Below are 54,808 nucleotides of genomic sequence, written 5' to 3'. Positions count from 1 at the left end.
GCTCCGGCAATGACGAATTCGTCGGTGTTGAGCCGGAACAGCAGAGCATCGCCGTCTTGCCGCACGTCGATGGCGATGAAAGCGGCATCCTCCACCTCGAGCGACAGTTTCTCGACCGGCGTGACCAGCCAGTGGCGGCCAGCCGCATCCTGCGTGAGCAGAGAAGCGAAGGCGCGGACCATGGCCGGGCGGCGGATCTCTCCGCCTTGATGGAACCAGCGGCCATCGGCGCGGATGATCATCTCGCTGTCGCCATGGTGCTGCGGCGACCACTGCGATACCGGCGGCAACTTGCGCGTGGCGACCAGTTCCGCCACCTGGGCGAGCGAAAGGGCGTTCAGTTCGGGCGGCGGTTCATAGGGCATGGCTTCCCGATGCCAGATAGGGCACCGCGCGCCAAGGTCCAGCGCGCCGGACCTGTCCAGGATCAGCGCAGCCAGGGGCCCAGCATGCCTTCGGCCGGGAGCACCGCCGGGTTTTCGCAGCGGACCAGGAGGCGGTGGCGCTCGAAGGGACCGGGCAGGTTCCAGCCCTGCGTCCACTCGTTGGTATAGCCCCAGAACCGGCCGTAATACTCGGGATCGCCAACCATGACCTGCGGCAGCGGCGCACGCGAGTCGATGCCGGCCATCGCCGCCGACATCAGCGCCTGGCCATAGCCCTGGCCCTGATGACCGGGCATGACTGCCACTGGGCCGACCATGATCATCGGATGCGCACGCCCTTCCGGGTCGTTGAGCGCGACCGGCCAGCACTGGATCGTGCCCACCAGCATCTCCTCCGCATCCAGCGCGGCGAAGCTGAGGCCGGGCAGCCAGTCCACGCCGACGCGCACCTTGTAGGCGGTACGCTTGTGTCGGTCCGGCCCGAATGCGCTGTCGAGAAGAGCCTCGACAAGGACGGGATCGACATTGTCGAGCGGGATCAGGGTAGCTGCTTCGGACATGGCGCGGGCCGATAGGTGCGGCGCGCGCATTTGTCGATTCAATTCGGATTCGGCCCGAGGCACGGCGGAGTGTCCCGCCTCGTACCGAAGGATGAGCGGGCTGAGCATTTCGCCTGATGGCAAGAATGACCGGACTTGTCGTGAGATCGGAATGAGCCGGGGTCAAGCTCGCCAAGAGCCCTGCCCTACCTGCTCGGCGTCAGCTTCAGCAGGTGCCCGGAGGCGCCCGCCGGGCCGTCTTCCAGCAGCCAGATCGTGCCGTCCGCGCCTTGTTCGATCTCCCGGATACGATTGGCGAGCGGATAGCGGCCTTCCTCGACAGCTTTCTCGCCCTCGATCCTGACGCGGACGACGCCCGGCAGCGTCAGCGACGCGATCAGCGCCTGTCCCTGCCACTGCGGGAACAGCGGGCCGGAGTAGAAGATGAAGTCTCCCGGCGCGATCACCGGGTTCCAGCTTATCGCCGGGGCGGCAAGGTCGGGGCGGGTCGAGTGGCGCGGTATCGGCTTGCCGTCGTAGTGATCGCCGTCCGAGACCAGCGGCCAGCCGTAGTTCTGCTTCGGCTTCACCAGGTTCAGCTCATCGCCGCCTGCCGGGCCGTGTTCGAGATCCCAAAGCCGCCCCTTGTCGTCGAAGGCGAGGCCCAGCACGTTGCGGTGGCCGTAGGACCAGATCTGGTTGGTCGGCGCGGGTCGGTCGGCCCAGGGGTTGCCGGGGGCCGGCGTGCCGTCCGGCAAAAGCCGGACAATCTTGCCGAGATTGCCGCCGAGATCCTGCGCCGGCGTGAACTTCTGCCGTTCGCCCGAAGCGACGAAGAGGTACTTGCCGTCAGGCGAGAAGGCGAGGCGGTGCGAGTAATGGCCCTTGCCGCTGACCTTCGGCGTTTGCCGCCAGATCACGGTAAGGCCCTGGATCGAGCAGCTGGTCGGCTGCGGGCAGGAGAGGGTACCCTTGCCGACTGCCGCGCCGCGGGTGTCTCCTTGGCCAGCCTCGGCCCAGCTCAGGTAGATCACCCGTCCGTCGAGGGTGGCGCCCTTCTGCTCGGGCGCGAAGATGAGGTCGCCCAGACCGCCCTGACCGCCGTAATCGACCTTGGGCGCGCCGGTGACCGTGCCGGGAGTGCCGTCCGCCAGGCGCAGCTTGATCGTGCCTTTCCTCTGGGTCACGAGCATCGTGCCGGTTGCCTTGTCGATCGCCATGGCCCAAGGCTCGTCGAAGCTGGCGACCTGTTCGACCTTGAACGGCTTGTCGTCGGAAGCGGAGGCCGAGGCCTTATCCCCGGTAGCTGCCGCACCGCAGCTTGCGAGTGCGAAGGCGACGGGCGATACCGCTGCAAGGAAGGATCTGGAGTTCACCGACTTGGTCATAATGGTCGAATCCCTGTCACGCTCTGAAGTGCCCGTAACGAACCGCCTCGTGATTGGTGTCGACGAGGCCGGGCGCGGGCCGCTGGCAGGGCCGGTTGTGGCGGGCGCGGTGGTGCTGTGCAAGCCCCGACCGTCCGGCCTGGACGACTCCAAGAAGCTTTCGGGCAAGCGCCGAGCGGAACTGGAAGCGACGATCAAGCGCCGCTGCCGCTGGGCCGTGGGCGTGGTGGACGTGGAAGAGATCGACCGCCTCAACATCTTCGGCGCGACGATGCTGGCGATGACCCGTGCTGTCGCCGCGCTTTGCGTGACCCTGGGCGAGGATCCGCACGAAGTTCTCATCGACGGCAATCTCACGCCGATGGGACGCACAGCGGAGTGGCGCTGGCAAGCCCGTGCCGTCGTTGGCGGGGACGCGCTGGAGCCGTGCATTTCCGCCGCCTCGATCATCGCCAAGGAGCACCGCGACCGCCTGATGCGCGAGCTTGCCGAGGCGCATCCGCACTACGGGTGGGAGCGCAATGCCGGGTATGGCACCGCGCAGCATCTGGAAGCGCTACGGCTGCATGGTCCGACGCCGCACCATCGTCGCAGTTTCTCGCCGGTTGCGCAGCTGGAGATGGCGCTTTGAAGGGCTTCACCGCTGCCTCGCTGGGCGGGCAGGCGGGCAAGTGCTTTCTGGTGACCGGCGCCAATACCGGGATCGGCTACGAAGCCGCCCGGGTTCTGGCCGCGCTGGGCGCGCGCGTGCTCATGGCCTGCCGCAGCGAGGAGAAAGCGCGACTCGCCATGGAGCACATCCGCATGCACGTGCCGGGCGCCAACCTGGCTTTCGTGCCGCTCGACCAGGCCGACCTGTTCAGCGTGCGCGAATGTGCCGAGCGGGTCGTGCGCGATGAGCCGCGGCTCGACGTGCTGATCAACAATGCCGGGGTCATGGTGCCGCCGCTCGAACGTACGGTGCAGGGGCATGAGTTGCAGTTCGGGGTCAACCACCTGGCGCCTTTCGCGCTCACCGGGCTGCTGCTGCCCAAGCTGTCCGAAACGCCCGGCGCGCGGGTGGTGATAACCGCCAGCCTCGCGCATGTGCGGGGGCGGATCGACTGGGACGATCTTGATGCGCGCCGCAGCTACCGGGCGCGCCAGCGCTATGCCGACAGCAAGCTGGCGAACCTGCTCCACCTGCTGGAGCTGGACCGGCGGCTGCGCGCCGCCGGTTCGCCAGTGCGCGCGATGGCCTGCCATCCCGGCATCGCCGCGACCGAGCTTGGCCGCAATTCGCTGGGCTTCCGCCTGCTGTTTCCGGTAGCGGGCCTGGTGCTCAACAGCGCCGAGCAGGGCGCCTGGCCGACGCTTCAGGCAGCCGCCGATCCGGCCGCTGGGCCGGGGGCGTACTATGGCCCGCAGCGCTTCCTCGGCCTGTCCGGTCCATCCGCCCCAGCGAAACGCAAGGCCACGGCGCGCGATCCCCAGGCGGCGCGTCGGCTATGGGAAGTGAGCGTGCAAATGACCGGGATCGACTGCGGCCTCGCAGGTCTCTGAAACGGCGCTTTGAATCTTTCCGGGGTGAGGTCTCCGCGAGAAGATTCATCCGTCCGGAAAGGCTCTTTTCCAGATCCGCGGATGTAAGCGCACACCCTGCGTTCCGGCAAATTTTTCTCGGTGAGTCCGAGGAGACACAACCCCCCATATCTTGAGTCCCATGAGGCAATCGTGACTCGACATCTTGTGTCGGATTCGTTTTGTTCTCTTCGCTGAACATCGAATCGCCAGGGAATCCCACGAGTCGCGCCTTGACGCTGACTCCGGAAAGACTCACTAGGGCCTCAATCCACAGTTCAATTTCCCGGAGCAAACATGGGCCAGATACTCGTCAAGCAGAAGATCCGCGCAGTTGCGCCGGCGGCCACGCCGAAGGAACTTCTGCCGCTGGGCCAGATCATCCCGGGCGATTGCATCGAAGCGATGCGCACGATCCCCGACGCCAGCGTCGACATGGTCTTCGCCGACCCGCCCTACAACCTCCAGCTCGGCGGCGACCTGTCCCGTCCGGACGGCAGCCACGTCGATGCCGTCACCAACGACTGGGACAAGTTCTCCAGCTTCGCCTCCTACGACCAGTTCACCCGCGACTGGCTGACCGAGGCGCGCCGCGTGCTCAAGCCCGAAGGCTCGCTGTGGGTGATCGGTTCGTACCACAACATCTTCCGCCTCGGCGCGATCATGCAGGACATGGGGTTCTGGATCCTCAACGACATCATCTGGCGCAAGGCCAACCCGATGCCGAACTTCAAGGGAACCCGCTTCACCAATGCGCATGAGACCCTGATCTGGGCCTCGATGGGCGAGAAGTCGAAGTACACTTTCAACTACCGCGCCATGAAGACGCTCAACGACGAACTGCAGATGCGTTCGGACTGGGTCCTGCCGATCTGCAACGGCGCCGAGCGCCTGAAGAAGGGCGGCCGCAAGGTTCACCCGACGCAGAAGCCTGAATCGCTGCTCTACCGGGTGATGCTGGCCACCACCAATGCGGGCGATGTCGTGCTCGACCCGTTCTTCGGCACCGGGACCACCGGCGCCGTCGCCAAGCGTCTCGGCCGCGAGTGGATCGGCTGCGAGCGCGAGGGCGACTACCGCGAAGCCGCGCTGGAACGCATCGAGATGGCGCTGCCGCTCGACGAGCGCGCGCTCAAGACCATGCAGTCCAAACGCAGCGCCCCCAAGGTCGCCTTCGGCACGCTGATCGAGACGGGCTGGATCAAGCCAGGCACCAGGCTGACCGACAAGAAGGGCCGCTTCGAGGCCGTGGTGCGCGCCGACGGTTCGCTGGTCTGCGGCGATGTGAACGGTTCGATCCATGGTGCGGGCAAGGAACTGCAGGGCGCGCCCTCGTGCAACGGCTGGACCTTCTGGCACCTGGAGCATGAAGGCAAGGTCAAGCCGATCGACGCCATCCGCCAGCTCTACATTCTCGCCACGGAGCCGTGAGGCACTCTCCACGTCACCTGATTTCATCATTGCGGGCGAAGTGAAACAATCCAGGACGGCGCAAACCGCCCTGGATTGTCATGTCGGCTCCGCCTTCTCGGGGGTGACGATGTGCTTCTACGAAAGCATGTGGGTTCATGAGCGGCGCGGTTAGCCAGAGGTGATCGCGCTGGCTGCAAAACCTGTTCTGCATGGCTCGCGCCCGCGCTATGGGGCCAAGATGAGCCGCACCGTTTACATCCGCCCGACCGCCTTTGCCGACAGCCCCCAGAGCGAGGAAGGCGAGGCAGTCCGTCTGGGTGGTTCGATGGTCTGGGCCAGCCGGTTCGCACTGGTCGTGCGGGAAAACGGCAAGGTGCTCTCGCGCCGCCGCTTCGGTGCCGGGGATGTCGCGCAAGCCTTGGCGACGCTGCCCGCCGATCTCGGTGCCGAGGCGGAACTCCAGTGGTCGAACTTGCGCAAGGTCCATGCACCGCTTCAGTGCGGCGCCTGCACGATCCGGCTGGAGCAGCCGCAAGTCGCCGGCATCCTCAACATCACGCCCGACAGCTTCTCCGATGGCGGCAAGTTCCTCGACGATGCGCAGGTGGCCTGCGACCATGCGGCCGCGATGCTGGAAGCCGGTGCGGCGATGATCGACATCGGCGGCGAGTCCACCCGCCCGGGCGCGGCGGCGGTGTGGGAGGGGGACGAACTCAAGCGTGTCGTGCCGATGGTGGAGAGGCTGGCGGCGATGGGCGCGGCCATCAGCGTGGATACCCGCCGACCCGCGGTGATGGCAGGCGCGCTGAAGGCGGGTGCGCACATCATCAACGACGTCTCCGCCTTGCGCCACGATCCGCGCAGTCTGGAATTCGCGGCCTCGTCGGGCGCGCCGGTAGTGCTGATGCACGCGCCCGGAGATGGGGACGACCTGCATTCCAACGGCGATTACGACGATGTCGTCCTCGACGTGTTCGACTGGCTGCGCGCCTGTCGGGACAAGGCTGTGGCCGCCGGAGTGAAGCCGGAAAACATCCTCCTCGATCCCGGCGTGGGCTTCGGCAAGACGCTGACCGAGAACCTCCAGCTCATGAACGGGCTCGCGCTGTTCCATGCGCTTGGCCATCCGCTGTTCGTGGGCGCCAGCCGCAAGCGCATGATCGGCGCGCTGTCGAACGAGGCCCCGGCGCACCAGCGGCTCGGCGGCTCGGTGACTTTGGCGCTCAAGGCGATGGACGCAGGATCGCACATCGTCCGCGTCCACGACGTTGCGGAAACGGTTCAGGCCGCCCGCGTCTGGCGGGGGCTGCGTGATGCCGCTCTCACCGACTTCACGCAGCTTCCCTGATCTTTCGCGAAGTCAGATTGCCAGATAGCCGCCGTCTACCGGGTAATAGGTGCCTGTCACGAAGGAGGCGCGCTCGGAAAGCAGGAAACTGGTGACCATGGCGATCTCCTCCGGCCGTGCCAGGCGATTGAGGGCATGCTTGCCGGCCAGACTTGCGATCTCGCTCGAGGTCATGGTCTTTTCCAGTGCCGGCGTGGAGACGAAGCCGGGGCCGACCGCATTGATGCGCAGTCCCGCGTCGGCATAGTCCAGCGCCGCCACCTTGGTCATGCCCAGCAGCGCATGCTTGGACGTGACATAGGCCGCCGAGCCTGCCCAGCCGACCGCGCCCAGGATCGAGGCCATGTTGACGATGGCACCGCCGCCGCGTTCGACCATGGCCGGGATCTGGTACTTCATCGCATAGAAGACGCTGTTGAGATCGACGTCGATCACGCGCGACCAGGAGTCCAGCGGTATGTCCGCCAACTTCATCGAAGGTGCGCCGATGCCGGCATTGTTCACTGCGAAGTCCAACCGGTCGAACGTGCCCAGCGCGAAGGCCACGAGGGCTTCGTTGGCGACCGGGTCGGAGACGTCCAGCCGGAACACGGCCGTATGCTCCGCCCCAAGCTCGTTGGACAGCGCGCGGGCGGCTTCTTCGTCGAAGTCGGCAATGACCACGCGGCCGCCCTGGGCCACCAGTTCCCGCGCAATCGCAGCCCCGATGCCGGACGCAGCCCCTGTCACGATGCCGGCCTTGTCCTTGAAATCCATCATCTTCATCTCCTCGCTGAGGTCTAAACGCGAGGATCCGTCTGCGGTTCTTCTCCGAAACGGTGACTTCCTTGCAAGTACGTCCGCGCGGATCGGCAGCCATCCGGCTCCGTTCTCGCGACAAATCTGGATCGTCGATGAATGGCGGGTTGCTCTGCGATGAACGGCCGCAGCTCGATATGTGACCGAGTGAGCGCAGCAACCTTCGCGTCCCGACGGAAGCCCATTTCGTCTCACACGGTGAGGCAAAACGGCGGAAACGTCCGTTGCAGTCCCAAGCGCAGGCAATCGGGCCCGCGCCGTCAAGCGAAAGGGAACTCTCCCATGAAGCAGACCAACAAGCCCCGCACCGCTCTTGTCGCTCTCGCCATTCCGGCACTGGCGCTTCCGGCCGTTGCCATGGCCGTGCAGCCGATGATGTACGAGCAGAAGCTGGCGCAGCAAGAAGAATCCCTGATCATCCGGAGCCCCATCGGCGGCGTTCAGAACAGCAAGTGGTACGACTACCGCATCAACGTGAACGAGAGCCGCAAGGAACTCGCCAGCGATTTGCGCCACGCTTCCGACATCGAGGATCGCCGGGATGCCTGGGAGGAATACGGCTCGGAGCTTCACCAGGAACGCGGCAAGTACGTAAAGTACATGAGCAAGCGCGGGTACCGCGTTCCGCAGGTCTACTTCGAGAACCTGTAACCATCGGCTACGCAAGAAGCCGTGCGAGAAGTTGCGCCGGCTTCTTGCTCAAGCGGCGTTGTCGATGCCGAGTTCGCCCAGCTTGCGATAGAGCGTCGATCGGCCGATGCCCAATCGCCGCGCAACTTCGGTCATGCGCCCGCGATAGAGGCCGATCGCAAGGCGGATCACATCGGCTTCGATCTCGTCGAGCGGGCGCAAGTTGCCGTCGGCCGTATAGAGCATGACGCCCGCGCTTTCCTGCACGGGATTGCCGGCCCCCGTCGCCGGACCCGAGCCCAGGATGTTGAGGAGCTGGGGGAAATCTTCGGAAGTGAGCGCGTCACCGTCGCAGAACACGGCGGCTCTGAACAGGACGGCCTGGAGCTGGCGAACGTTGCCGGGCCAGTCGTAGGCGGCCAGCAGCGACAAGGCGCCGTCGGTAATGCCCAGTTCTCTCAGGCCGGGCTGCTCTCCAATCCGGGCCAGGAAGAAGCGGGCGAGGGCGGGTATATCGCCGGTGCGTTCGCGCAGGGGCGGCAGGCTGACCTTCGTCGGGGAAAGCGCCTCCAGCAGTTCGGGCAGGAAGTGGCCTTCGGAGACCAGATCCTGAAGCGGCAGGTTGCTGGCGGCGATCAGCCTGGCATCGATGCGGAACGAGTGACGGGCACCGATGGGGCGAACATCGCTCTTGCGGATCGATTCGAGCAGGCGCTCTTGTACGGAAAGCGGGAGCCGGTCCACTTCGTCCAGAGCCAGCGTGGCGCCGTCGCAGTGTTGCAGAGCGCCGACCTGCCGATCGAAGGCACCGGGGAAGGCGCCTTTTTCATGGCCGAACAGCGCCGATTCGATGGAGTTGGCAGGAAGGCCGCCGATGTTGACGATCCGCAGCGGCGACTTCGCGCGGGGGCTGGCGGCGTGCATTGCCCGGATCAGCATTTCCTTGCCCGTGCCGGTATCGCCCTCGATCAGCACGGGGCCGTGACCGCGTGCGGCCTTGGCGGCGACGGCAAGCGCCTTGCGGAAATTCGGTGCGGCCCCGATCATCGATTCGAAGTCGGGGTTCGACGGCATTTTCTCCGTCAGGGGCGCGAGTTCGTCGCGCGGCGCTTCCCGTGTGGTGGCCGAGCGCAAAGCGTGCATCAACCGATCCGGAGCGACTGGCTTGACGAGGTAATCGGTCGCGCCGGCCCGCATCGCCTCGACCGCCAGCAGCGGCGACGTGCTGGTGGTGAGCATCAGGATCGGCAGGGCCGGGCGGCGCGATTTCAGTTCGGCAATAAGCGCGCCCGCATCGTCGCCGGGGACCCACTGGTCGAGGATGATGGCGGATAGCTGCATGCCCTGGCGGGTGCCGAGGGTGGCGATGGCGGTTTCGGAATCGCGGGCGATGACCGTGCGCCACCCCTCCCGCGCAGCGAGTGCGGAGATCAGGCGGCTCTGCGCGGGCTCATCGTCGATGAGCATGAGAAGGCGTTGTTCCTGATCCGCCATGATAATGCCCGCCTGGGTCGCTCCCCTTTGTGGTAGTCCGGCCTTTGTCGCAGTCCGGGATCTAGAAGAAATCGGTAAAGACGAAATTAAGGCTCCGGTCGGTTCGTCGATAACCCATGTTGCGGGAAAGTCCGTCGTGGCGGCTTTCGAAAATGCCCGACTTGACGGATAGATGCGCCGCACGAAGAGATTGCCGCTTCGCACTTGAGCGCAAGCGCCGTCAACGCTAAATATCGCGTATCAAAAGGCAATAATGACAGAGGATCCCGGTTCATGGCTGCAGGCAAGGACATCAAGGCCGCTACCGAAACCTATAATGGCTTCGTCAAGGTGACCGCCTGGAGCACCGGCATCGTCATTCTCATAGTCGCGTTCGTCGTCGCGCTGATTGCGCAATAGCCTGTGGAGCCAGCCACTGGGCCAGCTGCGCGGCCACCTACCGGGCCAACCAGCCGGATTGCCGTCCTTCGGGAGCGGGCTACCGGTGAAACGCGGGTTTCCGCCACGCCCGAGACGGTCAGGAAACTGATCGCCCTCGGAGCGAGCCTCGCCGTCGAAACGGGTGCGGGGCTGGGCGCGGCCATCAGCGACGGGGAGTATCTCGCCGCCGGTGCCGAGGTCGGTCAGGCGGAGCAGGTCGTTTCCGGAGCGAACATCGTCCTTGGGGTGCAGGGACCTGAACCCGAACGGCTCGGCGGCGTCGCACCGGGGGCCTGGGTCGTCGCGGCGCTCGATCCGTTCGGCCGGCGAGATCGCGTCAGTGCTTATGCTGCGGCCGGGCTGGAAGCCCTGGCCATGGAACTGATGCCGCGGATCACCCGTGCCCAGTCCATGGATATCCTGTCCTCGCAGTCCAACCTCGCCGGCTACAAGGCCGTGCTGGTGGCGGCGAACCTCTATGGCCGGGCTTTTCCGATGATGATGACGGCGGCCGGTACGGTCAGCGCGGCCAAGGCTTTCGTGATGGGTGTAGGCGTGGCGGGGCTTCAGGCCATCGCCACGGCGCGCCGGCTGGGTGCGCAGGTTTCCGCCACCGACGTTCGCTCGGCAACGCGCGAGCAGATCCTTTCGCTTGGAGCCAAGCCGATCTTCGTCGACACGGCCCAAGGCATCGAAGGCGAGGGTTCCGGCGGCTATGCCGGTGAAATCAGCGACGACTACCGGCAGGCGCAGGCCGAACTTGTGTCCGCGCATCTGGCGAAGCAGGACATCGTCATAACCACCGCGCTCATACCTGGCCGACCGGCGCCGCGTTTGATCTCGGACGCGCAGATTGCAGACATGAAGCCCGGCAGCGTGATCTTCGATCTTGCCGCTCCGCAAGGAGGCAATGTCGAAGGCTGCGTGCCCGACCAGGTCGTGGAGCGCCATGGCGTGAAAATCCTCGGCTACGCCAACACGCCTGCACATCTTCCCGCCGAGGCGTCCGCCCTGTTTGCGCGCAACCTGTTCAACTTCGTATCGGCATTCTGGGACAAGGATCAGGGCAAACCCGTTCTCGACGAGGAGATCGGAAACGCAATCCGCCTGACCCAGGGCGGCAAAGTGATTCACGCGCAGCTGCTCGGCTGAAACGGCGCTCAAGAAGAGGAAGAAGACGCCATGGACTTCATCTCGATCCTCTCGATCTTCGTGCTGGCCTGTTTCGTGGGATATTACGTCGTCTGGTCGGTGACGCCGGCACTGCATACGCCGCTCATGGCGGTGACCAACGCAATCTCCTCCGTGATCGTCGTCGGCGCTCTGGTGGCCGCCGCGGCGCAGGGCTCTCCCCTGGCCAAGTGGCTGGGGCTGGGCGCGGTGGTGCTGGCGAGCGTCAATGTCTTCGGCGGCTTTGCCGTCACCGCGCGAATGCTGGCGATGTACCGGAAGAAGGACAAGGCCGCGCCGAAAGCCGGGGTTAAGCGCTGATGGAGGCTCATGTCGTCAACCCATGGGTCGCTGCAGCTTATCTGATCGCCGGGATCTGCTTCATCCTCGCCCTGCGCGGCCTGTCTTCGCCGGCCACCAGCCGGACGGGCAACCGCTATGGCATGATCGGCATGGCCATCGCGGTCGCGACGACACTGGTGACGCATGAGATCGCCAGCCTGCCCGAAATCCTCGTCGCCATCGCGATCGGGGGAGGAATCGGCTTCGCGATCGCCCGGCGCATCCCGATGACGGCGATGCCACAGCTTGTCGCGGCCTTCCACTCGCTGGTCGGACTTGCGGCGGTGCTGGTCGGCATCGCCGCCTACTACAACCCGGCGGCGTTCGGTATTCTCGAACCGGGCGGGCTCGACATCCTCAAGGGCAGCCGGATCGAGATGGGGCTGGGCGTGGCGATCGGCGCAGTGACGTTCTCCGGTTCGGTGATCGCCTTCGCCAAGCTCAACGGCAACATGAGCGGCGCACCGATCCTGCTGCCGGCGCGGCACGTCATCAATCTCGGCGCGCTGCTTGCCATCGTGGTCCTCGTCAGCCTGTTCCACTGGAATACGCCGACGCTGTTCTGGGCGATCGTGCTGCTCAGCTTTGCCATCGGTTTCCTGCTGATCATTCCGATCGGCGGGGCGGACATGCCGGTCGTCGTCTCGATGCTGAACTCCTATTCGGGATGGGCGGCAGCGGCGATGGGCTTCACCCTGCACAACACGGCGATGATCATCACCGGCGCTCTGGTCGGTTCCTCGGGTGCGATCCTCAGCTACATCATGTGCAAGGCGATGAACCGCAGCTTCATTTCGGTGATCGCCGGTGGCTTCGGCGCCGAGGCCGGCGCCGGGGGCGCGGCTGCCGCGACGGATCGGCCCTGGAAGCGCGGCTCGGCGGAAGATGCGGCGTTCCTGATGAAAGAGGCGGAGAACGTCATCATCATCCCCGGCTACGGCATGGCTGTGGCGCAGGCCCAGCACATCGTTCGCGAGATGGCGGACCAGCTCAAGGCGCACGGCGTCGGCGTGAAATACGCCATCCACCCCGTCGCGGGACGCATGCCGGGGCACATGAACGTCCTTCTGGCCGAAGCCAGCGTCCCCTACGACGAGGTCTTCGAACTCGAGGATATCAACGGCGAGTTCGCCCAGTGCGATGTCGCCTTCATCATCGGCGCCAACGACGTGGTCAACCCGGCCGCCAAGACCGACAGGAGTTCCCCGATTTACGGCATGCCCGTGTTCGACGTGGAGAAGGCCAAGACCATCTTCTTCATCAAGCGCTCGATGGGCGGGCAGGGCTATGCCGGGGTCGACAACGATGTGTTCTACATGGACCAGACCATGATGCTCCTTGCCGACGCGAAGAAGATGGTCGAGGATATCGTCAAAGCGCTGGCGGACTGATCGGAGGGCTCTATAGGCCCCCGCAATGCTGCGAACCATCAAGCGAATCCTGCTGTTCATCGCCCTTTTGGCGGCGCTGGCCCTGGGCGTTCACCTCTATGCCGGCTGGCGCGTGCGCACCGCCCTCATAGGCGCGGGCATGTCGGATCGGGTCGCCACCTGCATGTCGAAGCGGCTGGTCAAGCGGCTCGGCCTGCTGCAACTGATCAAGCTGCAGAACCTCGAAGGCGACAAGAAGACGCTCGGCGCCTGGGTGAGGGCGGTGAAGTCCGTGAACGACAGCGAGGTCGTTCTCGTCGCCGCATCTTCGGCGGCCTTGTGCAAGACGGGCCTTGCTCGCTAGTAGGGCGCCGAGAGCAAGCCTGCTTTCGGGAAAGACACCAGCTTGACCCCTGCACCTACCCTGGCTCCTTACGCTTCCGATCCGGCCCGTTCCCGCGGCCGCGAGTTCCCGATGGACACCGGTCTGCCGCGCGGTCAGCGCAGTCCCTACCAGCGTGACCGCGACCGGATCGTGCATTCGATCTCCTTCCGCCGCCTGCGCTACAAGACCCAGGTCTTCATCGCCCCTGACGGCGACCACTACCGCGTGCGCCTGACGCATAGCCTGGAAGTGGCGCAGATCGCCCGCGTGATTGCGCGCATTCTGGGCCTTGACGAGGATCTGGCCGAGGCGCTCGCCCTGGCGCACGATATCGGCCATCCGCCCTTCGGCCATGCCGGTGAGGAAGCGCTGAACGCCGCGCTCCACAAGGCGGGCGGTTTCGACCACAACGCCAATTGCCTGCGCACGCTGATGCGGATCGAAAGCCCCTATTGCGAGCATGACGGGCTGAACCTGACGTGGGAGACGCTCGAAGGCCTGGCCAAGCACAACGGCCCGGTTGCCGACCCTAACTGGGCGCTGGCCGAACTCGACGCGGCCTACGGGCTGGAACTGGGCACTTACGCCTCGCTCGAAGCGCAAGTGGCGGCTTTGTCGGACGATATCGCCTATGACAATCACGACATCGACGACGGCCTGCGCGCAGGCTTTCTCGACCTCGACGAACTGCTGGCCCACCCCTTCATCGTAGCCCGCTGGAGCGAAGTCGAGCGTCGCTATCCGCATGCGCCGCGTGACCGGCAATTGTCCGAACTGATCCGCAGCCAGATCGGCTTCATGGTCAACGACGTGCTGGACGAGACGAAGAAGCGTCTGGTCGGCATCGAGAGCGTCGGTCAGGTGCGGAGCGCGGGGCGGCAACTCGTGGCCTTCTCGCCCGAAGTCGAGGAGGGCGAGCGTCAGTTCAAGCGCTTCATGTATGAGAAGCTCTATTACCACCCCGAACAGCTTGAGACTGCCCGGCGCGCGCGCGCGCTGCTGGCGGAACTCTATTCGGCCTACTCGCAGGAGCCGGTGCTGATGGAGGAAAGCTGGATCGACGGTTTGCCGCGCCATGAGCCGGCCCGCAGCCGTCATATCGCCGACTACATCGCCGGCATGACCGACCGCTATGCGATCTCCTGCCATGCCCAGATCTACGGCAGGACCCCTGAAGGGCTGCGCAATGTCTGACGCGATTGCGGCGGGGCGACGGATCTGCCTCGTCGGTGCCAGCGGTCTGGTCGGCTCGGCGGTGATCGAGGAGAGCATCGGCCGCAGTGACGTGCGCATCATCGGCGTTGCCCGCCGCGAAGTGCTCTTGCCGAAAGGCGCAAGGCTGGACATACTGGTGGGACCCACGACGGAATGGCCCGCCTTGATCGAGGCCGCCCATGCCGACGTGCTGGTCTGCGCACTCGGCACCACCCGCAAGGCGGCGGGGAGCGACGAGGCCTTCCGATCCGTCGATCACGATCTCGTGCTGGAAACCGCCGAGGCGGCGCGGATGGCGGGCATCGACCGCATGATCCTGGTCTCTTCCGTGGGTGCCGATCCCCAAAGCGGCAACCTCTACTCGCGCACCAAGGGCGAGGTGGAGACCGCGCTGGGCCAACTGGGTTTCGCGCGTCTCGACGTCCTGCGGCCGGGCCTGCTGCGCGGCAAGCGCGCCGAGGATCGGCCGCTGGAATGGGCCGGGCAGGTGGTTGCGCCCTTGGCGGACATATTGGTGTTTCACGCAAGACTGCGCCGGTTCCGCTCGATCGCCGCCGTGCGGCTGGCCCAGGTGATACTGGCGCTTGGCGAGCGTCGGACGTCAGGCCGCTTCGTCCATGAGCACGATTCCATGAGCGAGATCCTTCACCAGCGTCACATCTGAGCAAGCCACTCGCCGGCCCGTGGAAATTACGATGCAGCGCGGCATGATGGCGTTGACTTGCACGCGGCGCTCAACCAAGTGAAAAAACATCGCTGACAGCGCGGGAGAGACCCGCCGATTCGCACATGCGGAACGGCAGGCGCCGAAGGAGCAACCGCCCCGGAATCTCTCAGGCAAAAGGGACCGCGCAGCGTCGATAGCGAGACTCTGGAAAGTGTCTCATCTTTCGGGATGAGGCCGCCGACGGTGTAACTTTGGCCTGCCTGCCTTGGGCTTGTCGAGGGAAGCTCTCAGGTTTCCGTGACAGAGGGGGCACCTGGAATGGTGTGCCGAACTGTGCGGAGTCATGTCTTGAGCGAATATCCGATTTCCGATTCCGATCAGGAACCCGAAGAACTGGCCCCGATGCTGCTGCCGCTGGACAGCTGGCACAAGGATCGTGGTGGCCGCATGGTCGAATTCGCCGGCTACATGATGCCTGTCCAGTACGAGGGCATCATGGCCGAGCACCTCTGGACGCGTGAGAACGCGGGCCTGTTCGACGTCAGCCACATGGGCCAGCTCTACATCACAGGCGAGGGTGTGGAGGCAGCTTTGGAAGCCGCTCTGCCGATCGACCTTTCCACGCTGAAGACCCGCTCGGTGCGCTACTCGCTCCTGCTCGACGAAAACGGCGGTATCCTGGACGACCTTATGGTCACGCGCTGGGAAAGCGGCTTCTACCTCGTCGTCAACGGCGCGACCAAGTGGGACGATATCGGTACCCTGCGCGAGTATCTGCCGGACGACATCACGCTCAACCACCTCGATGAAAACGCACTCCTTGCGCTTCAGGGCCCGAAGGCGGCCGAGGCGTTGGAGCGTCATGCACCGGGCGTTTCCGCCCTGACCTTCATGAAGGGCGGTTCCTTCAAGCTGGGCGGCGTCGATGCCTGGATCAGCCGCTCGGGCTATACCGGCGAGGATGGCTTCGAGATCGCCATCCCCGGCGATTCCGCAGCCATGATCGCGGACCTGCTTTGCGGCGAACCGGACGTGAAGCCGATCGGCCTCGGCGCGCGGGACTCGCTGCGTCTCGAAGCCGGCCTGCCGCTATATGGACATGACATGGATCCCGCGCGCGGTCCGGTCGAGGCCGGTCTTGCTTTCGGCGTCAACAAGCGTCGCCGCCTCGAAGGAGGGTTCCCGGGAAGCGAGCGCGTCCAGCGCGACTTCGCAGAAGGCACTGCGCAAAAGCGCATTGGCCTGAAGCTCAACGGGCGTCAGGCCGCGCGCGAGGGTGCCAAGGTTTTCCAAGGTGAACAGGAAGTTGGCGTTGTTACTTCGGGCGGATTCTCACCGTCGCTCCAGCATCCCATTGCCATGGCCTATGTCGACGCAGCCTTCGCCGCGGATGGCACGGCTCTTTCCATCGAACTCAGGGGCAAGAAGCTCGACGCCACGGTCGCAGCCATGCCCTTCGTCCCCAACCGTTATCACCGCTGAGGAGCTTCTCCCATGACCCGTTATTTCTCGCAGGAACACGAGTGGATCGAAATCGAGGGCGACCTCGGCACCGTGGGCATCACCGATTATGCACAGGGCCAGCTTGGCGACATCACTTTCGTCGATCTGCCCGAAGCCGGTGCCACGTTCGGCAAGGGTGACTCGGTCGCCGTAGTCGACTCCGTGAAGGCTGCTTCCGACGTCTACACGCCGGTTTCGGGCACCATCGCCGAAGCCAACGGCGCGCTGACCGACGAGCCGGAACTGGTCAACACCCAGGCCGAAACCGGAGGCTGGCTGTTCCGCATCAGGCTCTCGGACGCTTCGGAGCTGGAAGCGCTGATGGATGAGGCTGCTTACAAGCAGTACGTCGAAAGCCTCTGATTTAAAGATATATTCACGGAGTATCGCCGCTTGCGTTACCTGCCCCTGACTCCCGCCGATCGTGCCGAGATGCTCGGCGTCATCGGTGCCGACACGGTTGACGATCTGTTCGTCGACGTGCCCGCCGAGGCCCGGCTTTCCGGCCCCATCGAGGGGCTGCCCGCCCACGCCAGCGAAATGGCGGTGGAGCGGCACATGTCCGCGCTTGCGGCGAAGAACCTTTCGGCCGGCACCGCGCCGTTCTTCATCGGCGCCGGTGCCTATCGCCATCACGTCCCCGCCTCCGTCGATCACCTGATCCAGCGCGGCGAGTTTCTGACCGCCTACACGCCCTACCAGCCGGAAATCGCGCAGGGCACGCTGCAGGTGCTGTTCGAGTTCCAGACGCAGGTGGCGCGGCTGTTCGGTACCGACATCGCCAACGCCTCGATGTACGACGGTTCGACCGCCTGCTGGGAAGCCATCCTGATGGCCGCGCGCGTGACCCGCAAGGATCGCGCCGTGCTGTCCAGCGGACTGCACCCGCACTACGCCGAAGTGGTGCGCACGATGGCGAAGTTCACCGAGGACGACATCGTTTCGCTGAAGCCCGAACTGGTGGCCGAGGCTGACGATGCGGCGGTGATCGCGGCGATCGACGACAAGACCTCCTGCGTGGTCGTCCAGTATCCGGACGTGATGGGCCGCATTCCTGACCTTGCCGCGATTGCCGATGCCGCCCACGCCAAGGGCGCGCTGCTCGTTGCCGTCGTTACCGAGCCGGTAGCGCTGGGCATGATCGAGGCTCCGGGCGCCCTGGGTGCCGATATCGTCGTGGGCGAAGGCCAGTCGATCGGCGTGGGCCTGCAGTTCGGTGGCCCGTACCTGGGCCTGTTCGGCTGCCGGGAGAAGTTCGTGCGCCAGATGCCGGGCCGCCTATGCGGCCAGACTGTCGACGCCGAAGGCAAGCGCGGCTTTGTGCTCACGCTCTCCACGCGCGAACAGCATATCCGCCGCGAGAAAGCGACCAGCAATATCTGCACGAATTCAGGTCTTTGCGCGCTGGCTTTCAGCATTCACCTGACCCTGCTAGGCGGTGAAGGCCTGGCCCAGCTTGCAGCCGTGAACCACGACAAGGCACAGACCCTGATCGAGCGGCTGGCCAAGGTGCCGGGCGTGACGGTGCTGAACGACGCCTACTTCAACGAGGCGACGCTGGTGCTGCCGCGCGACGCTCGTGAAGTCGTGCGCGAACTGGCCGACCGCAAGGTGCTGGGCGGCGTCTCGCTCGGCCGCCTGTTCCCCGAAGACATCGACCTCCACAATGGCCTGCTGGTGACGGCGACTGAAACCGTGACCGACGAGGATATCGAGACCTTTGCCCGTGAACTTGAAGGAGTGCTGGCATGAACGCGGTAAACGCAAGCGGCTGGCGCCCTCAGATGGGTGAAGCCGGTGAAGGCGCTGGTTTCAAGACCGCCTCGGGCGACTATGGCCTGATGCTGGAAGAAGCGCTCAGCTTTGAACTCGGCTCTTCCGAAAAATGCGGCGTCGATCTCGACAAGCCCAGCCGTCCGGCGGCTGCAGGCCTGTCGAAGTTCCTGCGCAAGTCGGCGCCGGCGCTGCCGGGCCTGACCGAGCCGGAAACCGTGCGCCACTACACCCGCCTGTCGCGCCAGAACTATGCGATCGACCTCGGGCCGTTCCCGCTCGGTTCGTGCACGATGAAGCACAACCCCCGCCTGAATGAGAAGATGGCCCGCCTGCCGGGCTTTGCGGACGTTCACCCGCTCCAGCCGCAGAAGACGGTCGAGGGCGCGCTGGAAGTGATCGAGCAACTGGCTGACTGGCTGATCACGCTGACCGGCATGGCCTCGGTGGCCATGAGCCCCAAGGCCGGCGCCCATGGCGAGCTTTGCGGGTTGCTCTGCATCCGCGCCGCGCTCGACGCGCGCGGCGAGAAGCGCGACGTGGTGCTGGTGCCCGAGAGTGCCCACGGCACCAACCCGGCAACGGCCGCCTTCGCGGGCTTCAAGGTGCAATCGATCCCGGCGACCCCGGAAGGCCGCGTCGATGTCGAGGCGCTCAAGGCCAAGCTGGGCCCGAACGTCGCGGGCGTGATGATCACCAATCCCAACACCTGCGGCCTGTTCGAGCCAGAGATGAAGGCGATCGGCGACGCGGTTCACGCAGCCGGCGGCTACGTCTATTGCGACGGCGCGAACTTCAACGCCATCGTCGGCAAAGTGCGCCCCGGCGACCTCGGCGTCGATGCCATGCACATCAACCTGCACAAGACCTTCTCCACCCCGCACGGTGGTGGCGGCCCCGGTGCCGGTCCGGTCGTGCTGTCCGAAGCGCTGGCGCCTTTCGCGCCGCTGCCCTTCGTCAGCCGCGGTGACGACGGCCGCGTGCACCTCGTCGAAGAGGAAAACGCGGGCGAGGGTCACGCACAGGCATTCGGCCGCATGGTCGCCTTCCACGGCCAGATGGGTATGTTCACCCGCGCGCTGACCTACATTCTCAGCCACGGCGCCGACGGTCTGCGCCAGGTCGCCGAGGACGCGGTGCTCAATGCCAACTACGTCCTGCGTTCCTGCGAGGACCTGCTGCCGGCACCCTTCGCCAAGAGCGGCCCGTGCATGCACGAGGCGCTGTTCAGCGATGCGGGGCTGGCCGAGGGCTTCTCCACGCTGGACATCGCCAAGGGCCTGATCGACGAGGGCTTCCACCCGATGACGGTCTACTTCCCGCTGGTGGTGAAGGGGGCGATGCTGGTCGAGCCGACCGAGACCGAGAGCAAGGCCGGTCTCGACCGCTTCATCGGTTCGCTGCGCAGCCTTGCCCAGCGCGCAAAGGATGGCGACCAAAGCCTCCACAGCGCGCCGCACTTCGCGCCGCGTCGTCGCCTTGACGAAACGCTCGCCGCCCGCAAGCCGGTGCTCGTGTGGCAGGGAACGCCCGGCGAGCCGGCCACCCCGTCGCTGAGCGAATTCGGCGGTAGCTGAGCCATATGGGGGGAGGCGGATCCGGGGCCTGGTTGCCGCTGCTGATATTCGCTGGGGTGATGGCCTGGCGGTTCCGCAGCCTTGAGAAGGCCAGGCTGCTCCGTCTCCCCCTGCTTTGGATTGCGCCGGCGATCGTCACGGCGGCGGTAAGCGTGGCGCTCTACGGCATGCCGCCGAGCCTCCTCGGGTGGGCGGCGCTTGCAGCCGGCTTAGCCATCGGTGGCGGCATCGGCATGCAGCGCTCCCGCCTGATGCGGCTTCATGTCGAGGGGGAGGGCGACGAAGCGCGGGTGATGATGCGCCAGTCGCCTCTCGCGCTGCTGCTGCTTCTGGCCGTCTTTGCAGCGCGGCGCATGATCCTTCCGGGCGGCATGACAGTGGGCGCTGGCCACCCCGCTGCAAACGCGCAGATCATGACCGATGCCATGCTGGGTTTCGTGCTGGGCATGGTGCTGGTGAGCCGGCTGATCCTCTGGCAGAGGGCGCGCGCCATGGTGGCGGCGCATATCACCGACAGTTGAAGCCGGATCTCGTTAGCTTGAAATGCGTGCGGCGCGAAACGGGAATTCCGCTTCGCGCCGCATTGGCATAGGCTGGTCGCAGCCTGTCAGGTCGCGCGATCCACCGAATTCGCGACGGACTCGATATCCTGGCCGACACCGCGCACGGTGTTGCAGGCCGCTGCTCCGACCACGAGGCTCGAGACGGCCAGCGCCAGAACCGCTTTCCTGATCATGACTGCTTTACCCTTCCAACGACGGCGCCCGGGATGAGCGCCTCCACGCGTCGCTAATCCATGCGAAAATCGAGGGGAAGGGGGCTGCGATCACGACTTGCCATACCGACGCAGCGTCATGCCGCATCGGTATGGATAAAGCGATCGCTTTCAAGTCACTTGATGGCGTCTTCTCCGGCCTGACCGACCGACTGGACGTCCTTGCCGGCACCCTTCACGGTATTGCAGGCCGATGCCGAAACGACGATGCTGCCAGCCACCAGGGCGAGAACGAGTTTCTTGACCATTGCTTGAATTCCTTATCCTGCTGGATCCCGGCATTGCGCGGGGAGCGAAGGGAGCAACTCGCATTCAGGCGCCCGGTTCCCGCGTCATCTTCGGTGTGGTGACGAGGCTCTCCTCGGCGGCACTTTCGTCGAGCGCGGAGGTGGGGGAGATCCGCTTGGACAAGTGATGCTCGCGCCAGGTGATGATGAGCCCGGCAGCGATGATGAGGGGCGCGCCGAGCCATGTCGAGGCCTCCGGAAGGTGCCCGAAGATCGTGTATCCATAGACCGTTGCCCAGATCAGCGCAGTATAGTCCATGACAACTACCGTGGCGACGGCGCCGTGGCGCAGGGCGGCAGTGATGAGCAGTTGGGCGAGGGTTCCGGCCAGGCCCACGGCGACGAGCAGCAGCCAGACCTGCGCCTCGTGCGGGCGGCCGAATAGCGGTAGCAGGACGGCGGCCAGCAGCGAGCCGAAGAAGGCGAACCAGAACACGCAGGCGATCGGCGCCTCGGTTCGGGCGAGATCGCGTATCTGGAAGCTCACGATGGCCACCACCACGCCCGCGCCGAGGCCGGCGGCGAGACCGATCGGCGGCAGGCTGCCGATCCCCCCGTGGAGCAGATCGGCAGGCTGGGTGATGACGAGCACGCCGACGAAGCCGAGGCCGACCGCCAGCCAGCGCCACGGACCCACACGATCTCGCAGGATCAGGGCGGTGATCAAGACCGCGAACAAGGGGGCCGTGAAGCCCAGCGTCGTGCCTACCGACAGAGGCAGCAGCATCGCTGCGGTGACGTTGCAGACGAGGCCGAGTGTGCCGGCCAGGGCCCTGAAGGCATGGGAGGGCACTCTGCGCGTCTTGAGGAGGCCGATGCGGCCGGTTGCAAGCAGCCATCCGGCGATCAGCGGCACGGCCATCGCCTGGCGCCAGAACACCATCTCCGGCGCCGATACGCCGCGCTCTCCGGCCAGCTTGACCAGCATGAACATCGTCGAGAGCATCACCATCGCCATCAGCCGCAGGGTGATGGCGAGCAGGGGGCGATCGGGATGGGATCGGGCGCCGGAAGTTTCGCGGGTGCTCACCTGGCGGGCTTTAACTTCGCCGCCGAACGAGGCAAGGGCGCTCTATGAACGACTCCGACAAGATCATGGCCGTGATCGGCGGCATCGCAGTGGCGCTGGCTGTCATAGCCTGGCTGGGCGATCGCCGCAGGATGAAGCGCCGCGATCTCGACCGCGTGGGGTTCATGCCGTGGACTTCGGTATTCTTTTTCGCACTGATGGCGGCGGTGCTCCTGCTCGGCGTGGTCGGCAAGGACCTGTTCCGGAGTTAGCCCCCTTACAGGCAGGCTTCGAGGTAGGCCTGGTCGAAGCCGAACTGGCGCGCCTTTTCCAGCGTATAAGGGCGTAGGCCGGAGCTGCGGAACTCGCCGATGATCTTGCCGTCGTCGCTCTCGTCCAGGTATTCGAACTTGAAGAGTTCCTGGGTGACGATCACGTCGCCTTCCATGCCGATCACTTCGGTGATGTTGGTAGTGCGGCGCGAACCGTCGCGCAGGCGTTTCACCTGCACGATGAGGTCCACCGATTCCGCGATCTGGCGGCTGATCGCTTCCTTGGGGATCTTGATGTCGCCCATCAGGATCATGTTCTCCATTCGGCCGAGGCACTCCCGCGGGCTATTGGCATGGAGCGTGCACATCGAGCCGTCGTGGCCCGTGTTCATCGCGGCGAGCAGGTCGAAGCACTCGGCGCCGCGGATTTCGCCCAGGATGATCCGGTCGGGGCGCATGCGCAGGGCGTTCTTTACGAGATCGCCGATGGTGATCGCGCCCTGACCCTCAAGATTGGGCGGCCGGGTTTCGAGCGGCAGCCAGTGTGGCTGCTGGAGCCGCAGTTCGGCGGCATCCTCGATCGTCAGCACGCGCTCGCCCGGGTCGATCATCTTCGACAGCGCGTTGAGCATGGTCGTCTTGCCCGAACCGGTGCCGCCCGAGATGACGATGTTCATGCGGCAGGCGCCGGCGATCTTGAGGGCGGTCGCCATCTTGTCGCTCATCGAACCGAAGTCCTTGAGCATGTCGATGGTGATCGGCTTCTCGGAGAACTTGCGGATGGAGATGGCGGTGCCGCGCAGCGAGAGCGGCGGCACGATCACGTTGACGCGGCTGCCGTCCTTGAGGCGGGCGTCGGCCAGCGGGGTGGTCTGGTCGACGCGGCGACCGACCTGGTTGACGATGCGCTGGGCGATCTGGAACAGGTGCTGCTCGTCGCGGAACTTGGTCGGCGCGAGCTGCAGTTTGCCCTTCTTTTCGATGTAGGTCTGGTTCGGACCGTTGACCATGATGTCCGAGACATCCGGGTCGTTCAGCAGCTCCTCCAGCGGTCCGAAGCCCAGCAGTTCGTCGATCAGCACTTTCTCCAGCGCGAACTGCTCGCGCCGGTTGAAGGTGATCTTCAGCTCGGCTAGGACTTCCATGATGATCGGGCGGAATTCCTCGGACAGTTCGTCCTTGGTCAGGGTGGCGGCGGCTTCGGGATCGACGCGTTCCAGCAGGCGGGGAAGGACCTGCTCCTTGATCTTGTGAATCGAGGCTTCGAAGCTGCTCTGCTCCGACTGACCGTCGTGCACGGCATTGGCGCGGTCCGCGAGGCGGGAGAGGGCATCTTCGCGCGAATTCTGTGGAGCCGCGCGATCGACGGCGGGAGCGCCGGGAGCGGCAGGCGCGTCCGCGCCCATCTTGAGCGGCTTGGCCACGCCGAAAGCGGGCCGGGCGCCCTGGCCGAGCCCGCCCATGCCGCTGCGTCGCCCGAATGCAGTCATCTTGCCATCAACCCTTTCAGCGCCCGGTCGTTATGCCTTGGCGATGCGCCCGTGATGCGCGCAGATTTAAGGTTGAAACTTTGATAACTTACTAATGGGCACGAGCCAGGTAGAGAGCGACAGCGAGTGACGGAGAGTGACGCGAAGACGTGCTGGCTCTGCGCCAGGCCGCTCGGACGCAAAGTGGAGTGGCACCATCCGGTGCCGAAAAGCCGGGGCGGACGCGAAGTCGTTCCGCTTCATCCGATCTGCCACCGCACGATCCATGCGAGCTTCACCAACGCCGAACTGGCGCGCATGCCTGCGGCCGCGCGCGCCTTGTTGGAAAAGGAGGAAATCCGCCGCTTCGTTCGCTGGGTGGCGAGCAAGCCGCCCGATTTCCACGCGCCGACTGCACGGCGAAAGTGACCCAGAGGCAAGAGAAGGGTGCAAACGAAAAGGGCGCCGCCGGCTTTCCCGGCGACGCCCTTTCGAACGCGGCTCGCGTTTAGATCAGGCCCCGTGCTCGGATGAGCACGTTCAGCCGACGTGCTCGGCGAGCACGGTCAGGCCCTTGTCGCCCACTTCGGCGAAGCCGCCGGTGATGCGGATCTCTTCCGGTGCGGCGCCGTCGGTCCTGTAGACCTTGAGCGCGCCGTCGGCGATCGTCGACATGAAGGGCGCATGGCCCTCCAGCACGCCGAACTCGCCCTCGGTGCCGGGGACGACCACCATGTGGACGTCTTCCGAGCGGACGAGCTTGGCCGGCGTGACGAGTTCGAAGTGCAGAGCCATGATCGATTACGCCTCTTCGGCCAGCTTCTTGGCCTTTTCGACCGCCTCGTCGATGCCGCCGACCATGTAGAAGGCAGCTTCGGGAAGGTGGTCGTACTCGCCTTCGACGACGGCCTTGAACGACTTCACGGTGTCTTCGAGCTGGACGAACTTGCCCGAGATGCCGGTGAAGACTTCCGCGACGTGGAACGGCTGCGACAAGAACTTCTGGATCTTGCGGGCGCGGGCGACGGTGAGCTTATCTTCTTCCGAAAGCTCGTCCATGCCCAGGATCGCGATGATGTCCTGAAGCGACTTGTACTTCTGCAGGGTTTCCTGAACCTTGCGGGCGGTCTCGTAGTGCTCGGCACCGACGACGCGGGGCTCGAGAACGCGCGAGGTCGAGTCGAGCGGGTCGACGGCCGGGTAGATGCCCAGTTCCGAGATGGCGCGGTTCAGCGTGGTCGTTGCGTCCAGGTGGGCGAACGAGGCGGCCGGCGCCGGGTCGGTAAGGTCGTCTGCGGGGACGTAGATTGCCTGGACCGAGGTGATCGAACCCTTGGTGGTCGAGGTGATGCGTTCCTGCAGCGCGCCCATGTCGGTGGCGAGGGTCGGCTGATAACCCACGGCCGAGGGAATACGGCCGAGCAGAGCCGACACTTCCGCACCCGCCTGGGTGAAGCGGAAGATGTTGTCGACGAAGAACAGAACGTCCTGGCCTTCCTGGTCGCGGAAGTACTCGGCCATGGTCAGGCCCGAGAGAGCGACGCGAGCGCGGGCGCCCGGCGGTTCGTTCATCTGGCCGAACACGAGAGCAACCTTCGAACCTTCCGACGTGGCGTTGCCTTCGGCGTCCTTGGCGATAACGCCAGCGTCGAGGAACTCGTGGTAGAGGTCGTTGCCTTCACGGGTGCGTTCACCGACGCCCGCGAAGACCGAGACGCCGCCGTGGCCCTTGGCGATGTTATTGATCAGTTCCTGGATGAGAACCGTCTTGCCCACGCCGGCGCCGCCGAACAGGCCGATCTTGCCGCCCTTGGCGTAAGGGGCGAGCAGGTCGATGACCTTGATGCCGGTGACCAAGATCGAGGCTTCGGTCGACTGGTCGATGAAGGCCGGGGCTTCGGCGTGGATCGGGGCGAACATGTCCGAACCCACCGGGCCACGCTCGTCGATCGGATCGCCGACGACGTTCATGATACGGCCGAGGGTCTTCGGGCCGACGGGGACCGAGATCTGCTTGCCGGTGTTGGCGACGGGCTGGCCGCGGGTCAGGCCGTCGGTGCCGTCCATGGCAATGGTGCGGACGGTGTTCTCGCCGAGGTGCTGCGCGACTTCGAGAACCAGCTTCTGGCCGTTGTTCTCGGTCTCGAGGGCGGTGAGGATCGCCGGCAGTTCACCTTCGAAGGTGACGTCGACGACAGCGCCGATGATCTGGCTGATCTTGCCAGTGGCGGTCAGGTTTAGCACGGGTGCGGTGGCCATTTTGGTTTCCTTGCCTGCGGTTACTTACAGCGCTTCCGCGCCAGCTGCTTCCGGTGTTGCTACAGCGCTTCCGCGCCAGCAATGATTTCAACGAGTTCAGTCGTGATCGCGGCCTGGCGGCTGCGGTTGTACTGGATGGTCAGCTTCTTGATCAGGTCGCCCGCGTTCCGCGTCGCGTTGTCCATCGCGGTCATCGACGCACCCTGTTCGGAGGCGGCGTTTTCCAGAAGGGCACCGAAGAGCTGCGTGCGCAGATAGCGCGGCAGCAGCGCAGCGAGGATCTCTTCCTCTTCCGGCTCGTACTCGGTCACCGCGTCGGCACCGGCGGTGGCGGCGACCGCCTTGGGCGCCGGGACGGGGATGATCTGCTGGTCGGTCGGTTCCTGCACCAGGGCCGAACGGAACTTCGAGTAGAACAGATGCGCCACGTCGAACTTGCCGGCCTCGTAGAGCGCGACGAGTTCGTTGGCGATGCGTTCGGCCTCGTCGAAGCCCGGGTCACGCACGTCCGTGGTGTCGAAGAGATGCGCGATCTGCTTCGGGAACTCGCGGCGCAGGGGCGCGCGGCCCTTGCGACCGACCAGGTAGAACAGGACGGTCTTGCCCTGTGCTTCCAGTTCCTTCGCCTTGATGCGCGCGGCCTTGACGATGTTCGAGTTGAACGCGCCGGCCAGGCCCTTGTCCGAGTTCATCACGACGAGGAGATGAACCTTGTCGCTGCCGGTGCCGGCGAGCAGCTTGGGGCTGTTTTCGCTGACCGTGATCTTGCCCGCAAGCGAGCCCATCACTTCGGCGAGGCGGGCGGCGTAGGGACGCGCGGACTCCGCGGCGGCCTGCGCCTTGCGCAGCTTGGCCGCGGCGACCATCTGCTTGGCCTTGGTGATCTTCTGGGTCGACTTGACCGAGTTGATGCGGCCTTTGAGTTCCTTGAGCGAAGCCACTCGTTGTTCCTCGTTTCGTCTTCCCGGACCTGGTCCGGGATCGGTGGCGGTCTTTAGGCGGGGCCTTTTCGAAAGGCTGCTTCAAGACCGCCTGCGATCCCGGCTTTCGCCGGGATGACGGTTTCTCTTAAGCGAACTGCTTGGCGAAGGCGTCGAGCGCAGCCTTGGTCTTCGCCTTGGCGTCGTTCCCGAAATCCTTCGTCGTGCGGATCAGTTCGAGGACGTCGGCATGCTGTTCGTGCATGAAGTCGAGCATTTCGGCTTCGTACTCGGTGACCTTCGCGACCGGCAGGTTGTCGAGGTAGCCGTTGGTGCCGGCGAAGATCGACACGGTCTGCTCTTCGAACTTCAGCGGCGAGAACTGCTTCTGCTTGAGCAGCTCAGTCAGGCGCGCACCGCGGTTGAGGAGCTTCTGGGTCGAGGCGTCGAGGTCCGAACCGAACTGGGCGAAGGCTGCCATTTCGCGGTACTGCGCCAGCTCCAGCTTGATCGAGCCGGCAACCTTCTTCATCGCCTTGGTCTGGGCCGAGCCGCCGACGCGCGACACCGACAGACCCACGTTGATGGCCGGACGGATGCCCTGGTAGAACAGGCCGGTTTCAAGGAAGATCTGGCCGTCGGTGATCGAGATCACGTTCGTTGGGATGTAGGCCGAAACGTCGCCGGCCTGGGTTTCGATGATCGGCAGGGCGGTCAGCGAGCCGGCGCCGTTCTCGTCGTTCAGCTTGGCAGCGCGTTCCAGCAGGCGGCTGTGGAGATAGAACACGTCGCCGGGGTAGGCTTCGCGGCCCGGCGGACGACGCAGCAGCAGCGACATCTGGCGATAGGCCACGGCCTGCTTGGAAAGGTCGTCGTAGACGATCACGGCATGCATGCCGTTGTCGCGGAAGAATTCGCCGATGGCGGCGCCGGTGTAGGGCGCGAGGTACTGCAGCGGGGCCGGTTCCGAAGCGGTGGCGGCGATGACGATGGAATATTCCATCGCGCCGTTCTCTTCGAGCTGGCGCACGATCTGCGCGACGGTCGAGCGCTTCTGGCCGACGGCGACGTAGATGCAGTAGAGCTTCTTGCTCTCGTCGTCGCCTGCGTTCGCTTCCTTCTGGTTGATGAAGGTATCGATGGCGACAGCGGTCTTGCCGGTCTGGCGGTCACCGATGATCAGTTCGCGCTGGCCGCGGCCGACGGGAACCAGGGCGTCGATCGCCTTGAGGCCGGTCTGCACGGGTTCGTGCACCGACTTGCGCGGGATGATGCCGGGCGCCTTGGCTTCGACGCGGGCGCGGGTTTCGGTGACGATCGGGCCCTTGCCGTCGATAGGGTTGCCGAGGGCGTCCACCACGCGGCCGAGCAGGCCCTTGCCGACGGGAACGTCGACGATGGTGTTGGTGCGCTTGACGCTGTCGCCCTCGCGGATTTCGGCGTCCGAGCCGAAGATCACGACGCCGACGTTGTCGGCTTCGAGGTTGAGCGCCATGCCCTGAACGCCGTTGGCGAACTCGACCATTTCACCGGCCTGAACCTTGTCGAGGCCGTGGATGCGGGCGATGCCGTCACCGACCGACAGAACCGAGCCGACTTCGGAAACCTGGGCTTCGGTGCCGAAGCTGGCGATCTGGTCCTTGATGACCTTCGAGATTTCTGCTGCGCGGATATCCATTGTTCTGCCTTTCTTAGCCCTTCATGGCCTGGGCGAGCGAATTGAGACGAGTGCGGATCGAGCTGTCGATACGCTTGGACCCGATTGTGACGACGAGGCCACCGAGCAGGTCGGGATCGACGCTGGTCCTGACCTTGACCTTGCGACCCTCGCGCAGTTCCAGCTTCTGGCGCAGTTCCTCGACCTGCTGGTCGGTCAGCGCGTGAGCCGAAGTGACCTCGGCGGTCGATTCCCCGCGCTGGGCGGCGGCGATCGAGGCGAAGGCGCGGATGATGTCGGGCAGGGCGAAGAGCCGGCGGTTGGCCGCGAGCACGCCCAGGAAGTTCTTGGTGAGCGGCGCAAGGCCGAGCACGTCGGCAACGGCTTCGATGGCCTTGCCGGCAGCCGTGCGGCTGACTTCGGGGTTGCGAATCAGCTCGTCCAGATCGCCGCTTTCGCGAATGGCGAGGCCGATCTTCTCGAGGTCGGATTCGACCGTCGTTACGGTGCCGTTCTCGCTGGCAAGATCAAACAGCGCCGAAGCGTAGCGTCCTTGCAAGCTGGCCTTGATGCCGCCGGAATTCTCCACGCGTGTCCTATCCTTACATCGGGTGGGCTGGGACACTTTGGGGCGCACGACAATGACGTGCCCCCCGGCCCGCAGACGGGGCGCGCATAGCGACGATAGTGTTACTATGCAAGCTGCGGGAGACGGCCTGGGGACAATGCTCGGGAAAGCGCTTTAAAAGCAAGGGGCGGGAAGTATCGCTCAGGCGGCTGTTGCAGGGTCATGACAAAGGATGAAGCGGAGTTTGCCATGACCTATCGAATCAGCGATGTCTCGCAAGTCCTGCCCACCGCCGATGCGATATGCGGCGGGCAGGTTCGGAACAGGCCTCAGTACGACCAGGAGAGATGCAGTGTGGATGTGACCGACGTCACCGATGATCGGGCCTGGCAGGCCGTCAAGGCGCGCGACCGGACTTTCGACGGGCGGTTCGTGACGGGGGTGCTCACCACGGGCATTTATTGCCGTCCGTCCTGCGCGGCGCGGCATCCTCGGCGGGAGAACGTGCGCTTCTTCGCGGATGTCGGGGCGGCCGAGCGGTTCGGGCTGCGAGCCTGCCTGCGCTGCCGGCCCGGCGACGTTTCGCGCGACGAGGAAGCCGTCGCCGCCGCCTTGCGGATGCTGGACCCGGACGCGGAAAGAGTTCCCGGTCTTGCGGTGCTGGCTGAGGCGGTGGGCTATAGTCCGACGCATTTTCAGCGGGTGTTCAAGCGCTCTGTCGGGTTGTCGCCTTCGGAATACCTGCGGGCCAGGCGGGTCGCTAGGGCAGGCGATGCCATGAGCGACGGCGCCAGCGTAACCAAGGCGATCTACGAGGCCGGGTTCGGCGCCAGTTCGCGGTTCTACGCGGCCAGCGAAGGCAGATTGGGGATGACGCCTTCCGCCTGGCGGGACGGCGGGCGCGGAGTGACCATCCACTGGGCCGTCGTGCCGACCAGTCTCGGGCGAATGCTGGTGGCGGCGACGGAGAAGGGCGTTTGCCGTCTCTCGTTCGAGGAAGGACACGAGGAACTGGCGGCTCGCTTCCCCAGAGCCGAATTGATCGAGGGCGGGGAGGCGTTCGAGAGGCTGCTGCAAAGCGTGGTGGCGGCGGTCGAGCAGCCGGGGCGGTCGCGGGCGATCCCCCTGGATGTACAGGGTACGGCCTTTCAGGAAGCGGTCTGGCGCGAGTTACAGCGTATTCCTGCCGGTGAGACGCGAACTTACGCGCAGATCGCGGCCGCCGTGGGCAAGCCCGGCGCCGTGCGCGCGGCGGGATCGGCGAACGGCGCGAACAATGTGGCGGTGCTGATCCCCTGTCACCGCGTGATCCGCACGGATGGCTCGATCGGCGGCTATGCCTATGGCGAGGCTATCAAGCGGGAACTGTTGAAGCGGGAGAGGGGGTGATCGACGCTCCGGGACGACGTGAGGCTCACACGAAAGAATAGGGATCGATGTCGATGTTCACCCGCACCCCGCGCGGGAACTGAAGCGGCTCCAGCCAATCCCGCAAAGTCTTCTGCAATTCGGCCGAACGCCGCGCGTTGATCAGCAGCCGGAACCGGTGCCTGCCGCGCAGCAGCGAGAGCGGGGCGGGGGCAGGGCCGAGCACGAGCATGTCGGGATGGTTGGGCGCAGTGCCGCCGATGGCGCGGGCGGCGGCTTTCGCTTCCGACTGATCCTCCGACGAGACGATGATCGCCGCCCAGCGGCCGAATGGGGGGGCGTTGGCATCGCGCCGTGCCTCGATCTCGGCGGCGTAGAAGGCGTCACGGTCCCCCGCGGCCAGCGCCGAGATCACCGAGGCTTCCGGATGGCGCGTCTGGATCAGCACTTCACCCGGCTTCTCCCCGCGACCCGCGCGTCCGGCGACCTGGGCGACCTGCTGGTAGGTCCGCTCCGCCGCGCGCAAATCCCCGCCTTCGAGGCCGAGATCGGCATCGACCACGCCCACGAGCGTCAGATCGGGGAAGTGATAGCCCTTCGTGACGAGCTGGGTGCCGACGATCACGTCGATCGCCTTGCCCTCGGCCTTGGCGACGAATTCGCCGACTGCCTCGGCCGTATTCATGGTGTCCGAAGTGACCAGCGCCACGCGCGCCTCGGGCAGGACTTCGGCCACTTCGTCGGCGATGCGCTCCACGCCCGGTCCGCAGGCGACGAGGCAGTCCCCGGTGCCGCATTCAGGGCACGCATCGGGCACCGGCACTTCATGGCCGCAGTGATGGCAGGCAAGGCGCTGAGAGAAGCGGTGCTCCACCAGCCAGGCGGTGCAGTGGGGGCACTGGAAGCGGTATCCGCATTGGCGGCAGAGCGTCAGCGGCGCGTAGCCCCGGCGGTTGAGGAACAGCAGCGACTGTTCGCCGCGCGCCAGCCGCGCCTTCATTTCCTCGACAAGGCGAGGGGCGAGCCATTTGCCGCGTTCCGGCGGTTCCTGGCGCAAGTCGAGGATCTGGATGTCGGGAAGCTGCGCGCCGCCAAAGCGCGCGGGCAGGTCGATCTTGCGATAGACACCGGCCTCGGCAAGCTGCATCGATTCGAGCGCCGGCGTGGCGCTGGCGAGCACCACCGGGATCGCTTCGAACTTGGCGCGCATCACCGCCACGTCGCGGGCGTTGTAGCGTACGCCGTCGTCCTGCTTGAAAGAGACTTCGTGTGCCTCGTCGACGACGATCAGGCCCAGCTCGGCATAAGGCAGGAACAGTGCCGATCGCGCGCCGACGACGACTTGCGCCTCGCCCGCCACGATCGCGCGCCAGGCCCGACGCCGCTCGCTGGACTTGAGCGAGGAATGCCAGAGGATCGGCGGCACGCCGAAGCGATGCTCGAAGCGGCGCAGGAAGTTCTCGGTGAGCGCGATCTCGGGAAGGAGGACGAGAACCTGACGGCCCAGGCGCAACGCTTCCGCCACGGCTTCGAAGTAGGTCTCGGTCTTGCCCGAGCCGGTCACGCCGTCGAGCAGGAAAGGCGCGAACTTGCGGTCGTTCACGGCTTCCACGAAGATGTCTGCCGCCGCCTGCTGCCCTTCCGAGAGGGTGGGCTCGGCATGTTCGGGGCGGGCAGGGGGATAGCGGCGATCGAGGTCCACCACGACCGGTTCCAGCAGCCCGGCGCCGACCATGCCGCGCAGCACGCCTTCGGAAACGGAGGCCCGGTCCGCCAGTTCCTTGATTGAGGCCTGCTCGCCTTGGAGCGCATCGAGCGCGGCCGCGCGCTGCGGGGTGAGGCGCGCGGGTTCCTGGCCGGTCAGGCGGTATTCGGTGGTCGTGCCGCCGCCCCGCAGCGCGGCCATGCTGCCGAGCGCCATGCGCGCCACCGAGGATAGGGAGGTGCAGTAGTAGTCGGCGGTCCATTCGATCAGGCGGCGCAGGCGCTCGGGCAATGGCGGGACCGGAAGCACTTCCAGCAGTGGGCGCAGCTTGGACTCGGGCACGTCCTGCGCGCTCAGGCGATCGGGTTCCCAGACGATGCCCAGTACTTGCCGGGGGCCGAGCGGGGCAATCACAACGGATCCGAATTCTATCGCCATGCCCTCGGGGACGCGGTAGTCGAGGACGCCAAGTGCAGCGTTGAAGACGAGGATTCGGACGCGTTTCATGTGGGTTGCATATAGGCACTGCTGCCTGGGGGCGTGAAGGAGTTGATGATGGTGAACTGGGGAACAGGGGATAATTCGGCGGAACCTGCCGGGGAAGCGGGCTCGGACTGGAGCCGGCGGGGCGTCCTCATGGGGCTTCTTGCCACCGGCGTGCTGATGCTGCCCGGTTGTTCGACTCTCGCCGGTTCGGGGGCGGGCGGGCCCGGTTCCGCCAACGCCGATCCGGTGCGCCGGCTCATGCGCACCTCGTCCGAGCGCGCTTTCGCCTGGCTCGGTCAGCCTGAAGGCTTCTGGACCAGCCCCGTCGCACGTATCCCGATGCCGGTGCTGTTCGGGCGTCCGGGGCGCACCACTACCGGCGTGCTCAAGTCCAAGGCATTCCGCGACAAGCTTCAGTACCAGCTCAATCTCTTCGCCACGCCCGGTGCGCGGGTAGCGGGGCCGCTGGTGCTCAAGACGGCGCAGAGTGTGCCCATCTCGAACCCTGCGGAAGTGCTCGTAGGCGGCAACACGGCAGCGACCACGCTCCTTCGCCGCGCCATGGGGCCGGCCCTCGTCAACGCCATGATCCCTGAGATCGAGCGCGCCATCAAAGAAGCGCAGGACACCACCCTCAACCGGGCGATCGCCGCGCTCAAGGGCGTCACCGTCCAGGATACCGCTCACGCCCTCGCGCTCGATGCCGACAACGGCATCTGGTACGAGATCGGCGCGGCCGAAGCGGCGATCCGGCAGGATCCCGCGGAAACCGGCGACGCAGTGCTGATCGGAGCATTCAAGAAGAGCTGACGCGGCGGGCCGAGGGAAGGCTAGCGGGGACGGGCGCGCGTCCCTATAGGAAGCGCCAGAATCGGCGGGCGCCTGGGTGCCTGCCCCCGTGTGCCCGCGCACAGCCTCGCATCCACAGGAACCGCGCCATGAAGTTCTTCGTCGACACCGCCGACACCAACGACATCGCCGATCTCGCCGCTACCGGCCTGCTCGACGGCGTTACCACCAATCCCTCGCTGATCGCCAAGTCCGGCCGCGACTTCCTGGAAGTCACCAGGGAAATCTGCGGCCTGGTCGATGGCCCGGTCAGCGCAGAGGTCGTCGCCCTCGACCACGAAGGCATGATGCGCGAGGCCGAAATCCTGCGCAAGATCGCCGACAACGTCTGCATCAAGGTGCCGCTCACCATCGACGGCCTGAAGACCTGCAAGAAGCTGACTTCGGACGGCACGCTCGTCAACGTCACGCTCTGCTTCTCAGCGAATCAGGCGCTGCTCGCCGCCAAGGCCGGTGCGTCGTTCGTGTCGCCCTTCGTCGGCCGTCATGACGACAACGGCTTCGACGGCATGGACCTGATTCGCGACATCCGCCTGATCTACGACAACTACGCCTTCGAGACCGAGATCCTGGCCGCCTCGATCCGTCACCCCGTCCATGTTCTCGAATGCGCCCGCATCGGCGCCGACGTCGCGACGATGCCGCCTGCGGTCATCCGCAATCTGGTGAAGCACGTGCTCACGGACAAGGGCATCGAAGGCTTTATGGCCGACTGGGCCAAGACCGGCCAGTCGCTCTGACCTGAGGCATAGAACGTCGTCCCGGGCTTGATCCGGGACCGCTGCAAAATCTTGAGGCGATAGCTCTCTTGTGAGCGCCCAGCCTTGAAGTGGGCAGGTCATGGCCAGCGATCCCGGATCAAGCCCGGGACGACGTGCCTTCTGCTTCGTCCGGCGGCTTGCGCTTCGCGGCTTGCACCGGGCGGACTAAGCCGCCATTGAGCGTGGCATGTCCGAAGAAACTCCCGTCGATCGCTTCAAGCTGGCCCTGACCGGCGCCTCTCGCGCCATTGCGCAGGATGCCGAGATCGAGGTGAACTGGACCGCTGACGCTCCCAGTTCCACCGGGCAGACGTTCCGCGTTCCGATGCCCGGCCGCTCGATCCCGCAAGCGGCAGCCATGCAGGCGCGCGGCTATGCGGACAGCTTCGCACTGCGCCTGCGACACCACAATGACAAGCTGCATATGCGCAACGCCCCGGCCGATCCTTCGGCGCGGGCCTGCTACGATGCGGTGGAGACGGTGCGCTACGAAGCGCTGGGGTCCAATCACTACCAGGGCATGCGCGCCAACCTCGACGCTTCGCTGGAAGCGCGTGTGGCCAGCGATCCGATCACCCGTGCCGACAGTCCGGACGGCGTGCCGATCCCGACCGCGCTGGCGCTGCTGCTGCGTGAGCGGCTCACCGGACAGCCCGTGCCCGAAACCGCGCAGTTCGGCGTCGACATGGTGCGCCGCTGGATCGAATCGAAAGCCGGCGACGATTTCGAGGCGCTGGCCGACTCCATCGAGGACCAGAAGGCTTTCCAGAAGCTCTCGCTCGACATGCTCATGCACCTGGAGATGACTCAGGCCGAACGGATCGAACAGCCGCCCGAAGAGTCCGAGAACATGGACGGCGACGACGAGACCGAAGAGGACGAAACCGGCGAAGAGAGCGGGCAGGAGCCCGAGTCCACGGAAATGGCGGCAGAGCCCGCCAGCGGTCAGGACGAAGGCGAGAGCGAGGCCGAGGGCGAGAACTCGGACGAGATGGAAGACGGCGAAGAGGGCCAGGAAGGCGAGGAGGGCATGATGCCCGTCCGCCCGAACCGCCCCTGGACCGACATTCCCGACAGCTTCGACTACAAGGTCTTCACGGAGGCCTACGATGAGACCGTGGTCGCTTCGGAGCTTTGCGACGACGAGGAGCTGACCCGGCTGCGCGCTTACCTCGATGCCCAGCTCAAGGGTCTTCAAGGCGTGGTGACGCGGCTTGCCAACCGGCTCCAGCGCCGCCTGATGGCGCAGCAGAACCGTTCGTGGGACTTCGACCAGGAAGAGGGCCTGCTCGATGCCGCACGGCTCGCCCGCGTGGTCGTGTCGCCCGGCCAGTCGCTGTCCTACAAGGTCGAGCGGGACGTCGAGTTCAAGGACACAGTCGTCACCCTGCTGCTCGACAATTCCGGATCCATGCGCGGCCGCCCGATCTCGATCGCTGCGATCAGCGCCGACGTGCTGGCCCGCACCCTGGAGCGTTGCGGCGTCAAGGTCGAGATCCTGGGCTTCACCACGCGCGCCTGGAAAGGCGGGCAGAGCCGCGAGTCCTGGCTGGCTGGCGGTCGTCCGCAACATCCCGGCCGTCTCAATGACTTACGACACATTATTTACAAGAAGGCTGATGAGCCTTGGCGCCGCGCGCGCAAGAATCTGGGCCTGATGATGCGCGAAGGATTGCTCAAGGAGAACATCGACGGCGAGGCCCTGCTCTGGGCGCACAACCGCATGCTGGCGCGGCCCGAGGATCGCCGGATCATGATGGTGATCTCCGACGGCGCGCCGGTGGACGATTCGACGCTGTCGGTGAACTCGGCGGGTTACCTTGAAGCGCATCTGCGACGGGTGATCGAGTGGATCGAAGCCAAGAGCCCGGTTCAGCTTGTCGCCATCGGCATCGGCCACGACGTGACCCGCTACTATCGCCGCGCCGTGACGATTATGGACGCCGAGCAGCTTGGCGGCACGATGATCGAGCAGCTGGCCGGGTTGTTCGAGGAAGAGTGAGTTCCTGCTTCCCGTGGTCCGGGATCAAGTCCTGGACGGCGATATGGGACGACGAGGATTGACCTCGGCTCGGCCGGCCGCTTATGCCGCCCGGCATGACCGAGACCCAAAGCCTGACGCTGTTCAACAGCCTGACCCGCCAGCTGGAACCGTTCCAGCCCGTCCATCCCGGCGAGGCGCGCGTCTATAGCTGCGGGCCGACAGTCTACAACTACCCCCACATCGGCAACATGCGCGCCTATGTCTTTGCGGATATTCTCGGCCGGACGCTGAGCCACAAGGGCTACAAGCTCACCCATGTCATCAACATTACCGACGTGGGCCATCTGACCGACGATGCCGATGCGGGCGAGGACAAGATGGAGAAGATGGCGCGGGCGCAGTCGCAGTCCATTTGGGATATCGCCGCGCATTACACACAGGCTTATTGGGCCGACATCCAGGCGCTGAACATTCGCCAGCCGGCGAAGTGGTCCATCGCGACGGACTATGTGCCGCAGATGATAGAATTTGCCGAGAAGATCGCTCCAAAGCACTGTTACGAATTGGAAAGTGGTCTCTATTTCGATGTGTCTACCGTCGCGGACTACGGCCGCCTCGCGCGGGCCGTAACGGACGAAGGCGAGGGGCGGATCGAAGCCGTGGAAGGCAAGCGCAACGCGGCCGACTTCGCGATCTGGCGCAAGACGCCCGAGGGCGAGAAGCGTCAGATGGAATGGGACTCGCCGTGGGGCCGGGGTGCTCCGGGCTGGCACCTCGAATGTTCGGTCATGTCAGGTGATCTTCTAGGCTTCCCCTTCGACATTCACACCGGCGGCATCGATCACCGAGAGATCCACCACCCTAACGAGATCGCTCAGAACCAGGCGTTCTGCTGCGGCCCTGAAGACTCCTGCGGCCTCGACGTGGCGTCAAATTCCGGCGCGAAGATATGGATGCACAACAATTTTCTTGTCGAGCGCTCGGGCAAGATGAGCAAGTCGTCGGGCGAGTTCCTGAGGCTGCAGCTGCTGATCGACAAAGGCTATCATCCGCTCGGCTACCGCATGATGTGCCTTCAGGCACATTACCGGTCCGAACTGGAATTCTCCTGGGAAGGTCTCGCCGCCGCCCTCGTCCGTCTCAAGCGCATGATCATCGTTATCGAACGGCTTGGCGACGTGGCGGCGGGCGATGCCCGGCATCCCAAACTCGTGCCCATGCTAGACGCGTTCGAGAAGGCGATCGGGGAAGATCTCAATACTGCCGTGGCCTTGACTGCGCTGGAAGAGGTGCTCGCCGCCAAGAAGGTCGATCCTTCCGCGAAACGCGCCGCGATCGAGGCGATGGACGCTGTGCTCGGCCTCGACCTCTTTGGAACCGGCCGCGCCGACCTGCGTCTGCGTCCGCGGTCGGCGGAAATATCCGAGTCCGAAATCGACGACGTTCTGGCTCGCCGCAAGGTCGCCCGTGCGGAGAAGGACTTCGCCACGTCCGACGCGCTGCGCGACGAGCTGGCCGCCAAGGGCGTGGAGGCGATGGACGGCGATCCGCTGGGCTGGGAATGGAAGCTCGGCTGAACGCTTGAGCGCGGCGGGATGGCACTTGCAGTAACCGCAGCGCGCCAGTCCTTGCCAATTCGTGTGGCCGTCTCGATCACAGGCTAAAGTCCTGGAACGGGACGGCTATCGGAGTTCGCCATGACTGTCGCCGTGATCAACGCCAAGTCGCGTGACCTGCTGGAAGGACGCTTGCCTGAAGGTGTCGAACCGCTCTGGTATGAGAACGACGAACATCTCCTCAAACTGGCGCCCCAGGCCGAGATCGCGTGGCTGGACCCGGTGACGCCGGTCCTGGCGGCGCAATTCATCGCGGCGGCAGGTAAGCTGGTCTGGTATACGGCGCTTTCCTCGGGTGTGGACTGGCTCCCTCTGCAGCTGATCGCGGAGCGGGATGTTCAACTGACCAATGGCTCGGGCATTCACGCGCAATCGGTGGCCGAATATGCCGTCATGGGGATGCTGACGGTGGCGAAAGGCTGGCGTCAGGTCGTGCGGGCGCAGGACCGGCACGCCTGGCTTGCGCAGCCTCCCGGCAAGCGCGAACTGCTGGGTTCGAAAGTGCTGGTGGTCGGTGCCGGGGAGATCGGCGGACGGATCGCGGAGATCCTGCGCGTATTCGGGGCGGACGTAACCGGCGTGCGGCGCCGTCCGGGACCAGACGACCTGGGATCGGAGGAGTGGCGCGGCGAACTCGGCCGTTTCGACTGGGTGATCGCGATCGTGCCTTCCACCCCCGAGACGCAGCGGATGTTCGGCGAAGCGGAGTTCGCGGCAATGAAGCCCGGCGCGGTATTCCTCAACTTCGCGCGGGGCAGCGTAATCCAGCAGGATGCCTTGCTGGCCGCAATCGATTCGGGGCATCTCGGCGGCGCCTTCCTCGACGTGACGGAACCCGAGCCGCTTCCTGCCGAACATCCGCTGTGGTCGCGCGAAAATATCCATGTGTCGATGCACCTCGCCGGCCGCGCGCAGGACACCCTGTTCGAGCGCGGATCGGCACGGTTTCTCGCCAATCTGAAGCATTTCATGAGCGGAGAACCGCTGGAGCACCGCGTCGATCTCTCGCAGGGCTACTAGGCAGCCGCTGATTTGATCAGGTGCGCCCGCTTGAATTCTCCGCCACCTTGCCGGCACACAGAGGCGAAATGGGCCGAGGTTGAGGGAAAGTGCACATGGCAGAGAGCGACAAGCGCAAGGCATCGGATCTATTCATCGAATGCCTGGAAGCGGAAGGGGTAGAATATATCTTCGGCGTTCCGGGGGAAGAGAACCTCGATTTCCTCGATTCGCTTTCCCGTTCCAGGCAGATCAAGCTGATCCTGACGCGCCATGAGCAGGGCGCCGGCTTCATGGCGGCCACTTACGGGCGTCACACCGGGAAGACGGGGGTTTGCCTCTCCACTCTGGGGCCAGGCGCCACGAACTTCGTGACGGCGGCTGCCTATGCGACGCTTGGCGGCATGCCGATGCTGATGATCACCGGGCAGAAGCCGATCAAGAAATCGAAGCAGGGTCGCTTCCAGATTCTCGACGTCGTCTCGATGATGCAGCCGATCACCAAATACGCGCACCAGATGGCAAGCTCGGACAATATACCGAGCCGCGTGCGCGAGGCCTTTCGTATCGCCGAGGAGGAAAAGCCCGGTGCTGCTCACGTAGAACTGCCTGAGGACATCGCGGACGAATACACCGATTCGCGCCCGGTGCCGCGCTCGACCGTGCGCCGGCCCACGGCTGACGTGAAATCGATCGCCCAGGCCGTCGCGGCGCTGGAGCAGGCGCGGCGGCCGGTCCTCGTGATAGGCGCTGGCGCCAATCGCAAGATGACCAGCAAGATGCTGGGGGAATTCGTTGAAAAGACGGGAATTCCCTTCCTGACGACTCAGCTTGGAAAGGGGGTGATCGACGAGCGTCATCCCCGCTTTTTGGGCTGTGCGGCGCTCTCTTCCGGCGATTTCGTCCACCGCGCGATCGAGGATGCCGATTGCATCGTCAACATCGGTCACGACGTCATCGAGAAGCCGCCGTTCTTCATGCACAACGATGGCACCCGGGACGCGGATGCGAACCGGCGCGTGGTGATTCACGTCTCTACCAAGACCGCGGAGGTCGACCCGGTCTACTTCCCGCATATCGAAGTTATCGGCGATATCGCCAATGCCATGTGGCAGATCAAGGAGGCGATCGCGCCCTCGGCCAAGTGGAACTTCGACGCCATGCTCGGTTACCGCCAGGCGGAGCTGGATCACACCGAGAAGCTGGCCGCAGACGAGCGGTTTCCGATCTTCCCGCCGCATCTGGTGCAGCAGGTGCGCGATGCTCTGCCCAGCGATGCGATCGTCTGCCTCGACAACGGCGTCTACAAGCTGTGGTTTGCACGGGGATACTGTGCACATAGGCCCAACACGGTGCTGCTCGACAATGCTCTCGCCTCGATGGGAGCGGGCCTGCCCTCGGCCATGGCGAGCGCGATGGTCTATCCCGATCGCAAGATCTTCGCCGTCTGCGGCGATGGCGGCTTCATGATGAACAGCCAGGAGATGGAGACGGCCGTGCGTCTGGGGCTGAATCTCACCGTGCTGATCCTCAATGACAATGCCTACGGCATGATCCGATGGAAGCAGGCCAACATGGGCTTCGCGGACTTCGGGCTGACGTACGGCAACCCCGACTTCGTCAAATATGCCGAAAGCTACGGCGCGAATGGCTACCGGGTGGAGAGCGCCGCGCATCTGGAAAAGCTGCTCGCCCACTGCCGCGACACCCCCGGCGTGCATGTGATCGACTGCCCGGTGGATTATTCCGAGAACGACCGCATCCTCAATATGGAGATCAAGGAACTTTCGCGGGCACTTTGACGGCCTGAAAAAAGGCAGGGCTTTCACCCTGCCTTTTGTCTTTCATGGCCGGAGGCGCCGCTGGTCAGCACTCTTCTAGGAGGAGCAGCTCGATTTCCAGCGTGAGAGAGGGGAGCGGGCCTGCCCGGTGATCGGCTGCGGATATGGCCGCGTCCGCCACGAGCTGGCCGGGGATGGCGAACTCGTGTTCGGGCAGGGCCTCGATCAGGCGTTCGCCGTCGGCGATGGCTTGGCGGTCGTTGAAGGCGAGCGCCACGGTATGGCGGGATCCGCAAAACATGGCACTGCTCCAGGGGCGCTCCGCATGGCGCAGGAATTCGACTCGTGATCCGGCTAGCTTCAGAAGCTCGGCCAGCAGGGGCAACCAGGGGCCGCGTGAGAAAGCGCGTGGCGCGGACGCGCCCACGGCTTCCCGAGCCGACTGAAGCATCGAGCGGTCATGGGCAGGATTAACGTGCATGTGGGCTCTCCAGATAAGTCGTCATGAACATCCGAATGCGAGCGGCCGTGCCGTCCCTGGGCCGGCGCCCGTTGCGCAGATCGGCCACGAACCGGGGATCGTGCGCGGCCAGGCGCCCGAACTTGGTCCAGGATATGCGCGTCAGGCGCAGGAAGCGCTCGATCTGGCTCAGAAGCATGGGCGGGGCTCCGGGGAATGACTCGCATTAAGTGTTCCTATTATGTTCTCGAAGTAGGGGCTTGTCTAGGAAATTTCCTACGCGTAGGATTACATTATGGAAAACGCCCAAGTCCGCCATCGCTTGTTGGAATTGGCCGAAGAGCGCGGTGCCAGCCTCTCGTCACTATCTCGAATGATTGGGAAGAATCCGTCATATCTCCAACAATTCATTCGGAAAGGTAGCCCTCGCAAGCTTGAGGAAACTGATCGAGGCAGGCTCGCGCGGTTCTTCGGTGTGAGCGAATCAGAATTTGGCGCTGTGAAGGAAAATTCCTACGCTGCGGATAGAAATTCCTACGATGCCGACTGGGTCGATGTTCCCCGTCTTGCGATCGGCGCCTCTGCAGGGCCAGGGGCCTTGCCCGATGGCGAGGACGTATTCGGAACAATTCGCTTTTCACCGCGCTGGCTACGTTCGATGGGGCTGCGGCCGGAAATGCTTTCCGCGATCGTTGTCAGCGGAGATTCGATGGAGCCGGTCTTGCGCGACGGTGACGAGATTCTCGTCGACCGAGACTGGCGGCCGCTGCGAGACGGGATCCACGTCGTCCGTCTGGACAATACGGTGCTGGTCAAGCGGCTGGAGGCTGGCCGCGCCGGCCGCATTGCGCTTCTGAGCGACAACCCCGTCTACCGGCCCATCGAATGCGGCTTGGACGAGATCGAGGTGATCGGCCGAGTCGTCTGGAAAGGGGGGCGCATCTGATCCGGTTGCATTTGCGCAGGCTTGCAGCCATTTCCTCTGCCATGAGCGAGACCCACGAAGAGCAGCCCCCGATACAACCGATGCGCGTCGGGATCATTCCCGTCACGCCGCTCCAGCAGAATTGCTCACTGATATGGTGCACCAAGACCATGCGCGGCGCTTTCGTCGATCCAGGCGGGGACCTTGCGAAGCTGCGGCAGGCGCTGGAGAAGACCGGTGTGACGCTGGAGAAGATCCTCATCACCCACGGGCATCTCGATCATTGCGGCATGGCGGGCATTTTCGCGAAGGAGATGGGCGTGCCGATCGAGGGTCCTCAGGAAGAGGACCGGTTCTGGATCGCCCAGCTCAACGACGATGGTCCGCGCTGGAACATGGAAGCCCAGACCTTCGAACCGAACCGCTGGCTGGAAGACGGTGACAAGGTCACGGTGGGGGAACTGGAGCTCGACGTCGTGCACTGCCCTGGGCACACCCCAGGGCACGTTGTGTTTCATCATGCCCCCAGCAAGTTCGCGATGGTGGGCGATGTGCTGTTCCAGGGCGGCATCGGCCGCTGGGATTTCCCGCGGGGCGATCTGAAGGATCTCGTCGATTCGATCACCCGGAAGCTCTGGCCGCTGGGAGACGATGTGACGTTCGTTCCGGGGCACGGCCCGATCAGCACCTTCGGAGATGAGCGGCGCAGCAATCCTTATGTCGGTGATGCTGCGCTGAAACGCGGGCTGCCGGTCTAAGCGCCGGTCTAAGCGCCCGTCTCGGCATGGCTGAGGCCGCAGACGGGAAGGGCGGTGCGGCCCCTCCCTCCCGCGTCAGAACCGGCCGACCGCGATCAGGATGGCGATGGCCGACAATCCGATCAGGGTGAGGACGGTCACCAGCACGCCCAGCATGCGCAGCGGGTTTGGCTTGTCGATATCCATGCCGAGCGCGTGAGAGACGCGGCCCAGCATGAAGAGCGCGCCCACCACCGCGAGCCAGGTGCCGCCCGTGCCGGTCATTTCGATGGCCGCCGTGAGGATCAGCACGAAAGGCGTGCTCTCCACAAAGTTCAGCTGCGCGCGCATGCGCCGGGCAAGGGGATCGTATCCGCCATCCCCGAACAGCACTTTTTCGCGCATGCGCAATTGGCCGATCCGCGCTATATGCCAGAAGGTGATGACGCCGGCTGCCGCCGCAAGGCATAAAGTTGTCTGAAGAATCATGGATCGATTTCCCCCGGAGTGAATTTCGCTGTCATGCGGCGCGGAGGAACGGGTTGCAACTCGTACGAAATCGGTTATAGGCGCGCCTTCGCAAGCCGCCGGTCCGCGAAAACGGTTTCCGGCGGCCTTTTTGACATTCAATTCCAGGAACAGGTGCCGAAATGGCTGTCCCTAAAAGAAAGACCACCCCCTCCCGCCGTGGCATGCGTCGTAGCCACGACGCGCTGAAGGTCGAGGCTTTCCACGAATGCCCCAACTGTGGCGAGCTGAAGCGCCCCCACAACCTCTGCAACGCTTGCGGCCACTACAACGGTCGTGAGATCGTCGCGGTCGAAGTCTAAGACCAAGACGATTTTCGGAGGTTGCCCATGAGTCTGCCGCGTATCGCTGTCGATGCGATGGGCGGCGACGAGGGCGTGCGCGTCATGATTGAAGGCGCTGCTCTCGCGCGCCGTCGACATGACCGTTTCAAGTTCCTGCTGGTCGGTGACGAGCCGCGGATCAAGGCCGCGCTCGAAAACCATCCGAACCTCAGGGCAAGTTCCGAGATCCTTCATACCGAAGGCGTCATCAGCGGCGAGGAAAAGCCCAGCCAGGCCTTGCGCCGGGCCAAGGGCACCTCGATGGGACGCGCTATCGAGGCGGTGAAGGCGGGTGACGCCGGAGCCGCCGTCAGTGCCGGTAACACCGGCGCGCTGATGGCGATTTCCAAGCTCGCGCTGCGCACGATGCCCGGCATCGATCGTCCCGCGCTGGCCGCTCTGCTGCCGACGCTGGAAGATCATGACCTGGTCATGCTCGACCTTGGCGCCAATGCCGAATGCGATGCGCGCAATCTCGTGCAGTTCGCGATCATGGGTGCTGCCTATGCCCGCGTCGCCACCGGGCGCGAGCAGCCGCGCGTGCGTCTGCTCAATATAGGCACGGAGGAAACCAAGGGCACCGAGGATCTGCGCGATGCAGCCGCGATGCTCAAGGCTTCGGCGGCCGACCTGTCGATCTCCTTCGACGGGTTCACGGAGGCCGACAAGCTCGGAAGCGGCGATATGGACGTCGTCGTCACCGACGGTTTTTCCGGAAACGTGGCGCTCAAGGCCGTCGAAGGCACGGCACGCTTCGTGGCCGACCTGCTGCGCCGCGGCTTCACCAGTTCGCTGCGTTCGAAGATCGGGTTCCTGATCTCGAAGCCTGCGACCGAGCTGCTCAAGCACCATCTCGATCCCAACAATCATAACGGCGCGGTTTTCCTGGGCCTCAACGGTATCGTGGTGAAAAGCCATGGCGGTGCGAATGCCGCCGGCGTCGCCAATGCCGTGGCCGTGACGGCGCGTCTCCTGGAAGAAAACGTGACCGAGCGGATTTCCGCGGACCTCGCCCGCCTGGGCGGAGCATCCTTGCGCAAGCCTCGTGTCCAAGAAGAGAGCGCCTGATGATTCGTTCGGTTCTCGTCGGCACTGGCTCGGCGCTTCCGCGCCGTGCGGTCAGCAATGCCGAACTTGCGGAGCGGGTCGATACCAGCGACGAATGGATCGTCGAGCGCACCGGCATTTCCAATCGCCATATCGCCGACGCGGACGAGACCACGTCCAGCCTGGCGACCGAGGCCGCCCGCAAGGCCCTGGACGCCGCTGGCTTCGATGCCTCGTCGATCGATCTGATCGTGCTGGCCACGGCCACGCCCGACCAGACCTTCCCGGCGACCGCCACGATCGTTCAGAACAACCTGGGCTGCCGAGGCTGCATCGCCTTCGACGTGGCTGCAGTCTGCTCCGGCTTCCTCTATGCCATCGGCGTCGCCGATTCGATGCTGCGCTCCGGCATGGCCAAGCGCGCGGTGGTGATCGGTTCGGAAACCTTCAGCCGCATCCTCGACTGGGAAGATCGCACCACTTGCGTTCTTTTTGGCGATGGCGCCGGAGCCGTCGTTCTCGAGGCGCAGGAGCAGGACGATGACAGTCCGCGCGGCATCCTCGCCACGCGGCTTCACGCCGACGGCGCGCACAACGAACTGCTCTACGTTGATGGCGGTCCTTCGACTACGGGAACCGTCGGCAAGCTGCGCATGAAGGGCCGCGAGGTCTTCCGTCATGCCGTCGTGAACCTGGCCGAGGTTCTGAGGGAAGTCCTTGAAGAGACGGGACATGTTCCTGCCGACATCGACTGGCTCGTGCCTCATCAGGCCAATGCCCGCATCCTCGATGCGACAGCGCGCAAGCTCGATCTGCCGGTCGAAAAAGTCGTCATGACCGTAGGCCAGCACGCCAATACGTCCGCAGCTTCGGTGCCTCTGGCATTGGATCAGGCCGTGCGTGACGGGCGGATCACAAAGGGCGATCTGGTCGTGCTGGAGGCCATGGGCGGCGGCTTCACCTGGGGCGCAAGCGTCGTTCGCATGTGATTCCTGTTCCAATGCGGAACATCGGATGAACCGATGCCGGGGAGCATTGCTTTTCCCGCATTTTTTCCTAATATTGTCCGGGGGGTTGTCGCACGGAGGGGATGCGGGACTTATGCGCTCCACGGACACATTGACGCGGGCTGAAATCGCGGAAGCCATCCACAGGAAGCTTGGACTCTCAAGGTCCGAGTCGCTTGCGATGGTCGAGACTATACTTCAGCATATGTCTGATGCCCTGTCTCAGGGTGAGAATGTCAAGATTTCGGGTTTCGGTACTTTTCTGCTTCGCGACAAGGGCGAGCGGATCGGGCGCAATCCGAAAACCGGCGTTGAGGTGCCGATTACGCCTCGCCGGGTCATGACCTTCCGGGCCAGTCAGATGCTGAAGGACCGCATTACCGACTGATCCGGAAACGGTATCACGTTCGGAATACGGAGATTTGTGCCATGACAGCCAGCGAAGCGAACCGCACGGAAGCGGTCGTCCCGAAGGACGGGGCTGCCGCCAAGGCGATCTTCAACGATGGCAAGGCGCACGATGCACTGCGCACGATCGGCGAAGTCACGAAGGCGCTGGGGATTCGCCAGCACGTCCTGCGTTACTGGGAGGAGCAGTTTCCCGCTCTTCAGCCGATCAAGCGCAGTGGCAATCGCCGCTACTATCGCCCCGAAGACGTTGCGCTGATTGCCGACATCGACCGGCTGGTAAATCGTGAAGGCTATACCTTGCGCGGGGCCGGCATGGCGCTCGGCCAGAAAGCGGTCGGTGAAGCGGCCATGCCGCTTGAGCGAAGTGAAGATGCGGCGCCGGCTGCGGATGCGGTCTTCGCGGACCTGCGCCGGATACGAAACCGCCTGGCTCTGGCCCTTGCGGCGGACTGATCGTCTGCTCGGGCCTTGCCGCTCGAAAGCTCAATCGAGCGGGTGGGGGCCAAGTTCGGGATCGAGATCGCGTGGGCGCGTCAGGTGCACGAGGCGGCCGGAGCCTTCGCTCAGGGCATCCCAGGAGTCGATGTCCAGTTCGACAACGGCATAGGCGGCGGTGGGAAATTTTTCCTCGACCAGGTCGCGCATCGGGCTGCGGCCATCGTCGGGCACGAGGTCGAATATCAGGTCTTCAAGGCCGGGATTGTGCCCTACCAGCATGATGGATCCCGGGTCGCCTGTCTGCTCGCGCAGCAGGTCCAGCAGAGTGGCGGAACTGGCCAGGTAAATACGGCGATCCCAGGTGATCGGTGGCATCTCCCCCGCCGACTCGCCGGCAAGTTCGATCGTCTGGGTCACGCGCACGGCCGGAGAGGCGAGCACGCGCTTCCAGCCGACGGCCTGATCGCGGATGTGAAGCCCCATGAGCGCCGCGCCCTTGCGTCCGCGTTTGTTGAGCGGACGGTCGAAGTCCCGCAAGCGCGCATCGTGCCAGTCCGATTTGGCGTGTCTGAATATTCCGAGGGTTTTCATCGAGGATTCCGGTGATGCGACGTCAAATGAACTTAGCGTCTTCACCGAGCGTGAAAACGCGGGGATCGGTCAAACGGGCGGGCGGCCGAAGGATTCGCCTGCAGGGTAGGGGGCGCTCTCCCGCCGTCTGCTTTCTTCTGAACCATTCCAGGCCACGCGTTGCAAGGCTTCCTCCAGGGAAATGCGCAGGACCGGGGTTCCCGGCGGAAATGCGCTGAGCAGGCGCGACGGGAATGCGGAAGAGAGCACCACGAAATGGCCGCGGTCGCCCCGGCTGCGGATGAGACGGCCGAACGCCTGCGCGAGCTTGGCGCGGATCAGGCTGTCGTCATAGGCCGACCCGCCGCCTGCAAGTCGCCGCGCGCGGTGCAGGATGGTCGGGCGCGGCCAAGGCACTTGCTCCATGATGACGAGGCGAAGCGATTCGCCGGGAACGTCGACCCCGTCGCGTAGCGCGTCGGTGCCGAGCAGCGATGCGGCCGGATCGTCGCGGAAGATGTCCACCAGCGTGCCGGTGTCCATCGGATCGACATGCTGCGCGTAGAGCGGCAGGCCGGCGCGGGCGAGCCGGTCGGCGATGCGGCCATAGACCGCACGGAGGCGGCGAATCGCGGTGAACAGCCCCAGCACGCCGCCCCCCGCCGATTCGATCAGCCGAGCATAAGCGCCTGCCAAGGCCGGTATGTCGCCGCGCGGGATGTCGTTGACGATCAGGACTTCGGCCTGGGCGGCATAGTCGAAGGGGCTGAGGTGCTCGGAAAGACGCGGCGCGACATCGATATGCCCGGTGCCGGAGCGTGCGATCGCCTTGTCCCAATTCTCCCCGTCGCGCAGCGTGGCCGAGGTCATGACGACGCCGTGGGCCGGTTCGAGCACCACGCTGGCGAAGGGCTTCATCGGGTCCAGCCAATGGCGATGAACGCCGACATCGTATTCGCGTGCTTCTGACCGGTCCAGTGCGAGCCAATCGACGAACTCGGGGTCGGCAGGGCCATTCAGCCGACCCAGCATCGATTCCCAGGCCAGGAGCAGATCGATGCGCCAGCCGAGCGACTGGCGCGCGCCCTCGATCCGCGCGCGTCCCTGGCCGTCGAGCCAGTCGGGCGCATCTTCCAGCAGCGCTTCCAGACGCAGGCCGAGGCGAACGAGTGGCTGGCGCAAGTCGCCCAGTGCCTCCCGCGCCGCTTCGGTGACTTCGGCGAAGGCGCCTTCGAGTCCGGCCGCTTCGGTTTCCAGACCGTAGCCCGCCTCCTGCCCGCCGCTTTCGTCGCGGGCGTAGACCGTGGCGCGCACGGCCGCGAGAAGTTCCTCGATCGGGCCGGATGGTTCACCTTCGGTAAGGCGCTGCATCCAGCCGTCGCCGGGCAGCGCTTCGGCGGCCGCGCGCGCCGCCTCTATCGCCCTCGCTCCGGCCTCGTCGTAGCTGGCGACATCGGCGAGACGGGCGGAAAGGCCGCGCCGCCGTCCGCGAGAGGCCTTCTCGGGGCCGATCACCCAGCGGCGCAATTCGATCGCCTCGGTGCCGGTGAGGGCGGCGGCAAATGTCGAATCGGCAGCGTCGAAGACGTGGTGGCCTTCGTCGAAGACGATGCGGGTGGGGCGTCCGGCATGGTCGCGGCCGCGCGCGGCGTTGATCATGACCAGGGCGTGATTGCCGATCACCAGGTCGGCTCCGGCACTGGCCCGCGCGGAGCGTTCGATGAAGCATTTGCGGTAGTGCGGGCAGCCCGCGTAAACGCATTCGCCGCGCCGGTCGGTAAGAGCGGTGATGCCCCGCTGCCGGAACAGAGTGCCCAGCCAACCCGGCAAGTCCCCGCCGATCATGTCGCCGTCCTGCGTGTAGGCGGCCCAGCGCGCGACCAGATGGGCCAGGATCGCCGCACGCCCTGCGAAGCCGCCTTGCAGCGCGTCTTCCAGGTTGAGCAGGCAGAGGTAGTTCTCGCGTCCCTTGCGCACGACCACCGGCTGGGTGCCGTCCGCGCGGCGATCGGGCCAGGCGCGCCGGCTCTCCTTGCGCAGCTGGCGCTGCAGGGCCTTGGTATAGGTCGATACCCAGGTCGTGCCGCCCGAAAGGCTGCTCCAGAGCGAGGCGGGAGCGAGATAGCCCAGCGTCTTGCCGATGCCCGTCCCGGCCTGGGCCAGGAGAACGTGCGGACGACCGGAGGACTGGCGCGGCGCGAAAGCGGCGGCGGCCTCGGCTGCATAGGCCTGCTGGGTGGGGCGTTGTTCGGCCTCGCTTCCGGTAAGCTGCGCGAGGCGCTGGAGCACTTCGTCGCGTTCCAGCGTGACTTGCCGGGGCTGCGGCAGTTCGGGGCTTTCCTCCCACTCCGGGAGCCGTGTGAACAGCCAGCGTTCAGCCCGTTCGGGGCGGGCGACGCGGGGGTTCAGCAGCGAGGCCCAGGGCCAGCGCATGCGGGTGAGCGATTGCAGGGCCGTCCACGCGCCCTCGCGTTCGCTCCAATCCGGGCTATCGCAGACATCGAGCAGGGCCCCGGCCGCTTCCTGCAGCAGGCGTGGGACGTCGGCATCGTCTACCGGCGCATCCAGCCCGAGTGCATTGGCCAGGCCCTTCGGCGTCGGCACCACGAACCTGGCCGGGTGCATGAAAGCGTAGAGTTCGAGCAGATCGAGCCCCGACAGATCGGGGTAGCCGAGCCGGGTGGCGACCAGCGGTGCATTGAGGATCAGCAGCGGCGTATCCGCCGCCGACATGACCGCTTCGCCTTTAGACACCGGGCGCGTCGTTCCCGCACCGTCGCGTAGCCAGGATCCGCCATGGCTGGCGTGAAGAGCGGGTAAGGGCAAGGCGGCCATGGCGCTCGTCTTAGGCAAGCCGCGGACAAAAGGGAAACCTTGGAGCCCATCGGATCGTCGAAAACCCGATCTTCAATCAGAAAATACATCAAGATACATTTTCATCTCTTGCGAAGTTGGTCTCAAGATATATCTTGTAGCCATGAAGCATACGAAGAGAGATCACATGAGAAACTTGTACACACATCGAGAACAAGGAACCGAAGGGGATGGTCACCGGTGCGCCCATCGCGATCACCACCACGAGGAACGCGGCATGCGCGGGCGGGGCGGCTTCGGCATGGGCCGTAGCAGGTTCGAAAGAGGCGACGGCTTCGAAGGCTTCGGCGAAGGTGTTCCCGGCGGCCGAGGGCGCGGGCGCGGCGGCCGCGGCGAGGGTTTCGGGGGAGGACCTGGCGGCGGTTTCGGCGGTAGGCCCGGCGGCGGTCGGCGCAAGCGGCTGTTCGATCAGGCGGAACTTCAGGTTCTGCTGCTCGCCCTGATCGCCGAGGCGCCGCGTCACGGCTACGATCTGATCCGCGAAATCGAGGCCTTGTCTGGCGGGGACTACGCCCCCAGTCCCGGCGTCGTCTATCCTGCTCTGACCTACATGGAAGAATCCGGCCTGATCGCACCGGCAGCCGAAGGCGGCTCGCGCAAGTCCTATGAGGTCACCGAACAGGGCCGCGCCCAGGCCGAGGGCGATGCGGAAAAGGCGGCCGCTTTGAAGGCGCGGCTGACGGCGCTTGCCGAAGTTCGGGAGAAGGTCGATCCTGCTCCGGTACGCCGGGCCATGCATGCACTGAAGATCGCCATGTTCGATCGTCTCAGCAAGGATGGCGCCGATCGGGAAGTGATCCTCCAGATCGCCGACGCGCTCGACGAGGCGACCCGCAAGATCGAAAGGATTGAAGCATGAACGTGATCGCCACGCACGTCGCCACGGACAATGGCGGCAAATATGTCCGCCAGCTTTGCAAGCACTGGAGTCACAAGCTCCAGACGCAAGTGGAGGGCGATATCGGCACGGTGACGTTCCCCACCGCCGTCGCCACCATGGCAGCCGATGGGGAGGGCATCGCCATCTCCATCACCGGTGCAGACCGTGCGGACCTGGAGCGCTTGGCGCAGGTCGTCGCCACACATATAGACCGCTTCGCCTTCAGAGAGGCGCCGCTGGCTTACGACTGGCAATGGCAGGAGCAGTGAAACCGGCGTCGTCCTGGATCGCGCCCGGGCCGACGGTCTCTTGCCTTCTGCGCGCTTTTCGCCAAAGAGCGCTGCATGACTGAACAAGCCCTGATCGAAGCCGCACGTGTGTCCAAGGCCTGGCCCTTCCAGGAGGCCCAGAAGCTCCTCAAGCGCTATCCGCAGGGCAAACCGAACGGTGCCCCGGTGCTGTTCGAAACCGGCTACGGTCCCTCCGGCCTGCCGCATATCGGCACTTTCCAGGAAGTGCTGCGCACCACTCTGGTCCGCCGCGCCTATGAAGCGCTGACGGGCGGTGCGCCGACGCGTCTCGTGGCGTTCTCGGATGACATGGACGGGCTGCGCAAGGTGCCCGACAATATCCCGAATTCGGAAGTGCTCGCCGCCAACCTCGGCAAGCCGCTCAGCCGCATTCCCGACCCGTTCGGGACCCACGAGAGCTTCGCGCATCACAACAACGCGATGTTGCGCGACTTTCTTGACCGCTTCGGGTTCGATTACGAGTTCGTCTCCGCAAGCGACCGTTACAACTCCGGCGAATTCGACGCGGCGCTGACGCGGGTGCTGGAATGCAACCAGGGCATTCTCGACATCATGCTGCCCACGCTGCGCGAGGAGCGCCGCAAGACCTACTCGCCGGTCCTGCCGGTCTCGCCCACGAGCGGCGTCGTGCTTCAGGTTCCGGTCGAAGTGCTCGACGCCGCCACCGGCATGATCCGCTTCACCGACGAGGACGGCACCGTGGTCGAGCAGTCCGTGTTCGGCGGCAAGGCCAAGCTCCAGTGGAAGGTCGATTGGGCCATGCGCTGGTACGCGCTCGGCGTCGACTATGAGATGTGCGGCAAGGACCTGACCGACTCCGTCACCCAATCGGGCAAGATCGTGCAGGTGCTCGGCGGGCGTAAACCGGAAGGCCTGATCTACGAACTGTTCCTTGACGAGAACGGAGAGAAGATCTCGAAGTCCAAGGGCAACGGCCTGACCATCGAGCAGTGGCTGACTTATGGCACAGAGGAATCGCTGGGCTTCTACCTCTTCCGCGAACCCAAGAGCGCCAAGCAGCTTCACGCCGGCGTCATCCCGAAGGCGATCGACGAGTACTGGCAGTTCCGCGGCAACCTTGCCGATCAGGCGGTCGACAAGCAGCTCGGCAATCCGGTCTGGCACCTGCTGCGCGCCAATGGATCGGACGATGCCGCCACCCCTCGGGGCGCCGGCGATACCGTCCCGGTGACGTTCTCGCTCCTGCTCAACCTCGTGGGCGTGCTTGGCGCAGATGCCACGGCGGAGCAGGTCTGGTCATACCTCGGCAACTATGTCGCCGATGCCGATCCCGAAGCGCACCCGGAACTGGGTGACATGGTGCGCGCCGCGCTTGCCACCAACCGCGACTTCATCGCGCCGACTCTCCAGCGCCGGGCGCCCAGCGCGAACGAAGCGGAAGCGCTCAAGGTCCTCGATGCGGAACTGGAAAAGGCCGGGGCCGATGCGACGGCGGAGACGCTGCAGAACGTGGTTTACGAAATCGGCAAGAATGAGGCGTTCCAATTCGAGACCCTGCGGGACTGGTTCAAGGCTCTCTACGAGACGCTGCTGGGCTCGCCTCAGGGGCCGCGCATGGGCAGCTTCATCGCTCTTTACGGCGTTCCGGAAACCCGCAAACTGATCGCGGAGGCTCTGGCCGCCGCAAGCTGAGCGCCGCGAGGTTGGAATGCACAGGAATCCCCACACGCCCGAGGAACTTGCCGAAGAGCTGCTCGGGCGCCGGTTCGAGGATCTCGACGGGGAAGACCGGGAGGTGCTCCAGCGTATCGCGAGTGGCACCGTCGTCGGCCCGAATGCGGACGAACTGGCCGCACTTCACGCGACCCGCGCGGACCGCCTGGCCGATCGGGTCGCTGCGGTCGGCGGAAGCTGGGGTTTCATCGTCGCTTTCGCCCTGGTGTTGTTCGGCTGGATGCTGCTGAACAGCGCGATCCTGAACAGCCCGGTGTTCGCGCCACTTGGGTTGAAGCCCTTCGACGGCTATCCCTATATCTTCCTCAACCTGATGCTCTCGATGCTCGCGGCGATCCAGGCGCCGGTCATCATGATGAGCCAGAACCGCCAGGCCGATAAGGATCGCATCACCGCGCGGCACGATTACGAGGTGAACTTGCGCACCCAGCTCGAGATCATCCGCCTCCATCGCCGGTTCGATCACCTGATGGAATATCTGGAAGCGCGGCGTTCGGCCGAAGATGGCGAGGAATGCTGACGTTCCGCTAATTCCAGGGACGGGCGCGGAACCACTTCGTCACTACATACTTGACCCCCCGCAGCACCGGGCGGGCGGCATGCATCGTCAGCGGGTTCGGGGAGCCGTCCGGCAGGGCATTGTTCCAGATCAGCAGCGACCCGGCGCTGGGCGCCACTTTCAGGCCGAGATGGACGAAATCGGTGGAGCCGCCTTCGTCGACGGCATTGAGATAGACCATAGCGGTCCAGCTGCGTTGCCCGCCGTTGCGGCTCTCACGGAGCCAGTAGGGCGCCTCGGTGTCGAACCAGTCCCAATGCTCATGATAGTATTCGCCCCGGTTGTAGCGCTGGCCCTGCAGGGATTCGCCGTGGCCCGGAGCGATGCCGGTGAGCGCGGCCAGCCGTTCATCGAGCGCCCGGACGACGGTGTCGCGCGGATCGACGTCACCCGAGAAGCTGGTGCGGTAGCCGTCCCAATCCTTTTCGTCGACGAGGCGAGAAGGGCTCGCAACGCCGTCGATCAGGCCGATGATGTGATGACAATGTGTATGGCTGAGAAAGCCGGGCGCGCTGTAGATTTCCGCGCCTTCCACCGCGTAACGGGTGAGGGCGGGAGCGGCTGCCAATCGCTCGCGGACGGAACTGCCCGTTCTGGCCAAGGCGTCGCAATCGGGATGGGCTGGTCTTGGCATCGCGGTGGAGACTAGCCGGCCACGGCTCCGGATCAATCGGGGGAAGCAAGGAAACTGTGGCTCATTTCCGCCCGATGCGAAAAGCCCCCGGATCGCGGGGATCCAGGGGCTTCGCATCGTTCACCAGAAGAAGTCGTAGATCACGTCCACCACTTCGCCGGAATAAGTGTCCACCAGCAGGACGTCGTCGTAGTAGCGCACCCAGCGGTAGGCCCCGTAGACAGGGGGCAGGCGGTACTGCCAGGGATCGTTGATCCAGTAATTGCTGCCGTAGAACAGCGAGCCCAGCGAGAAGCCTATGCTCAGGCGGCGGTAGGAGTAATCGCGGTAGGGCGCGTAGTAGCCGCCGATGCGATAGATCGAGCGGTTGCGATCGCGGTAGCGCTGCCAGTCGTAGCGATTGTCGCGGCGCCAGTCGTTGCGATCCCAACGGCGGTTGTCGCTCCCCGACCAGCGGCGATCGTCGTTCCGGCGGTCCCGGCCCCAGTCGTTGCGGCCCGGGCGGTTGTTGTCGTTGTTCCAGCGGCGATCATTATCCCTGCGGTCCCGGTTCCAGCCGTTGCGGTCGGGGCGGTTGCCGTCGTTGTTGTTCCAGCGCCGGTCGTCGTCCCGGCGATCGCGGCCCCAGTTGCCGCGATCCGGGCGATTGTCGTTGTTGTTCCAGCG

General features: G+C 65.1%; 59 protein-coding genes and 2 riboswitches (1 of these 61 cut by a window edge). Of the genes, 37 read left to right on the top strand and 22 right to left on the bottom strand.

From position 1 onward, the window contains the following. From L284_RS37575 to L284_RS37565, 3 genes are all read right to left on the bottom strand, one after another. Positions 1 to 365: the 5' portion of a DUF1285 domain-containing protein gene (locus L284_RS37575; RefSeq protein WP_021234522.1), read on the bottom strand. 184 nt of this gene lie to the left of the window's left edge; 365 of the gene's 549 nt are visible here — the first part of the coding sequence; its start codon is at positions 363 to 365; the stop codon falls past the left edge of the window. 62 nt (positions 366 to 427) lie between these two features. Continuing rightward, the gene (locus L284_RS37570) at positions 428 to 976 is read right to left on the bottom strand and encodes a GNAT family N-acetyltransferase (protein WP_235054393.1); all 549 of its coding nucleotides are present in this window, start codon (positions 974 to 976) and stop codon (positions 428 to 430) included. Between the two features lie 155 nt (positions 977 to 1,131). Beyond that, the gene (locus L284_RS37565) at positions 1,132 to 2,313 is read right to left on the bottom strand and encodes a PQQ-dependent sugar dehydrogenase (RefSeq protein WP_021234520.1); all 1,182 of its coding nucleotides are present in this window, start codon (positions 2,311 to 2,313) and stop codon (positions 1,132 to 1,134) included. 1 nt (position 2,314) lies between these two features. Here L284_RS37565 and L284_RS37560 point away from each other — a divergent pair, with 1 nt between their 5' ends. The 4 genes from L284_RS37560 (at position 2,315) to folP (ending at position 6,634) form a co-directional block, all read left to right on the top strand. After that, complete coding sequence (locus L284_RS37560; protein WP_021234519.1) at positions 2,315 to 2,944, top strand: ribonuclease HII; 630 nt, start codon at positions 2,315 to 2,317, stop codon at positions 2,942 to 2,944. Continuing rightward, complete coding sequence (locus L284_RS37555; protein ID WP_021234518.1) at positions 2,941 to 3,855, top strand: oxidoreductase; 915 nt, start codon at positions 2,941 to 2,943, stop codon at positions 3,853 to 3,855. Before L284_RS37560 ends, L284_RS37555 begins: the two co-directional genes overlap by 4 nt. 315 nt (positions 3,856 to 4,170) lie before the next feature. Continuing rightward, positions 4,171 to 5,304 (top strand): site-specific DNA-methyltransferase, encoded by a 1,134-nt coding sequence (locus L284_RS37550; RefSeq protein ID WP_021234517.1) that lies wholly within the window; start codon positions 4,171 to 4,173, stop codon positions 5,302 to 5,304. Positions 5,305 to 5,524: 220 nt separating this feature from the next. Beyond that, a complete protein-coding gene (folP, locus tag L284_RS37545; RefSeq protein WP_031342423.1) occupies positions 5,525 to 6,634 on the top strand; it encodes a dihydropteroate synthase in 1,110 nt (369 codons plus the stop codon). A 12-nt stretch (positions 6,635 to 6,646) separates the two neighbouring features. On the opposite strand, the gene L284_RS37540 is transcribed toward folP, so the two are convergent. Further along, the gene (locus L284_RS37540) at positions 6,647 to 7,393 is read right to left on the bottom strand and encodes an SDR family NAD(P)-dependent oxidoreductase (RefSeq protein WP_031342422.1); all 747 of its coding nucleotides are present in this window, start codon (positions 7,391 to 7,393) and stop codon (positions 6,647 to 6,649) included. A 321-nt stretch (positions 7,394 to 7,714) separates the two neighbouring features. Here L284_RS37540 and L284_RS37535 point away from each other — a divergent pair, with 321 nt between their 5' ends. Next, positions 7,715 to 8,083, top strand: coding sequence for a hypothetical protein (locus tag L284_RS37535; protein ID WP_021234514.1), 369 nt, complete (start codon positions 7,715 to 7,717; stop codon positions 8,081 to 8,083). Positions 8,084 to 8,131: 48 nt separating this feature from the next. On the opposite strand, the gene L284_RS37530 is transcribed toward L284_RS37535, so the two are convergent. Then, positions 8,132 to 9,556 (bottom strand): sigma-54-dependent transcriptional regulator, encoded by a 1,425-nt coding sequence (locus L284_RS37530; RefSeq protein WP_021234513.1) that lies wholly within the window; start codon positions 9,554 to 9,556, stop codon positions 8,132 to 8,134. Between the two features lie 273 nt (positions 9,557 to 9,829). Here L284_RS37530 and L284_RS47475 point away from each other — a divergent pair, with 273 nt between their 5' ends. The 12 genes from L284_RS47475 (at position 9,830) to L284_RS37475 (ending at position 20,499) form a co-directional block, all read left to right on the top strand. Beyond that, positions 9,830 to 9,955, top strand: coding sequence for an aa3-type cytochrome c oxidase subunit IV (locus L284_RS47475; protein ID WP_021234512.1), 126 nt, complete (start codon positions 9,830 to 9,832; stop codon positions 9,953 to 9,955). Between the two features lie 3 nt (positions 9,956 to 9,958). Beyond that, complete coding sequence (locus tag L284_RS37525; RefSeq protein WP_021234511.1) at positions 9,959 to 11,128, top strand: NAD(P) transhydrogenase subunit alpha; 1,170 nt, start codon at positions 9,959 to 9,961, stop codon at positions 11,126 to 11,128. Between the two features lie 30 nt (positions 11,129 to 11,158). After that, positions 11,159 to 11,467 (top strand): NAD(P) transhydrogenase subunit alpha, encoded by a 309-nt coding sequence (locus tag L284_RS37520; RefSeq protein ID WP_021234510.1) that lies wholly within the window; start codon positions 11,159 to 11,161, stop codon positions 11,465 to 11,467. After that, entirely contained in the window at positions 11,467 to 12,879 is a 1,413-nt protein-coding gene (locus L284_RS37515; RefSeq protein ID WP_021234509.1) for an NAD(P)(+) transhydrogenase (Re/Si-specific) subunit beta, read from the top strand. The genes L284_RS37520 and L284_RS37515 overlap by 1 nt, the downstream gene beginning before the upstream one ends. A gap of 25 nt (positions 12,880 to 12,904) precedes the next feature. Beyond that, a complete protein-coding gene (locus tag L284_RS37510) occupies positions 12,905 to 13,222 on the top strand; it encodes a hypothetical protein (RefSeq protein ID WP_021234508.1) in 318 nt (105 codons plus the stop codon). 42 nt (positions 13,223 to 13,264) lie between these two features. Next, entirely contained in the window at positions 13,265 to 14,437 is a 1,173-nt protein-coding gene (locus L284_RS37505) for a deoxyguanosinetriphosphate triphosphohydrolase (protein ID WP_031342418.1), read from the top strand. After that, positions 14,430 to 15,122, top strand: a complete 693-nt coding sequence (locus L284_RS37500) for an NAD(P)H-binding protein (protein ID WP_021234506.1) — start codon at positions 14,430 to 14,432, stop codon at positions 15,120 to 15,122. Before L284_RS37505 ends, L284_RS37500 begins: the two co-directional genes overlap by 8 nt. A 91-nt stretch (positions 15,123 to 15,213) precedes the next feature. Further along, positions 15,214 to 15,318: riboswitch (glycine riboswitch) on the top strand. Position 15,319: 1 nt separating this feature from the next. Further along, positions 15,320 to 15,439, top strand: a riboswitch (glycine riboswitch). Positions 15,440 to 15,527: 88 nt separating this feature from the next. After that, a complete protein-coding gene (gene gcvT, locus L284_RS37495; protein ID WP_031342416.1) occupies positions 15,528 to 16,607 on the top strand; it encodes a glycine cleavage system aminomethyltransferase GcvT in 1,080 nt (359 codons plus the stop codon). A 12-nt stretch (positions 16,608 to 16,619) separates the two neighbouring features. Next, positions 16,620 to 16,991: a glycine cleavage system protein GcvH gene (gene gcvH, locus L284_RS37490; protein WP_021234504.1), complete on the top strand. Its 372-nt coding sequence runs from the start codon at positions 16,620 to 16,622 to the stop codon at positions 16,989 to 16,991. A gap of 30 nt (positions 16,992 to 17,021) precedes the next feature. Continuing rightward, positions 17,022 to 18,380, top strand: a complete 1,359-nt coding sequence (gene gcvPA / locus L284_RS37485) for an aminomethyl-transferring glycine dehydrogenase subunit GcvPA (RefSeq protein WP_021234503.1) — start codon at positions 17,022 to 17,024, stop codon at positions 18,378 to 18,380. Beyond that, a complete protein-coding gene (gene gcvPB / locus L284_RS37480; protein WP_021234502.1) occupies positions 18,377 to 19,978 on the top strand; it encodes an aminomethyl-transferring glycine dehydrogenase subunit GcvPB in 1,602 nt (533 codons plus the stop codon). The genes gcvPA and gcvPB overlap by 4 nt, the downstream gene beginning before the upstream one ends. Before the next feature lie 32 nt (positions 19,979 to 20,010). Further along, the gene (locus L284_RS37475) at positions 20,011 to 20,499 is read left to right on the top strand and encodes a DUF1453 domain-containing protein (RefSeq protein WP_235054392.1); all 489 of its coding nucleotides are present in this window, start codon (positions 20,011 to 20,013) and stop codon (positions 20,497 to 20,499) included. Positions 20,500 to 20,585: 86 nt separating this feature from the next. Here L284_RS37475 and L284_RS48415 read toward each other — a convergent pair whose 3' ends face one another. The 3 genes from L284_RS48415 to L284_RS37465 all read right to left on the bottom strand — a co-directional run bounded on the left by L284_RS48415 (position 20,586) and on the right by L284_RS37465 (position 22,070). Further along, complete coding sequence (locus tag L284_RS48415; RefSeq protein ID WP_021234500.1) at positions 20,586 to 20,714, bottom strand: entericidin A/B family lipoprotein; 129 nt, start codon at positions 20,712 to 20,714, stop codon at positions 20,586 to 20,588. Positions 20,715 to 20,869: 155 nt separating this feature from the next. Next, the gene (locus L284_RS37470; RefSeq protein WP_021234499.1) at positions 20,870 to 21,001 is read right to left on the bottom strand and encodes an entericidin A/B family lipoprotein; all 132 of its coding nucleotides are present in this window, start codon (positions 20,999 to 21,001) and stop codon (positions 20,870 to 20,872) included. Between the two features lie 64 nt (positions 21,002 to 21,065). Next, positions 21,066 to 22,070 carry a DMT family transporter gene (locus L284_RS37465; RefSeq protein ID WP_021234498.1) on the bottom strand — a complete coding sequence of 335 codons (1,005 nt, stop codon included), beginning with the start codon at positions 22,068 to 22,070 and terminating at the stop codon, positions 21,066 to 21,068. A 44-nt stretch (positions 22,071 to 22,114) separates the two neighbouring features. Between L284_RS37465 and L284_RS37460 the strand changes: the two genes are divergently transcribed. Then, a complete protein-coding gene (locus L284_RS37460) occupies positions 22,115 to 22,321 on the top strand; it encodes a hypothetical protein (protein WP_021234497.1) in 207 nt (68 codons plus the stop codon). 5 nt (positions 22,322 to 22,326) lie between these two features. Here the strand turns inward: L284_RS37460 and L284_RS37455 are convergent, their stop codons facing one another. Next, positions 22,327 to 23,811, bottom strand: coding sequence for a CpaF family protein (locus L284_RS37455; RefSeq protein ID WP_031342414.1), 1,485 nt, complete (start codon positions 23,809 to 23,811; stop codon positions 22,327 to 22,329). Between the two features lie 126 nt (positions 23,812 to 23,937). Between L284_RS37455 and L284_RS0124360 the strand changes: the two genes are divergently transcribed. Further along, complete coding sequence (locus L284_RS0124360; RefSeq protein WP_031342413.1) at positions 23,938 to 24,219, top strand: HNH endonuclease; 282 nt, start codon at positions 23,938 to 23,940, stop codon at positions 24,217 to 24,219. Between the two features lie 111 nt (positions 24,220 to 24,330). Here L284_RS0124360 and L284_RS37450 read toward each other — a convergent pair whose 3' ends face one another. The 5 genes from L284_RS37450 to L284_RS37430 all read right to left on the bottom strand — a co-directional run bounded on the left by L284_RS37450 (position 24,331) and on the right by L284_RS37430 (position 29,215). Further along, on the bottom strand, positions 24,331 to 24,585 hold the full coding sequence (locus L284_RS37450) for an ATP synthase F1 subunit epsilon (protein ID WP_021234494.1): 255 nt from the start codon (positions 24,583 to 24,585) through the stop codon (positions 24,331 to 24,333). A gap of 6 nt (positions 24,586 to 24,591) precedes the next feature. Next, positions 24,592 to 26,049: a F0F1 ATP synthase subunit beta gene (gene atpD, locus L284_RS37445; RefSeq protein WP_021234493.1), complete on the bottom strand. Its 1,458-nt coding sequence runs from the start codon at positions 26,047 to 26,049 to the stop codon at positions 24,592 to 24,594. 59 nt (positions 26,050 to 26,108) lie between these two features. Then, complete coding sequence (locus L284_RS37440; RefSeq protein ID WP_021234492.1) at positions 26,109 to 26,990, bottom strand: F0F1 ATP synthase subunit gamma; 882 nt, start codon at positions 26,988 to 26,990, stop codon at positions 26,109 to 26,111. 127 nt (positions 26,991 to 27,117) lie between these two features. Beyond that, positions 27,118 to 28,647 carry a F0F1 ATP synthase subunit alpha gene (gene atpA, locus L284_RS37435; protein WP_021234491.1) on the bottom strand — a complete coding sequence of 510 codons (1,530 nt, stop codon included), beginning with the start codon at positions 28,645 to 28,647 and terminating at the stop codon, positions 27,118 to 27,120. Between the two features lie 13 nt (positions 28,648 to 28,660). Then, positions 28,661 to 29,215 (bottom strand): F0F1 ATP synthase subunit delta, encoded by a 555-nt coding sequence (locus tag L284_RS37430; RefSeq protein ID WP_021234490.1) that lies wholly within the window; start codon positions 29,213 to 29,215, stop codon positions 28,661 to 28,663. Between the two features lie 228 nt (positions 29,216 to 29,443). On the opposite strand from L284_RS37430, the gene ada reads away from it, so the two are divergent. Next, positions 29,444 to 30,583 carry a bifunctional DNA-binding transcriptional regulator/O6-methylguanine-DNA methyltransferase Ada gene (gene ada, locus L284_RS37425; protein WP_081674026.1) on the top strand — a complete coding sequence of 380 codons (1,140 nt, stop codon included), beginning with the start codon at positions 29,444 to 29,446 and terminating at the stop codon, positions 30,581 to 30,583. A gap of 25 nt (positions 30,584 to 30,608) precedes the next feature. Here the strand turns inward: ada and L284_RS37420 are convergent, their stop codons facing one another. Next, positions 30,609 to 32,774, bottom strand: coding sequence for a primosomal protein N' (locus L284_RS37420; RefSeq protein WP_021234488.1), 2,166 nt, complete (start codon positions 32,772 to 32,774; stop codon positions 30,609 to 30,611). A 48-nt stretch (positions 32,775 to 32,822) separates the two neighbouring features. On the opposite strand from L284_RS37420, the gene L284_RS37415 reads away from it, so the two are divergent. The 6 genes from L284_RS37415 (at position 32,823) to L284_RS37390 (ending at position 40,764) form a co-directional block, all read left to right on the top strand. Next, the gene (locus L284_RS37415) at positions 32,823 to 33,563 is read left to right on the top strand and encodes a DUF4197 domain-containing protein (protein ID WP_031342410.1); all 741 of its coding nucleotides are present in this window, start codon (positions 32,823 to 32,825) and stop codon (positions 33,561 to 33,563) included. A 128-nt stretch (positions 33,564 to 33,691) separates the two neighbouring features. Beyond that, on the top strand, positions 33,692 to 34,342 hold the full coding sequence (gene fsa, locus L284_RS37410; RefSeq protein WP_021234486.1) for a fructose-6-phosphate aldolase: 651 nt from the start codon (positions 33,692 to 33,694) through the stop codon (positions 34,340 to 34,342). 208 nt (positions 34,343 to 34,550) lie between these two features. Next, positions 34,551 to 36,365: a cobaltochelatase subunit CobT gene (gene cobT / locus L284_RS37405; protein WP_021234485.1), complete on the top strand. Its 1,815-nt coding sequence runs from the start codon at positions 34,551 to 34,553 to the stop codon at positions 36,363 to 36,365. A 95-nt stretch (positions 36,366 to 36,460) separates the two neighbouring features. Then, the gene (gene cysS / locus L284_RS37400; protein ID WP_031342408.1) at positions 36,461 to 37,924 is read left to right on the top strand and encodes a cysteine--tRNA ligase; all 1,464 of its coding nucleotides are present in this window, start codon (positions 36,461 to 36,463) and stop codon (positions 37,922 to 37,924) included. Between the two features lie 120 nt (positions 37,925 to 38,044). After that, complete coding sequence (locus L284_RS37395) at positions 38,045 to 38,983, top strand: D-2-hydroxyacid dehydrogenase (protein ID WP_021234483.1); 939 nt, start codon at positions 38,045 to 38,047, stop codon at positions 38,981 to 38,983. A gap of 95 nt (positions 38,984 to 39,078) precedes the next feature. Continuing rightward, complete coding sequence (locus L284_RS37390; RefSeq protein WP_021234482.1) at positions 39,079 to 40,764, top strand: acetolactate synthase large subunit; 1,686 nt, start codon at positions 39,079 to 39,081, stop codon at positions 40,762 to 40,764. 64 nt (positions 40,765 to 40,828) lie between these two features. Here L284_RS37390 and L284_RS37385 read toward each other — a convergent pair whose 3' ends face one another. Together L284_RS37385 and L284_RS37380 are read right to left on the bottom strand one after the other, a co-directional pair. Next, positions 40,829 to 41,224 (bottom strand): hypothetical protein, encoded by a 396-nt coding sequence (locus tag L284_RS37385; RefSeq protein ID WP_235054391.1) that lies wholly within the window; start codon positions 41,222 to 41,224, stop codon positions 40,829 to 40,831. Continuing rightward, a complete protein-coding gene (locus tag L284_RS37380; RefSeq protein WP_021234480.1) occupies positions 41,214 to 41,402 on the bottom strand; it encodes a hypothetical protein in 189 nt (62 codons plus the stop codon). The genes L284_RS37385 and L284_RS37380 overlap by 11 nt, the downstream gene beginning before the upstream one ends. 96 nt (positions 41,403 to 41,498) lie before the next feature. On the opposite strand from L284_RS37380, the gene L284_RS0124355 reads away from it, so the two are divergent. Both L284_RS0124355 and L284_RS37375 read left to right on the top strand, forming a co-directional pair. Then, positions 41,499 to 42,149: a LexA family transcriptional regulator gene (locus L284_RS0124355; protein ID WP_031342402.1), complete on the top strand. Its 651-nt coding sequence runs from the start codon at positions 41,499 to 41,501 to the stop codon at positions 42,147 to 42,149. A gap of 41 nt (positions 42,150 to 42,190) precedes the next feature. Next, positions 42,191 to 42,886 (top strand): MBL fold metallo-hydrolase, encoded by a 696-nt coding sequence (locus L284_RS37375; protein ID WP_021234478.1) that lies wholly within the window; start codon positions 42,191 to 42,193, stop codon positions 42,884 to 42,886. Positions 42,887 to 42,961: 75 nt separating this feature from the next. Here L284_RS37375 and L284_RS37370 read toward each other — a convergent pair whose 3' ends face one another. Next, complete coding sequence (locus tag L284_RS37370) at positions 42,962 to 43,354, bottom strand: MAPEG family protein (RefSeq protein WP_021234477.1); 393 nt, start codon at positions 43,352 to 43,354, stop codon at positions 42,962 to 42,964. Between the two features lie 161 nt (positions 43,355 to 43,515). On the opposite strand from L284_RS37370, the gene rpmF reads away from it, so the two are divergent. The 5 genes from rpmF to L284_RS37355 all read left to right on the top strand — a co-directional run bounded on the left by rpmF (position 43,516) and on the right by L284_RS37355 (position 46,634). Next, positions 43,516 to 43,695, top strand: coding sequence for a 50S ribosomal protein L32 (gene rpmF, locus L284_RS0124350; RefSeq protein WP_031342399.1), 180 nt, complete (start codon positions 43,516 to 43,518; stop codon positions 43,693 to 43,695). Positions 43,696 to 43,722: 27 nt separating this feature from the next. Further along, the gene (gene plsX / locus L284_RS37365; RefSeq protein WP_021234475.1) at positions 43,723 to 44,784 is read left to right on the top strand and encodes a phosphate acyltransferase PlsX; all 1,062 of its coding nucleotides are present in this window, start codon (positions 43,723 to 43,725) and stop codon (positions 44,782 to 44,784) included. After that, complete coding sequence (locus tag L284_RS37360) at positions 44,784 to 45,752, top strand: beta-ketoacyl-ACP synthase III (RefSeq protein WP_021234474.1); 969 nt, start codon at positions 44,784 to 44,786, stop codon at positions 45,750 to 45,752. The genes plsX and L284_RS37360 overlap by 1 nt, the downstream gene beginning before the upstream one ends. Before the next feature lie 112 nt (positions 45,753 to 45,864). Then, the gene (locus tag L284_RS0124345) at positions 45,865 to 46,158 is read left to right on the top strand and encodes an integration host factor subunit alpha (RefSeq protein WP_031342398.1); all 294 of its coding nucleotides are present in this window, start codon (positions 45,865 to 45,867) and stop codon (positions 46,156 to 46,158) included. Between the two features lie 41 nt (positions 46,159 to 46,199). Beyond that, positions 46,200 to 46,634, top strand: coding sequence for a MerR family transcriptional regulator (locus tag L284_RS37355; protein WP_021234472.1), 435 nt, complete (start codon positions 46,200 to 46,202; stop codon positions 46,632 to 46,634). 30 nt (positions 46,635 to 46,664) lie between these two features. Here L284_RS37355 and L284_RS37350 read toward each other — a convergent pair whose 3' ends face one another. Beyond that, positions 46,665 to 47,210, bottom strand: coding sequence for a SixA phosphatase family protein (locus tag L284_RS37350; RefSeq protein WP_021234471.1), 546 nt, complete (start codon positions 47,208 to 47,210; stop codon positions 46,665 to 46,667). A 69-nt stretch (positions 47,211 to 47,279) separates the two neighbouring features. Next, complete coding sequence (locus tag L284_RS37345; protein WP_040713459.1) at positions 47,280 to 50,024, bottom strand: ATP-dependent DNA helicase; 2,745 nt, start codon at positions 50,022 to 50,024, stop codon at positions 47,280 to 47,282. Positions 50,025 to 50,280: 256 nt separating this feature from the next. On the opposite strand from L284_RS37345, the gene L284_RS37340 reads away from it, so the two are divergent. The 4 genes from L284_RS37340 (at position 50,281) to L284_RS37325 (ending at position 53,469) form a co-directional block, all read left to right on the top strand. After that, positions 50,281 to 50,922, top strand: a complete 642-nt coding sequence (locus L284_RS37340) for a PadR family transcriptional regulator (protein WP_021234469.1) — start codon at positions 50,281 to 50,283, stop codon at positions 50,920 to 50,922. Next, a complete protein-coding gene (locus L284_RS37335) occupies positions 50,919 to 51,212 on the top strand; it encodes a DUF2218 domain-containing protein (RefSeq protein WP_021234468.1) in 294 nt (97 codons plus the stop codon). The genes L284_RS37340 and L284_RS37335 overlap by 4 nt, the downstream gene beginning before the upstream one ends. Before the next feature lie 75 nt (positions 51,213 to 51,287). Beyond that, positions 51,288 to 52,907 (top strand): lysine--tRNA ligase, encoded by a 1,620-nt coding sequence (locus L284_RS37330; RefSeq protein WP_021234467.1) that lies wholly within the window; start codon positions 51,288 to 51,290, stop codon positions 52,905 to 52,907. A 16-nt stretch (positions 52,908 to 52,923) separates the two neighbouring features. Continuing rightward, positions 52,924 to 53,469 (top strand): DUF1003 domain-containing protein, encoded by a 546-nt coding sequence (locus L284_RS37325; protein ID WP_021234466.1) that lies wholly within the window; start codon positions 52,924 to 52,926, stop codon positions 53,467 to 53,469. Between the two features lie 7 nt (positions 53,470 to 53,476). On the opposite strand, the gene L284_RS37320 is transcribed toward L284_RS37325, so the two are convergent. Beyond that, positions 53,477 to 54,109 (bottom strand): 2OG-Fe(II) oxygenase, encoded by a 633-nt coding sequence (locus L284_RS37320; protein ID WP_235054390.1) that lies wholly within the window; start codon positions 54,107 to 54,109, stop codon positions 53,477 to 53,479. Between the two features lie 153 nt (positions 54,110 to 54,262). Further along, the coding region (locus L284_RS37315; protein WP_021234464.1) for an RcnB family protein at positions 54,263 to 54,808 on the bottom strand (546 nt) is incomplete at its 5' end.

The sequence above is a fragment of the Novosphingobium lindaniclasticum LE124 genome (genome assembly GCF_000445125.1).
GTDB lineage: Bacteria > Pseudomonadota > Alphaproteobacteria > Sphingomonadales > Sphingomonadaceae > Novosphingobium > Novosphingobium lindaniclasticum.
The sequence above is the reverse complement of the archived record's forward strand: the minus strand, read 5'-3'. Positions and strand labels throughout refer to the sequence as shown.

Excerpts from the sequence above, each read along its gene's own strand:
- L284_RS37470 (WP_021234499.1), bottom strand. The coding sequence starts at position 21,001 with ATGGTCAAGAAACTCGTTCTCGCCCTGGTGGCTGGCAGCATCGTCGTT.
- L284_RS37360 (WP_021234474.1), top strand. The coding sequence starts at position 44,784 with ATGATTCGTTCGGTTCTCGTCGGCACTGGCTCGGCGCTTCCGCGCCGT.
- cysS (WP_031342408.1), top strand. The coding sequence starts at position 36,461 with ATGACCGAGACCCAAAGCCTGACGCTGTTCAACAGCCTGACCCGCCAG.
- L284_RS37375 (WP_021234478.1), top strand. The coding sequence starts at position 42,191 with ATGAGCGAGACCCACGAAGAGCAGCCCCCGATACAACCGATGCGCGTC.
- folP (WP_031342423.1), top strand. The coding sequence starts at position 5,525 with ATGAGCCGCACCGTTTACATCCGCCCGACCGCCTTTGCCGACAGCCCC.
- L284_RS37460 (WP_021234497.1), top strand. The coding sequence starts at position 22,115 with ATGAACGACTCCGACAAGATCATGGCCGTGATCGGCGGCATCGCAGTG.
- L284_RS37370 (WP_021234477.1), bottom strand. The coding sequence starts at position 43,354 with ATGATTCTTCAGACAACTTTATGCCTTGCGGCGGCAGCCGGCGTCATC.
- atpA (WP_021234491.1), bottom strand. The coding sequence starts at position 28,647 with ATGGATATCCGCGCAGCAGAAATCTCGAAGGTCATCAAGGACCAGATC.
- gcvT (WP_031342416.1), top strand. The coding sequence starts at position 15,528 with ATGCTGCTGCCGCTGGACAGCTGGCACAAGGATCGTGGTGGCCGCATG.
- L284_RS37550 (WP_021234517.1), top strand. The coding sequence starts at position 4,171 with ATGGGCCAGATACTCGTCAAGCAGAAGATCCGCGCAGTTGCGCCGGCG.
- rpmF (WP_031342399.1), top strand. The coding sequence starts at position 43,516 with ATGGCTGTCCCTAAAAGAAAGACCACCCCCTCCCGCCGTGGCATGCGT.
- L284_RS37340 (WP_021234469.1), top strand. The coding sequence starts at position 50,281 with ATGCGCGGGCGGGGCGGCTTCGGCATGGGCCGTAGCAGGTTCGAAAGA.
- L284_RS37385 (WP_235054391.1), bottom strand. The coding sequence starts at position 41,224 with ATGCACGTTAATCCTGCCCATGACCGCTCGATGCTTCAGTCGGCTCGG.
- L284_RS37510 (WP_021234508.1), top strand. The coding sequence starts at position 12,905 with ATGCTGCGAACCATCAAGCGAATCCTGCTGTTCATCGCCCTTTTGGCG.
- L284_RS47475 (WP_021234512.1), top strand. The coding sequence starts at position 9,830 with ATGGCTGCAGGCAAGGACATCAAGGCCGCTACCGAAACCTATAATGGC.
- cobT (WP_021234485.1), top strand. The coding sequence starts at position 34,551 with ATGTCCGAAGAAACTCCCGTCGATCGCTTCAAGCTGGCCCTGACCGGC.
- L284_RS37570 (WP_235054393.1), bottom strand. The coding sequence starts at position 976 with ATGCGCGCGCCGCACCTATCGGCCCGCGCCATGTCCGAAGCAGCTACC.
- L284_RS37325 (WP_021234466.1), top strand. The coding sequence starts at position 52,924 with ATGCACAGGAATCCCCACACGCCCGAGGAACTTGCCGAAGAGCTGCTC.
- L284_RS37420 (WP_021234488.1), bottom strand. The coding sequence starts at position 32,774 with ATGAAACGCGTCCGAATCCTCGTCTTCAACGCTGCACTTGGCGTCCTC.
- L284_RS37560 (WP_021234519.1), top strand. The coding sequence starts at position 2,315 with ATGGTCGAATCCCTGTCACGCTCTGAAGTGCCCGTAACGAACCGCCTC.
- L284_RS37350 (WP_021234471.1), bottom strand. The coding sequence starts at position 47,210 with ATGAAAACCCTCGGAATATTCAGACACGCCAAATCGGACTGGCACGAT.
- L284_RS37335 (WP_021234468.1), top strand. The coding sequence starts at position 50,919 with ATGAACGTGATCGCCACGCACGTCGCCACGGACAATGGCGGCAAATAT.
- gcvPB (WP_021234502.1), top strand. The coding sequence starts at position 18,377 with ATGAACGCGGTAAACGCAAGCGGCTGGCGCCCTCAGATGGGTGAAGCC.
- L284_RS37345 (WP_040713459.1), bottom strand. The coding sequence starts at position 50,024 with ATGGCCGCCTTGCCCTTACCCGCTCTTCACGCCAGCCATGGCGGATCC.
- L284_RS48415 (WP_021234500.1), bottom strand. The coding sequence starts at position 20,714 with ATGATCAGGAAAGCGGTTCTGGCGCTGGCCGTCTCGAGCCTCGTGGTC.
- L284_RS37455 (WP_031342414.1), bottom strand. The coding sequence starts at position 23,811 with ATGACTGCATTCGGGCGACGCAGCGGCATGGGCGGGCTCGGCCAGGGC.
- L284_RS0124355 (WP_031342402.1), top strand. The coding sequence starts at position 41,499 with ATGGAAAACGCCCAAGTCCGCCATCGCTTGTTGGAATTGGCCGAAGAG.
- ada (WP_081674026.1), top strand. The coding sequence starts at position 29,444 with ATGACCTATCGAATCAGCGATGTCTCGCAAGTCCTGCCCACCGCCGAT.
- L284_RS0124345 (WP_031342398.1), top strand. The coding sequence starts at position 45,865 with ATGCGCTCCACGGACACATTGACGCGGGCTGAAATCGCGGAAGCCATC.
- L284_RS37500 (WP_021234506.1), top strand. The coding sequence starts at position 14,430 with ATGTCTGACGCGATTGCGGCGGGGCGACGGATCTGCCTCGTCGGTGCC.
- L284_RS37535 (WP_021234514.1), top strand. The coding sequence starts at position 7,715 with ATGAAGCAGACCAACAAGCCCCGCACCGCTCTTGTCGCTCTCGCCATT.
- L284_RS37565 (WP_021234520.1), bottom strand. The coding sequence starts at position 2,313 with ATGACCAAGTCGGTGAACTCCAGATCCTTCCTTGCAGCGGTATCGCCC.
- plsX (WP_021234475.1), top strand. The coding sequence starts at position 43,723 with ATGAGTCTGCCGCGTATCGCTGTCGATGCGATGGGCGGCGACGAGGGC.
- L284_RS37450 (WP_021234494.1), bottom strand. The coding sequence starts at position 24,585 with ATGGCTCTGCACTTCGAACTCGTCACGCCGGCCAAGCTCGTCCGCTCG.
- L284_RS37520 (WP_021234510.1), top strand. The coding sequence starts at position 11,159 with ATGGACTTCATCTCGATCCTCTCGATCTTCGTGCTGGCCTGTTTCGTG.
- L284_RS37415 (WP_031342410.1), top strand. The coding sequence starts at position 32,823 with ATGGTGAACTGGGGAACAGGGGATAATTCGGCGGAACCTGCCGGGGAA.
- L284_RS37355 (WP_021234472.1), top strand. The coding sequence starts at position 46,200 with ATGACAGCCAGCGAAGCGAACCGCACGGAAGCGGTCGTCCCGAAGGAC.
- atpD (WP_021234493.1), bottom strand. The coding sequence starts at position 26,049 with ATGGCCACCGCACCCGTGCTAAACCTGACCGCCACTGGCAAGATCAGC.
- L284_RS37390 (WP_021234482.1), top strand. The coding sequence starts at position 39,079 with ATGGCAGAGAGCGACAAGCGCAAGGCATCGGATCTATTCATCGAATGC.
- L284_RS37540 (WP_031342422.1), bottom strand. The coding sequence starts at position 7,393 with ATGATGGATTTCAAGGACAAGGCCGGCATCGTGACAGGGGCTGCGTCC.
- L284_RS37515 (WP_021234509.1), top strand. The coding sequence starts at position 11,467 with ATGGAGGCTCATGTCGTCAACCCATGGGTCGCTGCAGCTTATCTGATC.
- L284_RS37380 (WP_021234480.1), bottom strand. The coding sequence starts at position 41,402 with ATGCTTCTGAGCCAGATCGAGCGCTTCCTGCGCCTGACGCGCATATCC.
- L284_RS37330 (WP_021234467.1), top strand. The coding sequence starts at position 51,288 with ATGACTGAACAAGCCCTGATCGAAGCCGCACGTGTGTCCAAGGCCTGG.
- fsa (WP_021234486.1), top strand. The coding sequence starts at position 33,692 with ATGAAGTTCTTCGTCGACACCGCCGACACCAACGACATCGCCGATCTC.
- L284_RS37530 (WP_021234513.1), bottom strand. The coding sequence starts at position 9,556 with ATGGCGGATCAGGAACAACGCCTTCTCATGCTCATCGACGATGAGCCC.
- gcvH (WP_021234504.1), top strand. The coding sequence starts at position 16,620 with ATGACCCGTTATTTCTCGCAGGAACACGAGTGGATCGAAATCGAGGGC.
- L284_RS37395 (WP_021234483.1), top strand. The coding sequence starts at position 38,045 with ATGACTGTCGCCGTGATCAACGCCAAGTCGCGTGACCTGCTGGAAGGA.